We start from the raw sequence: 57,671 nt of genomic DNA on the forward strand, positions 1-57,671 counted from the left end.
AAAGAGAGTATATCAATTTTGACACACCCTCAAGGATTTATAGGCTATTTAAGTTTTACCAGACAGCAATAGTTCCGGAAGGCTTTTTCGCTGAATATATGGCAGCTAATCAATGGGTTGCAGTGCCACTCAGCGTCATATTGGCTGTCCCCATGTATGCTAATGCCGCAGGAATTGTACCTGTCATTCAAGTGCTTGTGGCTAAAGGTATTCCCATGGGTACAGCCTTGGCGTTCATGATGGCAGTAATAGGACTTTCGTTACCGGAAGCTACACTGTTGAAAAAAGTCATGACGTGGCGACTCATTGGTATTTATTTTGGGACAGTCACACTTTTTATCGTGATACTAGGCTACTTCTACAACTTTATATTTAGTCTGTAGAAAAAGAACATTCCATTCTTCTCATCTTTATTCCACTATCACCTCGTCGAAGAAGAAACGGGATTTTTGGCCGGGACGGACGTGGGATGGGGGACAAATACCAGCTCCACGCACTTGTATCTTGACATATCGAGCCTTTGATTGGAAGGCGAAAGAAAGGTCTTCACGGAAAGTTCCATCGGCAAACAAGTCGGCTTCATCGCACTGGTAGGTTGCTATGGGACGGAACTTTCGCCCATCCTTAGATGCCAAAACGTCTATTTGAGCCGGCCGATGTACGGCTACTCCATAGTTATTGATACATCCTAGACGGATGTATTTAATGGGTTGGATGCGTTGTAGGTCGATGATGAATGATGCGCTATCGGTATTATTCCACGAGCACCACTCTGAATCGGTGCACTTCATGGTACCTCGTACCCCGTTGGTCAATGTGTAGGGTAGGGTGGCGCCCATAGTTTTGATGGGGCAAGCTGTGGCTTTGTTCCAATGAATGGGGAATGACAAGGTCTCACCTTCCTGATGGTTATCGCGGAAAGTGGCAGCCTGAATGGTGACATCGGTAGACACTTCGAGTGGTGAGGTGTATAGGGGAGAGGTCGGGCTAGGTGGTGTGCCATCGAGAGTGTACCGTATTTGCACGTCGGGACGGATACAGTCGAGTGCCACTTGTAGTTTCCCATTGTGCGGGACGACCGATTCTTGAATGTTAAACATCGAACGTGCCGGTACGATACCCATGTTTCCGAGTTGTTCGCAGTAGTTGTCGGTGGCTTTCAAGAATCGATTCCAATCTTTATGTACGGGCATAGTCCACGCTGTTTCGGCCAAGGCTAGCATGCGAGGGAAGAGCAGATAGTCGACATCGGCAGTGGTCTGGCAGAATTCTGTCCACAAAGAGCCTTGTATACCAAGTAGTTGTTGTGTGATGGCGGACGTCCAATCGCGTTGTACGGGTTCGTAGTCGTACACATCTTTCAGCGTGTTGTTGCCGAAATAGGTAATCGGTTCAAAGCGTTGGGGACCCTGATAGCGGATGAGATAGAGTTTTTGAGCCGGTGTCATAACGATGGGATGTCCCTGTCGGGCAGCTTTTAGAGCGGCTTGTCCCATTCCTCGCCAACCGAAGATGACAGCCCCTTCGGGTAGTGTTTGGCTGTTAGTCAGTTCGTCCCAGCCTATCACTTTGCGCCCTTTGCTGCGTATATATTGTGCTAATTGTGACATGAAATAGCCCTGTAGGTCTTCTTCGTTGGTTATATGTTCGTGCTTCATGCGTGCTTGACAGCGCGGACAACGTTTCCAATAAGTTTTGTCGGCCTCGTCGCCACCGATGTGAATGTAATGCGAGGGGAACAACTCCATCACCTCATCGAGTACGTTGTGGAGGAAAGAATATACGCTGTCGTTACCTGCACAGAATATAATCTTGGCACGAGCAACACCCAGTCCGGGTAGTACACCGGTGGGTTGGTCAACTACCGGACACTTCAATGCCGGGTAAGCGGCCAATGCAGCGTTGCTATGGGCAGGTAGGTCGATTTCGGGAATCACCTCTATTTGCCGAGCAGCAGCGTAGGATACAATCTCTCGAATGTCGGTTTGAGTGTAGAATCCCTTCTCATAAACCGGTTCACCGGGCTCCGGATTGCGTCGTTCGGGGAAGAGTTTGCCCGGCCTAACCACGCGTTTAGAGCCTACAGACGTGAGCCGTGGATAACGTTTTATTTCAATACGCCACCCATTGTCGTCTGTCAAATGCAGGTGAAGTCGGTTGAGTTTAAGCATCGACATGCAGTCGATGATTTGTAGAAGATGGTCTTTGGGAGTGAAAAAACGTGCAACATCAATCATTACACCACGATAGCCAAAGCGTGGCGAGTCTTTGATGGTAACAGCAGGTACGCACCATGGTGATTGCGTAGGCATGAGTTGGCGAAGCGATTGTATCGCATAGAAGACTCCACTATTACCAGCCGAGCGGATTGTGATATGTTTGGTATCGACGTCAAGGATATAACTTTCGTCCGCTAGACTGCTATCTGTGATGATGCGTATGTCGGCTTGGTCGGTCGATACCATCTTGGGTGTAAAGCCAAAATCTCGCCGTAACGCGTCGACGAATAGCTGTATGACGGGCTGTTGCGATGGGTGAGCCACGCCAATCGTGGTAGATGGGGAGAACAGGAAAGTACCTTCGCCAACTTGAATCTCTTGTGGTTGAGGGATAAGATGGATGGTCGGTGATGGCTGTGCAGCTTTCAAGGGCATGCAACTCCATGCCAAGCTAACTAGAAAAATGCGTATACTCATGGATAAAAACGTTTCTCTCATTAGGTTATAACGGGATTGAATGATATTGTATAGATGCAAAATTACGAAATAAAATAGATACCGACAACGTAACTTTCTCAAAAAAAGCGATGACGACAGGCTTTGTTGTTAGCATATTTATTGCTATTTTTGCATGCAGCTATGAGTGAAACGTCGACCATACAAAGTCTTAAACAGCAACGATTGTTGCTGGAGTTGGAATACCACACAGAGAAAGAAGCCTTTCGGAAGCAAACCGAAACGATGGGATTGCAACGAAAGGTGAAGCGTGGCGATGCTTGGTATCCGCTGAGAGTGGGCAAAAGCTACTATAATTCGCTGAACCAACTGTCGCTGGAAGTGTTTCGTACGACCGATGAGGAGATAGAATGTAACTTCGAGTATGGCCGACCGGTGGTATTCTTTCGCGTCGATGGTGAGAGCGGACGCATACATTATTTCCCTTTTACTGGTTCGGTGGGCTATGTAGAAGGTGAGCGCATGGTTGTCACTGTGCCCGACTCGGCTTGCTTGTCGGATGTGCAGGCCTGTACATCTATGGTGGGTGTGCAGCTATTTTTCGACGAAACAAGTTACCGACTGATGTTTGAAGCACTTGACAAGGTGACCCGTGCCGATGGAAACCGATTGGCCTATCTGCGCGATTTGTTCTATTCGCATCGCCTAGCCGAACGATTTACTTTTGCAGCCACGCGTTTCCCATGGCTCAACGCTACGCAGGAGAAGGCCGTGAACGAGGTGTTGTGGGCTAAAGATGTGGCGGTGGTGCATGGTCCACCGGGCACAGGGAAGACTACCACATTGGTAGAAGCCATCAACGAAACGCTGATGCGCGAGAGTCAGGTGCTCGTTTGTGCACAGAGCAATATGGCCGTAGACTGGATTTCGGAGAAGTTGGTAGACCGTGGTATTAATGTGCTGCGTATCGGTAATCCATCGCGTGTGAATGATAAGATGTTGTCGTTTACCTATGAGAGACGCTTCGAGTCGCATCCGGATTATCCCCAGCTGTGGGCTATACGGAAAGCTATACGTGAGTTGAGAGGCCAACGGCGTGGCCGAGACGACCGTTACCATCAGAAATTGGAACGTTTGAAGAGTCGAGCAGCGGAACTTGAGATACGCATCAATGCCCAACTATTTGGCGAAGCTCGTGTTGTTGTATCTACATTAACGGGTGCAGCGAACCGTTTACTCGACCGTCAGAAGTTCGGAACGCTCTTCATCGACGAGGCAGCGCAGGCTCTTGAAGCTGCTTGTTGGATAGCTATTCGTAAGGCAACACGTGTCATCTTGGCTGGCGACCATTGTCAATTGCCGCCTACCATCAAGAGTATTGCGGCGTTGAAAGCCGGACTAGGTAAGACGCTCATGGAACGAATTGTGGAAAACAAGCCCGAAGTGGTGACGCTACTCAAGGTGCAATACCGTATGAACGAGCAGATAATGCGTTTTTCGAGCGACTGGTTTTATGGCGGACAGGTAGAGAGTGCGCCGCAAATCAAGTTCCGTGGCATTCTGGATTATGATAATCCTATTGAGTGGGAGCGTACGGAAGTGACGACAGGAGAGACTTTCGTGGGAGAGAGTTTCGGCCGAATTAACAAGGAGGAGGCTGAATTGACGTTGCAAAAACTGGAGGCTTATTATCATAAGATAGGTAAGGAGCGCGTGTTGGAAGAGCGTATCGACGTGGGGATTATTTCTCCCTATCGTGCCCAAGTGCAATATTTGCGACGCCTCATCGGTAAGCGCGAATTCTTCAAATCCTATCGACATCTCATCTCGGTAAACACCGTTGACGGATTCCAAGGGCAGGAACGCGATGTGATTCTGATTTCGTTGGTGCGCAGTAACGATGAAGGGCAGATAGGATTTCTCAATGATTTGCGACGAATGAACGTGGCTATCACGCGTGCCCGAATGAAACTCATCATCCTAGGTGACGTAGATACGCTCACCAAGCATCCTTTTTATAAAAAGCTATACGAAAGTATTCAAAACGAATCATAACGATGTTACAACGCGACTACTACCTCAGACTCATACAAGAGTTTATGGCTGCACTGGCCAAAGTACTGGAAAAGAAAGAGTTTACGGCTCGAAAAGAAGAACTGCATAAACTATATGAGCAGTATGTAGGGCCTTATGCGTTTTACGGTACGGCCACTATTGACGAAGTGATGCAGGCACTTGAGGGTGAAACCCCGGAAAAACGCATCATGAAACTCGAAATGTTATCAGAGTTATACTACCATGAAGGTTGTATAGAAACCGGACCGACACGTGACATCCTGCTCTCTAAAGCCTTCTCGCTCTTGGATTATTTAGAAGCCAATAGCGGTACCTACTCCATGGAACGACATGCCCGCATAGCAGAACTACAACGGGAATACGGGAAGAAAGAGGGGGAGTAGATCAGCAAAAATAGGCTTACTGTTATTCCATATATTTTCCAACGAATCGTTTTACGATCTCGGTATACTTTTGACGATGGTCGGTATAGCTCATGGCATGAGCCGAGTGGGGGAAGAGGGCGAGTTGTTTGGGCTGCGGTTTGCCCGTATAGAGCGGGTAAACCATACGGGTGGGTACGTAGGTATCGGTCGTGCCATGGATAAAGAGCATCGGTTTGTTGCATTTTGCAACTTGCTTTAATGCTGAAGCTTCAGCAAAAGACCAACCGTAACGCAGCTTGCAAAGTGCACTCGTGGTGTACATCAAAGGGAATGAGGGGAGGCTGAATTGGTTTGAAAGTTCCCCTCTAAACTCATCCCACACGTCGGTATAGCCACAATCTTCTATGAAACAGCGAATGTAAGACGGGGTGTTTTCACCTGATAACATCATCACTGTGGCTGCTCCCATGGATATACCATGAAGCACTTGCTTCGTTCCGACGAACAGCGAATCGGCAAACGCTGACCAGCGCAAGACATCTTTGCGGTCTTCCCATCCCATTTGTATATGGTCGCCATCGCTTAGGCCGTGTCCATAGAGGTCGGGCAACAGCACGTTATATCCCATTCGGGCGTAGATATAGGCTATATGCAGCATCTTCACGGCACTGTCTTTATACCCATGGATGAGCAAGGCTGTGAGTGGGGTACGGCTCGGTGCATAGGCATAGTAGACGTGCATACGCTCACCATTCACCTTATATATAATGGTGTCGTGTAGTGCATGAATATGCAGCAGGCTGTCTATCCACGGTTTAATTTCGGGATTTGCAGCTACCACTTCCTGTAATTGTGTCTTCACATATGTTTCCCGGTTGTCTCTAGGAGACAGGGAGAACGAGAGCATGTAGCACGATGCGGCTGTGATGATGATGATTAGGGTTCCCAAAAGGATGCCCAGCCATCGGCCGATATACGATTTCTGTTTCATAAGTAAACGAAAAAAGGATAGCTTCATGGTATGAAACTATCCTTTATTTATTAGAGCTCAATACCTTCTCTCTTTGGCGAGGGAGGCGTAGGGCTGTTTTACTTCATCTTAGTATAACCATACTTAGCTGAGCAGCACAATTCTTCCTCGATGCGGATGAGCTGGTTGTACTTAGCCATACGGTCTGTGCGGCTCATAGAACCGGTCTTAATCTGACCGGAGTTGGTAGCTACGGCGATGTCAGCGATAGTAGTATCCTCTGTTTCGCCCGAACGGTGAGAAGTAACAGTGGTGTAACCGTGACGGTGAGCCATCTCGATTGCGTCAAGAGTTTCAGACAATGAACCGATTTGGTTGACTTTAATCAGGATTGAGTTAGCTGCACCCATCTTGATACCCTTTTCCAAGAACTTCACGTTAGTTACGAACAAGTCGTCACCAACCAACTGGCAACGGTCACCAATCTTAGCTGTCAGCTTCACCCAGTTCTCCCAGTCGTTCTCATCAAGACCGTCCTCGATAGAGTCGATAGGATATTTTGTGATAAGTTCTTCCAAGTAAGCGATTTGCTCTTCAGCTGTAAGCTTCTTGCCATTCTTTACGTCCTTCGGCATACCGTTCTTGAGTTGACGATAGTCGTAGAACCACTGACCGTTTTCCTGAACAGCAAATTCAGAAGCAGCACAGTCCATAGCAATCTTCACATCATCACCCGGCTTGTAACCAGCGTCCTTGATTGAAGCGATGATAGTGTCGAGAGCGTCTTCGATACCATCAAAGCTAGGAGCGAAACCACCCTCATCTCCAACAGCAGTAGAGAGTCCGCGCTTCTTCAAGTTCTTTGCCAATGCGTGGAAAACCTCAGCACCCATACGGATAGCTTCTTTCTCGTTCTTAGCGCCTACAGGGCGAATCATGAATTCTTGGAATGCGATAGGAGCGTCAGAGTGAGCACCACCGTTGATGATATTCATCATAGGTACGGGCAAAGTATAGGTATTGCAACCACCAATGTAGCGATACAAGGGGATATTGAGAGCCTTGGCAGCAGTCTGAGCAACAGCCAAAGAAACACCGAGAATGGCGTTAGCACCGAGCTTACTCTTTGTAGGAGTACCGTCGAGTTCAAGCATCTTGTTATCGATCTTGCGCTGTTCGAGTACGCAGAAGCCCTTCAATGCTGGAGCGATGACGTTGTTTACGTTCTCTACAGCTTTCAAAACGCCCTTGCCACCGAAACGGTTCTTGTCGCCGTCGCGAAGCTCAAGAGCCTCGTTTTCACCGGTAGAAGCACCAGATGGTACGCTAGCGCGACCCATCACACCATTTTCCAATGTTACTTCTACTTCTACTGTAGGATTGCCACGAGAGTCAATAATCTCACGAGCATGTACTTTTTCAATTACCATAGTTGTTTTCTTTATTTTATAAAATACAAATATATTCGTATTGTCTATGTATGCAAAGTTAGCATAAATTTCGCACATAGCATTCTCCCATGCGCAGTAGAGAGGTGCATTTTATATAAATTAACGCATGCGCGAGATTGATACAGTGCGTATACTGCTTTCTTAGCGTCTTCTGTTTTTACTGATGCTCTCTTTCAACAGTTCTGCGGCCACTTTCGAGATGTTGTATAAGATGACCATGTTGTGGTTGTCGGTGGTGGAGAGTTGCTTGACGAAAGCGGTATTCCAAGCCTTTACCTCATCTATTGTGACGGGATGGTCGGTCTTTATCGGAGTGGGAGAGAAGTTATGCTGCACTTGTTCTATCACGCGAGTGATGTATCGACATGTCTCAATATCCTCTGCTGTGAGTGGTTTGCTGTAATAATGCGCCCCAAGAGCCGATACATACGACAGCAAAGAGTGGTGCATATAGGTCAGTGCATAGGCCTCTCGCTGTAACTTCCGCTTCTTCTTGGGTTCGGCATGCATACCCTTCCAAGCCTTTGCCAAGGCGTTATCAGCCTGATGAGCGGTGCGTCTGTTGTGATAATAAGCGGCTCCTCGCACATCGTTCTCGTAGATGGTGTTGAAATAGCGTAGCGTCTTGGTGATGGCATCAGTCATCAATTGCTGTAGATGGCGATATTGCCAATCGGGCCAAATATACCTTACGGCCAAGAAAGCCATGATAGAACCGAGCAGCGTATCGAGCAGTCGGTAGGTCATGACGGCTATACCGGTGCCAGTCTGTAGGTTGAATGCGGCAATCACGAACATGGTAATGAAGACCACGGCATACGTGTAGCGCTTGCGAACCCAATAGAAGAACGTGAATATAGAGAATAATAAAAGTACGATTTGACCAGCTACGGTGGGTAACAAATGAGCCCAAATGACGCCTAAGGCTACTCCGACAAAGGTTCCGAAGATACGTTCGAAGAGGCGTTGGCGCGTAGCTACGTAACTTTGTTGGCACACAAAGAGAATCGTCAGTACCACCCATGCGCCTTTGTTCATGTGGAAAGCCTCGACAAGGGCGTATCCCGCCACTAGGCAAATAGACAGTCGCACGGCATGGCGGAATCGCGGATGGTTCTCGTTGAAGAGAGCCCGAAGTCGTTGTTTCAGTGATGCCGGCTTGTATTGTAGTGTTTCTACGGGTACAGGCTCGCTGTGATGGCTGTCGTCGGCGTGTTCCAAGAGCAGCGAAATGCGCGACAGGTTGGAATAAAGCATGGACAGTGCGGCGTATTCGGGGTCGTCGGTACTCTCCTCCAATTGGTGTCCTACCACCTCTTTCGTCCATCGTAAGTCGGCCGGTAAGGCAAATCTTTCGCCCATAATAATCGTGTCGGCATAGTGCCGAATAGCTTCCGACAAGCAATAAAGATATTGCCCGAGTCCTTCGAGTAACAAAGGGTGTTTGCAACGACGGCTCAACACATCGTAACGTTGATGGGTTGAGGCTGCACGCTCGTGCAGTTGTTGCAACAATATCCATTGATGGTAAAGTGGAGCGAGCCCCTCTGTGCTTTTTCCACCAAGTACATCGAGGCACGAATAAATCACGTCTTTGCAGCTATCTATGCCGCGTCCCACGGCAATATTGCGCTCGGCCAGTTGTGTGCGCCCCGCTTTATACTCGTCTTTCGTACATGGGAAGAGTTCGGCTTTTACGCTTAGATAGTCGGCTAAATGCCCATAAGCCACGACCAACTGCTCTTTCAGCAATCGATAAGGACGTAGCGAAAGTAGCAAGAGAGAGATGCTGCCGTACATCAAACCGCCAAGTGGCAGCAGAATGGGTTGATAGTACCACGGTTTAATGCCCGCGCCGAGCATGGCATAGACCGACACGAGTAGCGCACCAAAGGTCACCCCTTGATACCGAGTACTTAGTCCGCCGAGTAGAATCAGTATGAACGACGTGGCTCCCAAGCCGATACCAAACAGCCACGGATAGTCTTTCAGCAGTTCGACGCTTGTACTTACAATCACGAAACTCACGATGGTAACGGCTAAACTGCGCATGCGGCCGAGTGGATGGTCGTCGTTTTCGGCTAAGGCAGCGCCTACTGCCCCTAGTGCCAACGTACATCCTACGAACGGTTCGCCAAATAAACAGCATGGTATCAACATCAAGGCGATAGCCAATGTCACCTTGAGAGCCCACAAATTGTCGGGATGTGTCCAGAAACAATCTATCCAAATCCGTCGTAATTGCCGTATGAAGGCGTTGTATGTCTTTGCTAATAATTTGTTCATACTTGTCTGCAAAGGTAGTGATTTTCCACGGATTAGGACATAAAAAATGACGTCTGAACGATAAAATCGTTCAGACGCCAACTCACAACAATTATTATTCAAACACCGTGGCAGCAATCTTCTGTACCAGTGCTATCTTTTTCCATTGCTCATCTTCTGTCAACTTGTTGCCAATCTCGCACGAAGCGAAGCCACACTGCGGACTTAAGCAGAGTCGTTCGGCCGGTATATACTGCTCGGCTTCCTTGATTCGGTCGATAATAGTCTGTTCATTCTCAAGTTCGGCACGCTTGGTGGTAATCAGTCCGAGCACCACTTTCTTGTCAGCGGGTATGTATTTCAAAGGTTCGAAACTTCCCGAACGCTCGTCGTCGAACTCTAAATAGAATGCATCCACATTCTCGTGGGCGAACAGATAGGGCGCGATGGCATCGTAACCTCCCTTACATGCGTAGGTGGAATGGTAGTTTCCACGACACACGTGGGTGTTGATTGCCAAGTCGGCAGGTCTGCCTTCGAGTGCCAGATTGTTCACGTGCAGATACTTCTTAGCCTCGCTTTCTATAGTAGCACCGTCGCCCATCTTCGCCTTCCAGTAATCTTCGTCAACTATCATGCCCCAAGTGCAGTCGTCGAACTGGATGTTTCGGCAGCCGGCCTCATACAAGTCGCGAATCACGGTGCGATAAGCGGCTGCTAAATCTTCCACCAATTCATCAAAATTAGGATAGATAGACTCCGTTTGCTTGGCATTGTCGCCACGGAAAAGTTCTGCTAATGTCTGTGCCGGAGCAGGGATTGTCTGTCTGGCCACGACTCCCGGACGTTCAAATTGCTTCACGTATTTGAAGTGTTCTACGAATGGATGGTTTTCTCCGGAGATTTCTCCGACCAGTTTGATAGACCCTTTTGTGGTCTCTTCGCCATGAAAGAAGTAGCCATGTTCGAGTTCAATGTGCTCTATTCCCTGCAATCCCCACATGAAATCGAGGTGCCAATAGCTGCGACGATATTCTCCGTCGGTGATGACATGTAGCCCTGATGCTATTTGTTTTTCTATCAACTCTTTGATGAGCCGGTCTTCCACGGCTTTCAGTTCGGCATCGCCAATCTCTCCATTGGCATACTTGGCTCTTGCAGTCTTCAATTCTTCCGGTCGCAAAAAACTCCCTACGATGTCGGCACTAAACGGTGCTCTAGTCTCTTCTCTCTTACTCATAGTCTCTATTTTATCTCGTTTTACCTTATTTCGTTGTTGTGAAGGCAAAGGTAAATAGTTTTATTTTTACTAGCAAATAATTTTGGTAAATAGGAATATTATGCTACTTTTGTCGGGAATATAATGCTTTGTGTAGAATATTATTCTATAAAAATGTGTTATTGGAGAGGTGAATAAAGAACTAAAAGAGACTTCCGCAATGGTTATGATGGCTATTGTAAGTCCCTTATCGCAATTGTATAATGATGGAAAATCTAGACGAAACCGATATTCGCATCCTACGCGAACTACAACAAAATGCCCGACTCACAGTGAAAGAGTTGGCTGCCAAGGTGCATCTATCGCCCACTCCAGTCTTCGAACGACAGAAAAGACTGGAGCGAGAAGGTTATATCAAGCGGTATGTAGCGCAGCTAGACAGCCGTAGACTTGGTACGGGTATCATCGTATTGTGTAACATTCGGTTGAAACAGCACTCCCAACACTATATTCAAGAGTTCATGGATGCTGTGCAAAATATAGAGCAAATCACCGAATGTTACAATATCAGTGGCGACTTCGACTTCATTATTAAGGTGCATGCTCGCGATATGCGCGATTATCAAGCGTTCATGTTGAATACGCTCGGTACGATAGATTGCATCGGAAGTCTGAACAGTGTCTTTGTCATTGGCGAAATCAAAGGCAGCCAAGGCATCCCTCTCCCACGTATCAACAGTCAAAACAAACACAACGTATGAAATATCTTATCATCTCAGACATACACGGTTGTCTGCCGGCATTGCAAAAAGCACTGAAATTTTACCGTGAAGAGCATTGCGATATGCTTGTTATTCTAGGCGACATATTGAACTATGGACCGCGTAATGGGTTGCCCGAAGGACTCGACCCACAAGGTATTGTGCGCGAACTCAATGCCATGGCCGACGAGATTGTGGCTATCCGAGGCAATTGTGATTCCGAAGTCGACCAGATGTTACTTGATTTTCCTATTATGGCCGACAGTATGTTGCTCGTTGATAGTGGCCGTCGTATCTTACTTACTCACGGTCATATCTACAACGAAACGAATATGCCACGCGGTCCATACGACGCCATCGTCTATGGGCATACGCATCTCTATAAACTCGAACAGCATGGCTCGCTCACTGTTTGTAACACCGGTTCCATCACTTTTCCTAAAGGTGGCAATCCGCCTACGATGGTTGTGTATGAGAATGGAGAATTTAAAATTATCGTATTACCATAAGACGAGGTAATACGATAATTTCTCTTTGATGCTTGGCGAGAGGTTTCGCCATATCAAGCTGGGGGATAAAAAGGGGTGGAAAAGAATTATTTCTGTTCTTTTACCAAATATACGACTACCGGAAGGTGGTCTGAGAAACCATCAAGCCATACTCCGCCGGCTGTCGTACGCAATGGAGCACCCTTGTATTTTCCTGTTTGTTGGAACAGATAATCACGACGGAAGATCTGTTTTTTCCAATATTTCAGTGTTGAGAAATCTTTCTTTCCGTCCTTATCAAGCAGTGTCGGTGAAAGAACTATTTGGTCGAAGAGATTCCAACTGCCGTTGTACATCAACGTACCGGTACCTTGTTTCGCGAGAATAGCGTAGAACGGGTTGTACATATCGTTCGGTCCAACTTCGGAGATGTCGCCCTTGGCTGCCAATTCTACTTTCATGCTGGCGTTCATGGGGTCGTCGTTCATGTCGCCCATCACAAACACTTTCAGGTCGGGATTGGCTTGCAACAAGCTGTCTTTTATCTTCTTCACCTGTCTACCGGCAGTCTCTCGATAGGGTGAAGTGTTGAAACGGCTAGGCCAGTGGCATACGATAACGCACACAGAATCGCCACCCAAGATTCCTTTCACGGTGAGATAACCGCGTGTATGGAATGCGGTGTCACCTTTCACTTCGTCTTTATATTGATAAAGGTGGCTCCATGTAGGCGTGAACAAACTTGGATTATACAGCAAGGCACAGTCGATGCCACGGCTATCGGGACCTTCTATGTGTACAAACTGGAAGTTGCGGGCTTTCAAAGGTTCTTGAGCCACGAGGTCGGCCAAAGCCATTGAATCTTCCACCTCGCTCACTCCGATAAGCGAACAGCCCACGCCGGGCAATACATCGGTCCCCATATCGGCCAACGCCCTACTCATATTGCGAAGTTTATGTGTGTAGCGTAGCTTGTCCCACTTATAGATTCCATTAGGTAAGAAGTCGTAATCGCGCTTTCCCTCGTTATGAACAGTGTCGAAAAGGTTCTCTTGATTATAGAATCCTACAGCATAAACGTTGAACTTTTTCTGCGCTGTAGACATGATAGACACAAAGAGACATGCCATCAGCATCAAAGTTGTTTTTCTCATTACTTGCTTTTTTGCTTTTTGATATTACGTTAACCGACAAATATTTTAAAACTATACTTGTCTTTGCAAATGTCGTAAAATTATGCGAGAAATATCCCTTTTTTATGAATAAAAGTAATTTTATAAGGTGGAAATTCAAAAATAAGTACTTATTTTGCAAACAAAGTCAAATTTAAAAACAACCATGCAAAAGAAGATTAAACTTGCTGCGATAGCGATATGCTACTCATCGTTGGCATTTGCACAGTCTGTTGGTAATGGCCAAAAGAACGAAGTTCAGAACGAATCGGCTTTCACCTTTACCGAATCACAGCTTGGAGAAGATGACAATATCACCCAGAATGTGACCATCATCAATTCCAATTCCAATGTCTATGCCAGTGGTGTGGGTTATCTTTTCTCACCAGTGCGGTTCAGATACCGTGCTTTCAATCAGAAATACAACGAGGTCTATATCAACGGTATGCCCATGAACGATATGGAAAGTGGTCAATTCCGCTTCTCGTTGATTGGCGGATTGAACAACCAGACACGTAATTCTGATACATCACTCCCGTTTGAGAACAATGCTTATATGGTATCTGCCATGGCCGGTTCTACCAATTACGATTTCCGTCCGGTAAACATGCCGAGAGGTCATAGAGTCTCTATAGCAGCGGCCAACCGTAGTTATACCGCTCGTGGAGTGTACAGTTACAACAGCGGTCTCAATAGTAAAGGCTGGGCATTCTCTGCCGGTCTTACTTACAGATGGGCCAGTCGAGGCTATGTAGAAGGTACTTTCTACAATTCGTTGTCTTATTTCTTGGGTGTTCAAAAGGTGCTTGGCTCTCGCATGCAGCATTCGCTGAGCTTCACCACATGGGGTAATCCCACCGAGCGTGGTACTCAAGGAGCTGCCACAGACGAAAGTTACTGGTTGGCCAACGACTATCAGTACAATCCATATTGGGGTTATCAGAATGGTAAGAAGCGCAACTCGCGCGTGGTAAACGAGTTCTCTCCTTCTGCATTATTTACATGGGATTGGAAGATAGATAACGATATGAAGTTGACAACCACTTTGGGTGGTAAGCTCGGCCACTACAGTAGCACCAAACTCAACTATAATAACACCGACAATCCACAGCCCGATTACTATAAGCTTCTGCCTAGTAGCTACTATGATGTGTTCGATCCAGCCGACACCGGTAATCGTACCGAGGCTTCGTTGGTGGGATGGACAAAGGCTTATAATTACCTTACGGCATCGAAAGCCAATCGGCAAGTCAACTGGGATCGCTTGTATTTAGCCAACGCCAATGCCTCGGCTCAGGGCGCAGATGCTATGTACTATGTGGAAAATCGTCACAGTAACCAAAGCATGTTGACCCTTGCGTCGACGCTTAATGCCAATATTAATAAACTCACGACATGGAATTTGGGTGTGATTCTCGCTACCAGTAGAACACATCATTATAAGACTATGGAGGATTTATTGGGCGCAACATCGTTCCACAATATTAATACTTACGCTTTAGGTACATACGCTCCGGGCGCTGACGAATTGCAATACGACCTTAACCATCCCAATGCTTTGGTAGGAAAGGGCGACATCTTCGCCTACGACTACAACATCTTTGTCAATAAGGGGTATGCTTGGACAAGCTTCACCCGCACATTTGGTCGTCTTCATGGATTGGCAGCTATCAAGGCCGGAGGCACTAGTATGAGTCGAGATGGCAAGATGCGCAATGGTCTCTTCCCCAATAATTCATTTGGTGGAAGCGGTACGGCAACCTTCGCCGAGGCAACCGGCAAACTGGCTTTGACGCTGAATGCAGGTCGTGGACACACGTTCTCCATGGGCGCAAGCTATGGTTGGAATGCTCCTACGGCTTCCGTAGCTTTCCAAGCTGCCGAGATGAACAACGATTTCGTCACCAATCTGAAGAACGAGCGTGTATTTAGTTCTGAGATAGGGTATCAATACCTCTCTTCTTGGCTCCATGCCAATGTCAGTGCATACTATAGTTATGTAGACCGTGTGACCGAATGGATTCCTATCTACTTCGATGATATCAATTCATTCTCTTATGTTTCGCTAACCAACAACGCCAAACGATTCTACGGAGTAGAAGCCGGACTCGACTTTAAGTTGTCGTCTGCCTTCAATCTCAAGTTCCTTGGAACTGTGAGCGAAGCCAAGTATGCCAACAATGCCAACGTTCGTTACCTCAACAGTACAAAGGGAACCTACGACACAGATGTGTTGTTGAACAAGGGAATGCGCGAATCGGGTACTCCTCTCACGGCTTTGAGTGCAGGCATTAGTTATCATCAAGGTGGCTGGTATGTCGACCTCAACGGCAACTACTACGACCGAATCTATCTCTCTTATTCCCCTTATTACCGCTATCAGAAGGTACTTGCCAAGCTCGGACGTGTGGACGAGAGCAACAATTACATCGTATCTTCGCAAGATAAGGGCAAGGGTGGTTTCATGCTCGATGGGTCTATTGGTCGAAACATCTATCTGAAGAAAGGTTCACTCTCTATCAACTTGATGGTAACCAACATTCTTAACAACCGTCGTATCGTGACCGGTGGTTACGAACAGAGCCGCTCAGACGCTACAGCTTCGGGCAATACACGTGGCTATAAGTTCTCTGCCAATCCTAAGAAGTTCTATGCTTACGGCACGAACGGTATGCTTAACATCACCTATAAATTCTAAACAGACATCGCAATGAAACAAATTCTATATTTCATCGTGGCCGTACTGACTTTCATGGCTACCGGCTGTATGAACAACGATTGGGATAATCCCGATAACAAGAATGCATTTGGCAATGAGAAAATCCAAGAAAGCAATGTCATAACCATTGCCAAACTCAAATCTCAGTATGCCGATTACATTTATCAAACGACTAATACATACACCGAAATCACCGACGATGTGCAGATAAAGGCTCGTGTTACGGGTAACGATGTGGGTGGAAACATCTATAGCGAAATCTCTGTCGACGACGGAACTGGTGCTCTTCTCATCTGTATCTCGCAGAATGGACTCTTTGGTTTCTTGCCCGTAGGTCAGGAAATCTTGATAGATTTGAAGGGGCTTTACATCGGTGGATACGGTCAGCAGGCCGAGATTGGTATACCATATACCAATGCACGTGGCAAGAGTTACGTGAGTCGAATGAGCCGTTATATTTGGAATGAGCACTTTAAACTCATTGGTACGGCCGACGCTTCAAAGGTTACGGTCGAAGATTTCGATGGTAACAAGATGAAAGATGCTAACTATCTCAAGTCTAATAGTGGCAAGTTGATGACCATTAAAGGCGTGAAGTTCAATGAAGGTAACGGTACCGACACCTATGCTTCTACCGGAACGCCTGATGCAGCCAACTGTGTGAACCGTGGTCTTGCTGGTTATAATGCGTCCAATCTTGTAGTTCGCACAAGCACCTATGCTGATTTCGCTGCTTCAAAATTACCTACTAAGACTGTCGACATCACCGGTATCTTCACCCGATACGGCAATACATGGCAGATACTCGTGCGTACCGAAGCCGACGTGAAGTAAATATCAATTACCCAAGTAAACAAAAAACAACCATAATATGAAAAAGATTTTTTATTCAATGATCGCAATGGCTATGGCAGCCATGATATTTACAAGTTGCGAAAATGTTCCCGCTCCATACGAAGTTCCCGGCAGTGGAAACACAGAAACGGCTGCTATTTTAAAAGAAACCTTCGCTTCTAGCTTTGGTTCCTTTACCGTTGAGACTCCGAAAGGAATCGCATGGGTTATCAGTCACAACACTGCTACGGCTACAGGATATGTAGATAAGAAGAATACCGAGAGCGAGAGCTATCTAGTTTCGCCAGAAATAGACCTTACCAAAGTCGAAAAAGCTAACTTGCAATTTGATTATATCTTGCAGTATGCCAATAATGAGGGAGCCGACAAAGTGCTTATTACCAAGAATTATACCGGAAAACCTGCCGAAACTCAATGGGAAGACATCACCGGAACATTGACGCCGGGCACTCCGGGCGAATGGTCTACATTCGCACACTATGCTAAGAACATCGACGCTAAGTATCTTGGTGGCAAGTGTCGCATTGCTTTCTACTACAGTGGCACAGCAAAAGGTTCTAGGACATGGGAAATTAAGAATGTCGTAGTGGCTTCAGGCGAAGTTGAAGAACAGAAAGAAGTACTCCCACCTGTTACCGGTACGGGTGAAGGAACAAAAGATTCTCCTTACAATGTAGAGAAAGCTACTAGTCTTATTGCTGCAAAACAAAACGATAGAAACGCAGAAGTCTATGTTAAGGGTATCATTACCAAGGTAGACAGTGTAAGTGCTAAATACCACAACGCTACTTATCAGATTGCCGATACCAAGGATGGTACGAACACCCTTATTATATTTGGTGGTCTGAACTTGGGCAAAGCTAATTTCAACAACGAGAAAGAAGTGCCTGTAGGTAGTACTGTTGTCGTAGTTGGTAAACTGGTAGAATATAAGGGACTGAAAGAGATGTCTGCTAAAAACTACATCTATTCTGTCGATGGCAAGACCGCTCCGGAGAAACCTGATACCCCAATTGGAGAGGCAAAGGGCGATGGTAGCGAGGCTAAACCTTTCAACGTAGCCGGTGCCTTGGCTGAGATTACAGCGAATCCCAAGGACGAGAAGACTGCTACCGACTCTTATGTGAGCGGTGTAGTTTGTAAAGTTGATAAATTTAATAAGAGTTATAACAGTCTCACCTATTATATCTCAGACAACGGTAAAAATGAGAATGCTCTGCAAATATACAGTGGATTGAGAACTAAAGATAATCCTTTCAAGGCAGCAACCGACTTAAAGGTGGGCGATAAAGTAACAGTGAAAGGAAAACTGATAGATTTTAAGGGAACCAAGGAGGTTGCCAAGAACAGCATTATTACGAAGTTTGAGACTGGCTCTGGCACCACTACTCCCGATGTAAAACCTGCTGAGGGCAGTGGTTTGACTATCGAAGGCACCACAGTTACATTGACCAACAGCAAGTTTACAGCCGGTCCGTCTGTCACAATAGATCTTAGCAAGGCTGGACTTACAGATAAGAAAGAAGTTGCTCAAGTTGCATTGAGCGATGGAAGTACCATCGAATTTAGCAAGGGAACAGCTTCTACCAATGCTAAATTTTATGCTCAGAGTAAGGGTATCCGTTCATATGCGGGTGGTATTATCACCTTTACAGGTAAGAACAATATTGCTAAGATTGTGATTACTTGTGATAATTTCCAAGGTGCAAATGTTGGTAATGCTGATGCTTCTGTTGTTTACGATGGCAAGAAGGTAGTATATACCAATTCAAAGACAGACCCAAAGAAGCAGATTCGTCTACAAACTGTCACTATCTATTACGCTAAGTAATAGCTTATCATATATAGGTGTGCCAAGAGAAATACACTTTTGGTGCACCTATTTCTTTTTATTTATTATCCATTTATTTCATGTTCAGGAAACTATTTACTATCTGCACGGCTGTATTCCTCTTTGTAGCGTGTTCAAGCAACAACGATATAATCCCCGACAATGAAACCAATAACGCCAATGCCAACGACGCCTCTGCATTCCCGGAATACGCCCGTTTGGAATTTCCCAAGCTTAAAGGGGGAGCCAACAATCGTGTCCTTATCCATAAAAGCAATGATGGTTTCGGTGTCAACTACTGTACCGAGTGGGACGATAGCAAGAAGTCGCAGCGCTGGTCGTGCTATCAACTTTATAAGAGCAACCTTGCTACAGGTAAGGGAGTAAAGCGTTATGTGGCTGATAGGCGGAAAGGTGAGTTGCAATACTTCCAAGATGAACTTATTCCGGCTATGTACCGATTTGCTTATGACCCATATTATAGAACTGGATACGACCACGGCCACATCTGTCCTTCTGCCGACCGACTCTATACGCAGACTGCTAACATCGAGACATTCTATCTTTCCAACATGCAACCGCAGTCGCATGCGTTCAACGATGGAGTGTGGAAAAACATGGAGACTGCCGTTCGCCAGTGGGGGACTCGAAATAATTATGGGTTTGCCGACACCCTTTATGTGTGCAAAGGTGGTACCATTGATAAGAACGACTATATCCTAAAGAGGCTGTCTAGCGGCCTTATCGTGCCTAAATACTTTTGGATGGCTATCTTGCGCGTGAAAGATGGACAGTACAATGCCATCGCTTTCTGGGTAAAGCACGAAGACAACAAGGATACAGCTTTGGCCAAGTATGCCATTTCTATCAACGATTTGGAGAAGAAACTCGATATTGATCTCTTCTGTAATCTGCCTGATGACCGCGAAGAACGAATAGAATCTTCAGTGAATATCAATCTTTGGGGATTGCAGTAAATGCTGAGTTGTCGCACTGCATTCGCTCTTTAAGTTGACAAGTGTACAAGTGAACGAGTAGGCAAATAGACGAGTTAAGGTTTTAGTTTTAAAGTTTTTGGGTTGATAAGTTATTGGTTGAGTTTGTAAGTTCATGTGTTTTTGAGTTGAAAACTATTGGAGTGGGATTTAGAAAAGAGGAATTTCCTGCCTGAAAGGCAGCCTTTTCATAGCCGGATGCCTTTAGGCTTCCGGAGCACAATGATAAAGAAAGATCGAGTCTGAAAGACTCCCCTACATATAAAAGGTTATATATCAACTAATAAAAAAGATATTTCTTGTCAGGCGAATTGCATTCGCCCTGAATAATTACACCAACGGCAATGAACTGCCAATGAGCTTCTGATAGATGTCAAGGGCATAGACATCGGTCATTCCACTGACGTAGTCGATGACGGCCATGATGCAATTTTCGAGGTTGGCATTGCGAATATCGTACTGGCTGCTTACCAAGTTGATAAGCTGTTTGGAATGGAATTTATTGGGATTGACCACCGCATCGACGAGTGTATCCATCAATGTCTCCATGATTTTATAACCGCTCAGTTCGATGTCCAACACAGGTTTGCTAGTGTAAATCAGTCGGTACGACTCCTTGGCACATCGTTGATAGGCATCGCGTTGTAGCGGGTTGATGTGGTCGACAAGGCATCCTTTGAACGTTCCGGCAAGTATCTCGTCTTCGTGTTCAACGAAGGTTGCCACACATTCGCTTTCCAGTTTGCCGATAGCACAAGCTCGCATGTAGACCACGCGTTCGTTCTCGTCGGTTATATGTTCATCTTCGATACGTTGTTTTACACGTTCCTGTTCCTCCGGAGAGAGGAAACCGAGCAGCAAGTCGCTCGTCTGTTCGTAGGAGAGGATGCGTAGTTTATGCGAATCTTCAATGTCCATGACCTCGTAACAGATGTCGTCGGCCGCTTCAACGAGATATACCAACGGGTGTCGGGCGTATGCCAACGGTTCGTCGGGAGCCGAGTGGCGAATGATACCTAGTTCTTCTGCAATCTTACAATAAGTGTCTTGCTCAAATTGGAAGAACCCGAATTTGCCGTGATGACCATCTTGTCCTGACGAAAATGGGTATTTGACGATACTCGCAAGTGTCGCGTAGGTCATGGCAAAACCACCTACACGGCGACCATTAAACTGGTGGGTGAGCAGTCGGAAAGCGTTGGCATTACCTTCAAAATGGGTAATATCGCTCCAAAATTGACGGCTCAAGCGAGCCTTGAGAGCTGCTCCGGCCCCCTCTTCAAAGAAAGCTTGTATGGCTTTCTCACCGCTATGACCGAATGGCGGATTCCCCATGTCGTGCGCCAGACAGGCTGTGCTGACGATGGTTCCTATCTCTTCGAAAAGCGTACCGACCAGTTCGGGATGGCGTCGCTTCAATTGTGTGGCCACATCGTTGCCTAGCGACATGCCTACCGAGGCCACTTCGAGCGAGTGGGTGAGGCGATTGTGTACGAATACCGAGCCCGGAAGAGGGAATACCTGTGTTTTATTTTGCAGTCGACGGAAGGGAGCCGAGAAGATAAGACGATCGTAATCACGCTTGAATTCCGAGCGGTCGTCGTGCCGATTGGCATGTTTATATTCTTGTCCTAGTCGTTTGTTGGATATGAGTTGTAGCCAGTTCATGTGCTGATAGCGTCTTTTATAGGTTGACTGGGAGTCTGTCCCATCGCATTGTTTGACAAAAGTAGCAATAAAAAGTCATAACCTTGTGTCTTTTGATAGTTTTTTGTATTTTTGCAATGATGGAACTTCGACAACTCAAATATTTCTTGAAGACAGCTGAACTGCTCTCATTTTCGGAGGCGGCCAAGGCTTTGTCTATCACGCAAAGTACGCTTTCGCAACAGATAAAACATCTGGAAAACGAGCTTGGTGTGGAACTGTTCCACCGCAATAGTCACGAAGTGCAACTCACGGAAGCTGGCGAACACATGGTTCCCAACGCTCGTGCCACGCTTGTATCGGCCGATACCTGTGTGGAAAGCATCAACGAATTAAAGGCCATCATGACCGGGACGTTGAACATCGGAGTCACTTATACGTTCAGTCCGCTGCTTACCGACGCCCTGTTCGACTTCACTCGGCATTATCCGCATGTCCACATGAACATCATCTATAAGTCGATGAACGAACTCATGGAGATGCTGCAACAGCGTGAACTCGACTTTGTGCTGGCTTTCAAACCCTCCGAACGCTATGCCAATATAGATAGCCATGTGCTCTTTAGCACGCATCTGACGGCCGTGGTACGTACCGGTCATCCCTTGACGAAGCTATCTTCGGTGTCGTTATCGGAGCTTGACTACTACGATATGGCCTTGCCGGCTACGGGATTACAGGCACGTAATGCCTTCGACAAGATTCTTGCTGACAGCGACCATCATCCCCATGTGCTCATAGAGTTGAACGATGTGGAGATATTATTGAAATTGGTGCAGCTTAGTAATTACGTTTCGGTACTGGCAGAGACTACCATTCACGGTCTAGAAGGAATAAAGGGAGTGCCCTTGAAGAACTGTGAAGACCTGATGGAAGGTTGCATTCATGTGCGTAAGAATACGTATGTGAAGAACTCTGCCCGCGAATTCTACCGCATTCTCAGCGACTCTGAAGCTATCAAACGCTATTCCGTATTGGCCGATTTGATGTAATTACAGCAGTTCTTTCAACTGTGCTAGATGGATGCCGTTGCTCCCTTTGATGAGAATATAATATCCGCGAGGTTGCATTTTTGCAATCTCGCTTTTTACTTCCTCCACATCTTTGAACTTCCGGAAGTTGCATTGAGTCTTCCCGAATTCCTCTCCGACGAGCCATACAGTGCCTAATTGTTTCTCGGCCATGAGTTCTACCATCTTCTGATGTTCTTCCATGCTCGCCTCTCCCAGTTCTCTCATGTCGCCTAGAATGGCCATCTTATGCTCGTTTGGGATGAGACTGAAGTTTTGTAGAGCTGCCGCCATACTTGTAGGATTGGCATTATAGGCGTCGACGATGAGTTTGTTGTGCGCCGTTACGTCTAGTTGACTGCGGTTGTTGCTCGGAATGTAGTTGGCAAGTGCCTCGCTTATCAGTTCCGGAGCGATGCCGAAGCGCACACCGACAGCAATGGCTGCCAACATATTATCCAAGTTGTAGGCTCCGATGAGATGTGTTTTGACTTCGTACCACTGTCCATTGCTCGACTGCCAACGGAAATGTAAGAACGGCGTACAGTCGATTAACTCTCCGCGAGTGGTAATCTTGGCATCTTCGCTTTGCCCATAATAGATGGCTTCAGTGATGCCTGCGTGCTCCCGCATCTTTTCCAGATAGGGGTTATCTAAGTTGGCAAACACCTCGCAATGGTTAGCATGGAGATAGTCGTACAACTCTCCTTTAGTGCGCATCACGCCTTCAAACGATCCGAAACCTTGCAAATGAGCCTTGCCAACATTCGTTATCAGTCCGCAAGTAGGTTCCACCGTCTCCACCAAAGTTTTGATGTCGCCGGGATGACTGGCTCCCATCTCGATGACGGCTATCTCGTTTTGCTTCTTAAGACGCAACAAAGTTTTGGGCACTCCCACGTCGTTGTTGAAGTTGCCGAGTGTGTATAACACATCATAGCGCTTTTCCAATACGGCAGCAATGAGTTCCTTGGTCGTCGTCTTGCCGTTGGTTCCGGTGATACCTATCACAGGAATGTTGAACGTACGGCGGTGCTCGCGTACCATATCCTTGAATGCTTGCAGCACATCGGGCACCAATATATAGCGCATATCGCCCTCTACAGCATACTCGGCTTCGTCTACAACGGCATAAGCGCATCCTTTTTCCAACGCGGCAGCAGCAAACTTGTTGCCATTAAACGACTCGCCCTTGAGGGCAAAGAAGATAGAGCCGGCAGGGCAATCGCGGCTGTCGGTGGTAGCTTGTCCCTGTTTTAGGTACAAAGCATATAATTCGGTTGCATTCATGAACACTATTTGTTAGAGAATGAAATTCCTCTTTGAGGAGTTATGGTGGCTTCATTCGTATCATGGAGATACACGATGGTACCTTCATCTTATGCAAAGAAAGTGCAATTGAGCGCAATGAAAACTTGTTTTCAAATAGCCGAATGCAGCCTTTCTTATGCAAAGATAATGATATTTTCTGATTCTGTCGCGCCATGAGTGGGAAAATCGGAAAGCAACTTTGTAACCGTTGTTACAGTAACCATGGTTACAAAGTGAATAGATGGAAAATGGTGACTTCACTCGCATGCCTTTTTCTGTCTGTTATCTAGTCTACTTGCCAATTCCAAACTCTTTGTTTTCATAGCGAAGTGGTGGGTGTTCTGTTCACTCCGAGTAGCTATCTTGGTTAAAGGACAGCCCTTTGTAATGAGCGTAAGCCTAAGGGCATCCGGCTATGAAAAGGCTGCCTTTCAGGCAGTAAATTCCTTTTTTTCAATCCCACCCCAATAGTTTTCAACTCAAAAACCTATGAACTTATAAACTCAACTAATAACTCATCAACTCAATAACTTACAAACTAAAACCTAAACTTGTCTATTTGTTTACTCATTAACTTGTCTACTACTTCGCTGCAAAGCCGAGGCAGCGATGTTGACAAGACTTTGCAGTAATGCTGAATGGACTTGGCAGCAATACTGAGGAGCCGTTGCAGCAACCTCTCCTCAACCCTCTGTAGCCCCACCCCCGCCCTCCCCAAAAGGAGAGGGAGATGGTTTTGAGTTGATAAGTTCTTTAGTTTTGAAGCTGATGAGTTGTTGAATTTTGGGGAGAAAGACTTGATATTCATCACTTTTTGTATGTATTCTTTAAAGTAAAAGGGTGTTAATCATGCTACTATAGTCGAAAAGTGATACCTTTGCGGTCGCGTTTCGACGTTTGAAAAGTTTTATTGTATTCATGGCTAGACAGTTTTTTATCATCTTCGGATGCTTGGCATTGGGAGAGTTTGCAGTGTGGGCCACCGGCATCAAGTTGCCATCGAGCATCATAGGGATGTTGCTCCTGACCCTGTTTTTGAAACTCAAGTGGGTGAAATTGGAATGGGTTCGCCAACTGTGTGACTTCCTTATCGGTAACCTAGGATTCTTTTTTGTGCCACCGGGGGTGGCTATTATGCTCTATTTCGACATTATCAAGCCGCAGATAGTGCCTATCACAGTGGCCACTTTCGTGAGTACGGCCATCGTATTGGTGGTTACCGGTCATATGCACCAGTTGGTGATAGGCAGCGAGCGTACGTTTTTGAGATGGTATGTGTCACACTGTAGAAAGAATAGAAAATAAGCAACGCACATGAACCACGAATATTTATTGCAGATTTTTTCCAATCAATACGTATCATTGGCACTCACCTTTGCCATCTTTTTCTTAACGCGACGCCTGCAACGTCGCACTGGTTGGGTGTTGTTTAATCCCATCTTGATAACGATAGTAGCCATTATCGCTTATCTGAAGTTGACCGGTGTACCCTTTGAAACTTACAGAACCAATGGCGCACTCATCGAGTTTTGGTTGAAACCGGCCGTTGTGGCGCTTGGTGTCCCACTGTATTTGCAGCTTGAAGCCATCAAACGACTGTGGTTGCCTATCGTTGTTTCGCAATTGGTAGGGTGCTTGGTAGGAGTTGTAAGCGTCGTGCTGACAGCCAAACTATTGGGTGCTTCACAGGTTGTTATCGTGTCATTGGCCAGTAAGTCGGTCACCACTCCTATCGCTATGGAGGTGACTCAAGCCCTCAATGGCATTCCATCGCTCACTGCAGCCATTGTGATTGTAACGGGAATCATCGGTTCTATCTTCGGATTTAAGATGCTGGCAATTGGTCATGTCAACAGTCCTATAGCTCAAGGACTGAGTATGGGCACGGCTTCCCACGCTGTCGGAGCATCTACAGCGATGGATGTGAGTAGCAAGTATGGAGCTTTTGCCAGTCTAGGCATCACGCTCAACGGTATCTTTACTGCCCTGCTGACGCCCTCGATACTGAAGGTTATAGGGATTATATAAAGCCCCTTTCCAGCCTTTACCTTCCTCGATTGCCGTTGCACGGGCTACACTGATAACGACTAATCGGTCGACGACCGATGGTTTTCTAATGAGGGAAAGAGTTTATATGATATTACAAGGTAGCTCTCCCTCCCTTCTTGGGGAGGGAAGGGATGGGGCTGGGTGAGGTCTTACAAAATATCCAAATACTTCTCCAAGGGTATACCGCGATTCTTATCGACGTTGTCTTTATTCAAATCGATGAGTTTGTAGACGGCATCCATGGCCTTACGGGTACTCTCTGTGAGCTGTTCGCCATTGAGTAAATGACCAATGAGAACGGCAGAGAATATGTCGCCGGTACCCGGAAAATGCACTGGTATCTCGGTATAAGGTAATTGGAAGTAGGTGTCCGTTTCATGATTGTAACCTACTACCGATGGCTGTCCGCCGACAGGAATACTGGTGATGAGCACCGATTTGGCTCCTATATGGCGCAGACCATCTATCAAGGTATGCGCACCGTCCTTATCCACACCCTCCGGATGATAGGGTGAGTCTGTCAGATAACATGCTTCGGTGTGGTTAGGGAATACCAAATGGGCTACGGAAACCATTTCCCGCATGTTTTGGACTGTTGCCGGCGTCACCCCGTTGTAGAGTTTTCCCTCGTCGCCCATGATGGGATCGACGAAGATGGTGGTACCGGTGGCAGCCTGTTCGCGGCAATATTGCGATACCAGACGAGCTTGGCGTTCGGATACGATGAATCCTGTTGCAATGGCATCGAACGAAAATCCCAGCTCTTTCCAAACCGGAAAGACATTTTTGATATAGTCTGTGGTGGCGAGGATATGGAACTTTCCATAGTCGAGCGTGTTGGAAACGAGCGCTGTAGGCAGGTTGTAGGTGGGCAAACCCATGTACGAAAGGATGGGAAGCATGGCTGCTGTAGCTACCTTTCCGTACCCCGCCATATCGTTGATCAGAAGTATCTGTTTCTTGCTCATGTGTGTATGCATTATATTATGTGCAAAGATACGAAAATGAGTGAAATATTTTTGTATCTTTGCCTAGAATGTTTTGCAATCGCAGAGTAGCTTTTCAGTGGGTAGGTAATTGTGGTTGGATATTCCGTAATATGTTTAACGACGATGCGAAAAAGACTTGCTACCTTTGTCGCCAGAAAGAGAAGAAGACTATGACAGAATCAAAAATCAGGCGTATAGACTTCATTGATGCTTACAATAAAGAGATGGGACTTGAGACGCGACACCCTTTGGTGACCGTTGTCGATATGTCGAAGGTTAACTTGGAAGCCGCTCGCGAAGAGCGAACGATTGAATATGGTGTCTATAGTATATGGTAGAAGCAGACCTATTGTGGCGATATTACCTACGGACGGCAGCCTTATGACTATCAAGAGGGGACGGTGACATCGTTCGCTCCGGGGCAGGTGATACATAAAAACTGGCTCCTGACTATACACCTAACGCTATCGGACTGCTCTTTCACCCCGACTTGATTCGCGGAACTTTGCTTGCTCAGAGCATAAAACAGTACGCTTTCTTTTCTTATTCGTCGCGCGAAGCATTACATTTGAGTGAGGACGAGCGTGCCATTTTCAAAGATTGTCTCAGCAAGATACAACAGGAACTGGAGCATTCTATTGACCAACACACGCGTAAACTGATTTGTCGGAATATCGAATTGCTCTTGGATTACTGCTTGAGATTCTACGAACGGCAGTTTGTAACGCGTAAAACAGCTAATCTTGGAGTCTTGGAAAAGTTTGAATCGTTGCTTGATGGCTATTTTAAGGGGCATCGACCGAAACAAGACCGACTCCGACATTGCCGCATGGCTAGGATATGCCAACACAACCTTGATGTATTCGCTCACTCGCTTCAACGAGACGACCCGCCGATTTTCCTATAAATAGGCTCTTATTAATATTTGCTTTAGACACCGGTATCTAAAAAATAGACAGTAAATGGGTGAATATCAAGAATAATTCTTATTTTTGCAAAACCAATAACTTAAAACTGTATCAATATGTTAGGCACACCGGAGATTATTCTGATAGTACTTATTGTCTTGCTTCTCTTTGGAGGTAAGAAGATTCCTGAACTAATGAGAGGCCTTGGTAAAGGCGTGAAGAGTTTCAAAGAAGGAGTAAACGGTATTGAGAACGACCTTAATCCAGACGCTCCGAAGAAGACGGAAGAGAAGAACGACTAGATACATGGCGGAAGAAGAGCTCTCCTTTTGGGAGCATCTTGACGTGTTTCGCAACTGCCTAATCAAGGTTATTTGCGTGACCGTAGTGGCTGGTATTGTCGCATTCTGCCTGAAAGAGCAGCTCTTCGACATTGTGCTGGCACCGAAAGATGCCCACTTCATCACTTACAAACTATTGGGTACTGACGATTTCAGCATCCATCTAGTAAACGTAGGACTTACCGAGCAGTTCATGGTACACATGAAAACAGCTCTCTGTTTCGGTGTGTTAGTGGCCTTACCTTATGTACTTTACGAGCTCTATGGGTTTGTATCGCCGGCTCTTTATCAGCAAGAACGGCGTTATTCGGCACGTGTTGTGATGGCCGGATACCTGCTTTTCTGCGTAGGAATACTTATCAATTACTTCTTATTTTTCCCCTTGACGGTTAAGTTCTTGGCTACTTATCAAGTGAGTAGTGATGTAGAGAACCTGTTATCGTTGCAATCTTACATTGACACCTTGTTGATGATGAGTTTTGTTTTCGGCTTGGTATTCGAGATACCTGTCGTCAGTTGGCTCATGGCTAAGCTTGGTGTGCTTCGTTCTTCGTGGATGCGCCACTATCGTCGACACGCTGTTGTGGTGATATTGATAGTTGCTGCCATCATCACACCTACTTCCGACATCTTTACGCTCAGTATTGTTGCCGTCCCCATTTGGCTGCTCTACGAAATAAGTATCTTCTTGGTGCAGGGCGTAGAAGGCCCCGAAGTGGAGGAAGATGCTGTAGATGAAGAGGTAGAAGACACTATATAAGCCACGTAGAAAGTACATCACAGACTCTTAAATCCTTACTCTTTATTTCCTGCATGGGCTTGGCAACATCGCTGTCTTGGCTTCTCAGCAATGCTGCTACGGCTTTTCAGCAGTTTTGCCTAGCCCATGCAGAGAATGAAGGGTAAAAAGTTCGGAGTGAATAATGGGCAGTATGAGCCAATGAAATAGGTATGTTCATGCTGAAAGGTCATACCTCTTTTATCCGATAGATTACTGAAACAAGCAATAAAAAAGTCCATCTCGCAAAAGATGGACTTTTATGTTAGGCGACTATCAAGTCGCTATAGGTTTGTCGTTTATTTCAAAGGAATGAGCCAAGTGGTGAAGTCGAAGTTACCATACTTCACTTCGTACTTAGGCATAGCTTTGGCATGAGGCGACCAACTGTCGATACCACCGACACCAGCCATGCGCTTGTCGAGGAAGAGGTTGGTGTACTTGCTCTTTGCTACTTGCTGTGTATGGCGCTGTTCTTTTTCTTCTCCATCGTCCAAGTCGTCGATGTTGTAGTGTATAGCACTTGCCGAGAAAGCATTGTCAGATACCACGCGCAAGCCTGTACCGGCTTTTGTAGACTGTATCCACCAGCGCATATCAGTCTTGGTGCCACTCTCTTGTGGGCGAATATAAGAGAAGAACTGCTCATCGGCCGACTGTTTGTTGATACTGATGTTCATACATTCGCGACGGTCGAGGTAGTTTTCGATAGGTCCACGACCAAAGTATTCAGACTGATCCATATCGTATGGCATCTGAAGTACCATTCCGAAGCGGAACAGATTGCTTACCTTAGCTCCCGGAGTGGTCGTCATCTTCTGATTTACTTTGATTTCTCCGTTGGGATAAACCACATAGCTGAGTACCAATTGAGCCTTCACTTCGGGCATATCGTAGCGAGCTACGACGGTAGCCGTGCGTTTATCGCTTGTTGCGGTGAGGCTTTGTAGGTTCATAACTGGATGATGCCATGCTTTATAAGCGATGTTAAGATGGGCTCCCATATCGTTGTCAGTGACTGCACGCCAGAAGTTTGGCTTCAACGTACCGCCTTCACCGAGCATGGAAGTGCCGTTGACAGTGTACGAAGTGAGCAGACCTGTGGCCTTATCAATTTTCACATCTACACCGTTAGCAGTGATACTGATTTGTGTATCCTTCTTCTTATTCTGCAATTTCAGTTTGCCTTCAGCTGCCGGACCGGCATAGTTGTAGGTCGGGAGTGTGATGTGTAGCTGACGATAAGCCACTTCTTGGCCGGCTTTCATCAATGGTTCTGCAGTTTTCAATACGAAGCTTAGGTTGAGCAAAAGCTCTCCCTTGAAGGCTTGAGCATTGTAAGGCAGGGTGTATTCTACGGTCTGTTGAGGTGCCACTTTGAGGTCGTTGACCTCTCCTGTCTGCATAGCTTTACCGTCTTCTGTCATAGTCCATACCAGTTTATAATTGCTCAAGTCGCGGAAGAAGTACTCGTTGTGCACGCTAATCTTGCCGGCTTTGAGGTCAACGGGCTCTGCCCATATGTTTTGGTATTGGTAAGCCACTTCGTAAGCATGCGGATTAAGCTGGCGGTCGGGGCCAATGATACCGTTGCAATTGAAGTTGTTGTCGCTGCCATCATAGTTGTTATAATCGCCACCATATTTATAGATGCTCACACCATTGGCGTCTTTGCCGTGCAGAGCTTGGTCTACGAAGTCCCAAATAAAGCCACCTTGGAATTTCGGATATTTGCGGACGAGTTCCCAATAGTCTTTGAGTCCACCGCCCGAATTACCCATGGTGTGGTTGTATTCGCACTGAATGAGTGGCTTTTGGTCTTCGGGTGCTGTACTGAGAGCGTATTTTTCGCATGCTGCGGGAGTGCGATACATCGGACAATAGAAGTCGGTGTTGGCACCTTTCTCAGCACGTTCCCACTGTATAGGACGGCTACTATCAAAGTTTTTAATCCACTGGTAGGCTGCCGTAAAGTTTGGTCCATCAACTGTTTCGTTACCCAAACTCCAGTAGATGATGCTTGGATGGTTCACGTGCATCTCTACATTGTGCTGATTGCGTTCCAATATCTGTTTGGCAAAGAGTGGTTTCTTGGCCTCCGAATCGTCGCCGTACTGGAATCCGTGGCTCTCTTGGTTGGCCTCGGCACATACATATAGTCCGTACTCATCGCATAGATCGTACCACATTGGATCATTGGGATAGTGGCAAGTACGTACGGCATTGATGTTCAGACGTTTCATAATCTGAATGTCTTGAATCATTCTTTCTCGGCTAACGACGTATCCTCCGTCCGGATCCATCTCATGTCGGTTGGCTCCTTTGATGTAGATGGGCTTACCATTGACAAGCAATTGGGCATTCTTTATCTCTATTTTACGGAATCCAATCTTCTGTGTGATGACCTCTTTCACGTTCTTTTTGCGGTCCTTTACGGTCGCTACGAGAGTGTAAAGGTAAGGACTTTCGGCCGTCCAAGTCTTCACATTGCGGAGCAAGAATTGCACTGTTCCGGATGTTCTTCCCTTGAAGTCGGTCTCTGATTTCAACACTTCTATGCCATTGGCATTGTTAAGTTGGAAGTCGATAATGGGTTGTCCCTTCACGTCAACACTGATCTGAGCCTCGCCATCTTGATAGTTGTTCTGCAAATCGGGGGTGATACGGATGTTCGTCATTTGCACATTGGCATCGCGAGCATATAGATAACTCTCGCGAGCAACGCCCGATAAGCGCCAGAAGTCTTGGTCTTCGCAGTACGAGCCGTCACTCCAACGGAAGCTTTGGAAAGCTATTAGGTTTGCTCCTTTCTTCAAGTATGGAGTAATATCAAACTCTGCTGCCACCTTACTATCTTCGGTGTAGCCCACATATTGACCGTTAACCCAAAGATACATGTTGGATGTCACGGAGCCGAAATGGGCGATAACTTGTTTCCCCGTCCAGTTATCGGGGATGTTGATAACGCGACGATAGCTGCCCACATGGTTGTCTTTGATAGGCACCTGAGGCGGATTGTCCTTGAAATGGCCGCGCCATGCGAAGCCCACATTGATGTAGACAGGGTCTCCATAGCCGTTCAGTTCCCATATACCGGGGACGTTCAGGCTCTTCCAAGAAGCGTCGTTGTAATCGGTTTTGAAGAAGTCTGTGGGGCGTTGGTCGGCATTTTCCACCCAATTAAACTTCCATGCACCATGCAATGAAAGATAGTTATCCGACTGGGTCATGTCGCCTTTCATTGCCTTCTCTGCCGATTCGTAGGCAAAGTAATTAGTATGAAGCTTGAAACGATTAACCTGATTGACTGCCATATCGTGCCATTCGGTGAATGTTGGTTGCACGGTCGGGGTGTTACTCGCACATACCGGCAACGCAGAAGTCAATGCAGCGATAAGGAAAAGTTTGTTCATAGATGTTGGTTTATTGGTATTTATTTGTGCAAAAATAACGATAAAACTCTGCATAAACAAAGGGAAATCGTCAAAAGATGTGAAATCTGAAAATATGACGAATGCTAGATACATTCGTCATAGAGGCGAGAAACGTCCATATGGTCGCATCTCTTATGGGGGTATAACAGTTCTGTTTCCTTGTTGAGTAGGACTAGGATAGGGCTTTATAGTTTCACGTTCGAGATGTCTACTAGATTGTTCACGATGGCATAGATGGTGAGTCCGGCCGATGAATGAATCTGTAGTTTGCGGGCAATGTTGCGTCTGTGCGTGATGACGGTGTTGAAAGAGATAAACAAATGGCCGGCTATCTCTTGGTTGGTCATGCCCTGTACGATGCAGATAACAATGTCTTTCTCTCGCTCACTCAGTGCATCTTTGGCATGAGGAGCTTTGGTGAGCATGGCTTCGATGTTGCTGCTGATGGCATTTTTGCCTATTTTCTCTTCGTAAAGTCGAATAGCCGGCACCATGATCTCGTCTTCCACGCGTGTGTGTTGCTTCAACCATTCCTCGTTACTATATAGTTTATAGAGGGTGGCCATGAGTTTGTTGTTGAGCAACCCGTTGCTAGGCAGATACTTGATGATGATGTCTTTCAGCTCATGGAGTTTGTCGTCGGTAGGCTCATGGTGTGTGGAATAGGTTTCTATATCGTAGTCGGTAGGCATCTGGTTAGCTATCAATTTCTCGATATAAGGGAACACGTTGCGCTCTTCATACTTCATGTGGCGATGCATCAAACGCGAGAAATCGTCGAACAAAGAAAGAATCAACTGCCCAATTTTGTCGTCGGGAGTCACCGATTCCACCAATTGCTCACGGATAGTGGGCAACTGGAATCCCAAATAATACTCATGACAAGCTCTCAAGTGTTTCAATAACGTGGGGATATGGATCTTGTCTATACTCGCCGTATTTTTATAACCGTTGATGGTAAAGTTGACAATTGTCAAGAAAGTAAATGTATCTACGTGTTGTTCTTCGCAGACTTCTTTTACTGTTTTGTCGCCAAATCCAAGGTTAATACCGAAACTTCCTAAGCTTTGCAACACTTCTCGGTTGTCGCTAATGAGACTAATCATCCGGTCGTTGGGCTCATAAATCTTGTGATTTACCATAATGTTCTTTGTCCTTCGTTACTTTCTTGCTCCCTTGTGGGCAAGTTTTTTCTTATTGCTCTGCATGCAAAGATAATTATTTTTCCACGAAGTCGGGTACATTTCGATATTTTAAGACGCTTTTTATACCTTTTCTTAACGTCTCAAAAACTATTAGAAAAGATGGAGCGTATTGTTTGTTTGCAGCTTCAGATGACTTATCTTTGTCTCGAAACCCAAAATAAGAGACTATGATACAGAAAAGATTTCAGGATGCAAAGTCTTATATTGTAAACTTAACAGAGCTGATTTGGAACTATATACGTCATCGCGATTGGTTCCCCGAAGGCAGTCTGTTAGCCATACAACCCGAAATTATTGAGGCAGTTATAGAACTTCCGGCCAACTGTAACGGGTGCGAATTATTCGATCCACAACTCTTTATCCGTCGCAATGCACTGGGTTATGCCGTCCCAAACATGCAAGCTATTCGCCAATTGGCACGTCGGTATTATTAAACGATGTATTCATGGGCTTGCTGCTATGGTTTTTCAGTGTTGTGTTAGATGTCGGGAAACGAAGCCCACATTATCTATATGAAACTTATTTTAGCCTGAATGGCAACCATTGGTCGACGTTCTCACCGGCTTGCATACGCCTGCGAATTTCGCTACTACTGGTGTCGTAGAGTTCAGTTTTGAGCAGATGGACATTGGATGGCAAGGTAGTGGCGTCAATAGGATTGTTGCGACGAGGATAAATGAAGATGTCGTGGTCGCGCAGAATATCTTCATGATGTGCCCATTGTGGAAAACTGAGCCAGTTGTCGGCACCAATAATGAGACAGAATTGTCGGTTGGGATAGTCGTGATGTAGGTGTTGTAGCGTGTTCCATGTATACGAAGGCTTGGGTAAGTGGAACTCGTAATCGGAGACAAAGAGTTGTGGCTCATCGGCCAAGGCTTGGCGCACCCATTCCAATCGTTGCTCGTCGGGCATCAAGTCTCGCTGCCGTTTGAAAGGATTCTGGGGTGAGACGACAAACCAAACCTCGTCGAGGTTGGCTGCTTTGAGTATCTGTTTAGCCAGCGCAACGTGTCCGATATGGATGGGATTGAACGAACCTCCATAGATACCGGTGCGAATGGGTGAGCTTGCGGAATTCATATTCCTAGGAAATCTTTGATGAGTTGGTAGGTCTCTTGTTTCGCTTTTTCGAGGTCATCGTTGATGATGACATGGTCGAAACAAGGTGCAAAGGCGAGTTCGTAAGCCGCACGTGCGAGACGTTGTTCTATGACTTCAGGCGCATCGGTGTTACGACCGACGAGTCGTTGGCGCAAAGCATCGATGGAAGGTGGTTGAATGAACAGGCTCATGGCACGGTCGCCATAGAATTGTTTGATGTTGCATCCACCCTTGACGTCGACATCAAACACCACATTTTGGCCGGCAGCGGACTGCTTCTCTACCTGCGATTTGAGCGTACCATAGAATCTGTCTTGATAAACTTCTTCGTATTCGAGGAATTCGTCGGCTGCAATCTTGGCACGAAACTCATCGGGTGTGAGGAAAAAATATTCCACTCCGTCTTGTTCAGTACCTCGTGGTGCCCTGCTGGTACAGCTGATGGAGAATGCCAGATTAAGTTCCGGATGTTTCGTCATGAGCCAATTGATAATAGTACTCTTGCCACTGCCGGATGGCGCAGAGAAGATGAGGAGTCGGCCTTTAACCTCCCCCGCCCCCTCCCAAGGAGGGGAGAGCCTACGGGAACAAGTCTTTCCTGAGAAGGGAAGTGATGACATTGTGTCCTTAGGTTCAATACTTTCGACTGTAGATTTAGTCTTTATTCTTGTGGAATCATTCATATCTGTTGATATTATGTCATGTTCTTTTGGTTGGTCTAAACGATGTCGCTCTTTGTAATTTGGATTTATTTGTAGTGCCTTTTTGATTTTTTGAATGACTACTTCGGGAGCTGCATTTACCTCTTCGTTAGTAAACCGAATGACTTGAAAGCCCTTTTGGTGGAGATATTCAGTTCGTTCGGCATCGTTCAATGGCTGACCATTAACGTAATGATAGCCTCCATCAACTTCTATGATGAGATTATGTGATAGACAAACAAAGTCTGGAATGTAATCTCCAATGGGATGTTGCCTACGGAATCTTACACCTAATTGCTTACCTCGAAGATATTGCCATAAAAGGAATTCAGAAGTTGTAGGGTATCGCCTGTTACTCTTTGCCGCACGACGTAGTAATTCGTAGTTGCCTGTTTTTGAGGTGAAGTAACCATAAGGTCTCTCACTGCATGCATCGTTTGGTATATTATCAGAGTGTTTCATCATGAGGATTATTATGAATCTGTTGGTCTACCCTTTCTTTGGGAGGTGTTGATACTATGTCTCTTTGCAGTTCTCCCTTGTAGAAAGAGACTAAGTGAGGTTTGTCTCCTATAGGTTTTCCTCTTTTAAGGAGAAGGTTGGAGATGTCCTTTGGCAGTTCTCCTTTGTTGGAAGAGGTTAAGTGAGGATTGTCCCCTGTAGGTCTTCCTTATTCTAAAGAGAAAGTAAGAGATGTTAGTTCCCCGTAGGCACTCCCCTCTTTGGGAGGGGTTGGGGGAGGTTTTTACAGTGCATTTAGCACTTGTTCCTTGATTTGCTCCAACTCATCTTTCATCTTGACGACGATATTTTGCATCTCCGCCTGATTGCTCTTGGACCCAGTGGTGTTGATTTCGCGCCCCATCTCCTGAGCGATGAAGCCCAACTTTTTACCTATCGGTCCTTCTTCGGCCATTGTTTCGCGGAAGTATTTGAGGTGATTGGTGAGTCGTTGCTTCTCTTCATTGATATCTAATTTCTCGATATAGTAGATGAGTTCCTGCTCCAAACGGTTGGTGTCGTAAGTCACACTGGGTATTTGTTCCAGTCCTTTGACAATGTTAGCCTTGATTTTCTCAACGCGTGCCTGCTCATAAGGTTCGATACTGGTAAGCAGTTGTTGGATGTTGTCCACCTTTTCGGTAAACTTCTGTTGCAGTGCAGCACCTTCTTGGTGGCGGAATTCCACGAGGGCGTCGATGGCTTCGTTGATAGTTTGGAGAGCTACGGCCCATTCGTCATCGGACAATATTTCTACTTCTGTGCGTGTAGTGACGTCGGGCATGCGCATCAATGTGTTGTACCAATCCTGTGGTTCGGGGATGCCGGCAGTGGCAGAAATCTGCTTGAGTTGTTTGTAATAGTTCTCTACCAGTGCCGCATTGATGGGAGTGGCGTCGAGTGCAGCATCTTTCTCAATCCAAATAGAGAAATCTATCTTGCCTCGTTGCAATGCCTGTGTGATAATCTGACGTATCTCCATCTCCTTCTCACGGTAGAGTGGGGCGATGCGAGTGGATAGATCAAGTGATTTGCTGTTAAGAGATTTGATTTCTACATGAATCTTCTTCTCGTTGTAGATTGCGACAGATTTGCCGTAACCGGTCATAGATTGTATCATAATTCGAATCGCGTTAAATTTCTGCAAAAGTAAGAAAATTGCAGGAAAAATCTGTAAATTTGCGCTTTATTTAGAATATATTTGTAGTTATGTCGTGTATATTAAATATCGAGACGAGCACCGATGTTTGCTCGGTGTCCGTAGGACGCGATGGAGATTGTATCTTTAATCAAGAAGACCATAGCGGCCCTAATCATGCAGTGAAGCTCGGAGTGTTCGTAGACGAGGCTTTGGCATATATCGACGAGCAGGGTATACAGCTCGATGCGGTCGCTGTGAGCTGTGGTCCCGGTTCGTATACCGGTCTGCGTATCGGTGTCAGTATGGCTAAGGGTGTTTGCTTTGGCCGTTCGGCTAAACTCATCGCTATACCGACCTTGCAGCTACTGTGTGTTCCGGTATTGTTGAAAGAACAGATGGAAGAAGAGAATGCTTTGCTCGTACCGATGCTCGATGCTCGAAGGATGGAAGTGTATGCTCAGGTAAATGACCGTGCATTGAAAGAAATACGTCCTATTCAAGCCGATATAGTGGATGCCGATACGTATAAGGAATACTTGGAACGTGGTCCGGTGTACTTCTTTGGCAATGGTGCAGCAAAGTGTATGGAGTCTATCAATCACCCCAATGCCCGTCTCATCAAGGACGTAGAGCCGTTGGCTAAATACATGTTGCCCTTGGCAGAGAAAGCTATGGCTGAGCAACGTTTTGAAGATGTGGCCTATTTTGTGCCTTTCTATCTGAAGGACTTTGTGGCAAAGATGCCGAAGAAATTGTTGTAAGATAAGCAAAAACCAAAAAATCCATTTCATGAATATCCAAGGATTAGACTATAATACCCAGCGCGAACGCTTGAAACTTCCGGAATACGGGCGAGAGATACAAAGCATGGTAGACTATGCGGTAGGACTCCCTACGAAGGAAGAGCGCCAACAGTGTGCTGAATCCATCATTGCCATCATGGATAGAATGTTTCCGCAAAACCACGATACTCAAGACTATTTGCAAAAGTTGTGGGATCATCTAGCTATCATGAGCGACTTTAAGCTAGATGTAGACTATCCTTTCGATGTGACAGAAGCAGTGAAGATGGGCGACAAACCTACGCCTGTGAGTTATCCGATGAAGTCGATTCCGGTACGCCATTATGGCTATATGCTGTTCGAGGTGTTTGAGAAATTGAAGACCATGGAGGAGGGTGTGGAACGTGATGAATTGATTCGCTTAACGGCCAACCAAATGAAACGTAATTTGGTACAGTGGAGTCATGGCTCCATTGATGACGAGAAAGTAGCGTCGGATTTGGCGCGTTTTACTGACGGTAAAGTGCAATTAGACTTGTCTACATTCAAGTTTGATAAGATTATCGACCGCGAGCCCCAGACTACTAATAACAAGCGAAAGAGGAAATAATGGAGTCTTTTGTGATAGAAGGAGGGCATAAACTCCAAGGAACCATTAAACCGCAAGGTGCAAAGAATGAGGCGTTGGAGGTAATCTGTGCCACGTTGCTGACCCCGGAAGCTGTTAGAATAAATAATATCCCGGATATTCAGGATATAAACAATTTGATTAAGTTGTTACAGACGATAGGGGTGAAAGTGACACGGCACAATAAGAACGACTATACATTCCAAGCCGATGAACTGGATTTGAGCTACTTGGACAGTTTGGAGTTTGTGAAAGCCTGTGCAGCTTTGCGTGGTAGCGTGCTGATGATAGGCCCGTTGCTTGGGCGATTTGGTAAAGCTACGGTGGCTAAACCCGGTGGAGACAAGATTGGTCGACGTCGTTTGGACACCCATTTCCTAGGTTTTAAATATCTTGGTGCGAAGTTTTCGCGTGAAGACGAGCGCGAGGTATTTCATATAGAAGCTCGCAAATTGAAGGGATGCTATATGCTCTTGGATGAGGCTTCGGTCACAGGTACGGCCAATATCATCATGGCGGCTGTGCTTGCTATGGGTACGACGACTATCTATAATGCTGCATGCGAACCCTATATTCAGCAACTTTGCCATCTGCTCAATGCGATGGGAGCTTGTATCAGTGGCATTGGTAGCAATTTATTGACAGTCGTTGGCGTATCATCGTTGCATGGTGCGACACATCGTATATTGCCGGACATGATAGAAGTGGGGTCGTTTGTCGGTATGGCGGCCATGTGTGGCGATGGTATCAGAATCAAAGATGTATCAGTACGCGACCTAGGTATTATTCCCGATGCGTTCCGCCGACTAGGTGTGAAAGTCAAGATTGAGGGCGATGATCTATGGATTCCGCCTACCAACCACTATGAGATAGACTCTTTTATAGACGGTACCATCATGACATTGGCCGATGCTCCGTGGCCGGGATTGACTCCCGACCTATTGTCGGTATTGTTGGTTGTGGCTACACAAGCCCGTGGTAGTGTGCTGTTCCATCAGAAGATGTTTGAAAGTAGATTGTTTTTTGTCGATAAATTGATAGATATGGGAGCACAGATTATCTTGTGCGATCCCCATCGGGCTGTCGTTATCGGACATGACCGTAAGCGTACTTTGAGGGCCGGAAGAATGACCAGCCCCGATATTCGCGCCGGTATCGCGTTGCTGATAGCTGCATTGAGCGCGTCGGGAACAAGCAAGATAGCCAATATTGCACAGATAGATCGTGGCTATGAGAATATAGAAGAGCGTCTCAACTCGCTCGGAGCTAAAATAACTCGTGTGGATGATTAAGACTGAAGACGTATATAAGATAGGTAAGATAGGCAAGCCTCATGGGGTGAAAGGAGAGGTTTCGATGTCTTTCACCGACGATGTCTTCGACCGGGTGGAGGCAGATTACCTCGTCTTGGAGATGGATGGAATCCTCGTACCTTTCTTTATGGAAGAGTATCGGTTCCACGGTGAAGAGACGGCATTGGTGAAATTCTGCGATATTGAGACGCAGGAGCAGGCTCGACAGCTCACCGGTAGCATCGTATTCTTCCCTCGACATCTGTCTGATTCGGATGCGGAAAACGTGACATGGGCTGAGATTATCGGCTGGACGGTGCGCAATTCGCATGACGGGGAAGCTGTAGGAATCATCCGGCATGTGGACGACACCACTATCAATACGCTTTTTGAAGTGCTTGCTCCGGACGGGAAGGAGATACTCCTCCCTGCATCCGACGACCTGATAGCAGGCGTTGACCACGACAAACACGAAATAAGCCTGATGATACCTGATGGTATCATGTGGCTGGATGAATAAGAGAAACGACAATATGAAGAAACAAATATGTATCCTCGGTTCTACGGGTAGCATCGGAACACAGGCACTCGATGTTATCGAACAGCATAGCGACCTATACGAAGTGTATTGCCTGACGGCCAATAACCGCGTGGACGAACTGGCGGCGCAGGCTCGCAAGTTTCGTCCGGCAGCAGTGGTTATCGGCAATGATGCTCATTATGAGAGGCTGAAGGAATTACTCTCAGACCAACCGGACATCAAAGTTTATGCCGGACGGGAGGCTCTGGAGCAGATCGTCGAGGCCGAACCGATAGACATGGTGCTCACGGCGATGGTGGGATATGCCGGACTGGCACCGACCATTCATGCCATCAAGGCACGTAAGAAGATTTGTCTGGCCAATAAGGAGACGCTGGTTGTGGCCGGAGAATTGATTTGCCGGTTGGCTCAAGAATACCATGCGCCCATCCTGCCCGTCGATAGTGAGCACAGTGCCATATTCCAAAGCCTCGTCGGCGAAGACCATAATGAAATCGAGAAGATACTGCTGACCTGCTCCGGTGGGCCTTTCCGCAAGTTCACGAGTGAGCAGATAGCCCGCGTGACAGCCGCAGATGCACTCCGACATCCGACGTGGGAGATGGGTGCGAAGATAACTATCGACTCGGCATCGTTGATGAATAAGGGCTTCGAAGTGATGGAAGCGAAGTGGTTGTTCGGTGTTCCGGCCGATAAGATTCAAGTGCTTATCCATCCACAGAGCATCGTTCACAGTGCGGTACAGTTCGCTGATGGTGGCGTGAAAGCTCAATTGGGTGTGCCTGATATGCGACTTCCCATCCAGTATGCATTCTCTTTCCCCGATCGTCTGCCTCTGAATGGCGACCGATTGGACTTGTTCAAGCAGCCGTTGGAGTTCTTTGAACCGGATGTGAATAAGTTTAAATGCTTGGCATTGGCCTATGATGCCATTCAAAAAGGTGGTAATATGCCGTGTATCTTGAATGCCGCTAATGAGGTAGTAAACGAAGGTTTCCGTCGTGATAAGTGCTCATTCTTGGGCATGGCCGACATTATAGAGCAGACCATGCAGCAAGCTACTTTCGATGCTACGCCTACCTATGAGACTTATGTAGCTTCGGATGCGCAAGCACGTGCTATTGCCGGCGAGTTGATGGCAACGAAATTTTAATAATAAATAGAATCATTCATTTAGTCCAAACAACTATAGACAATGGAAATATTTCTGATAAGACTGCTACAATTCATGTTGGCAATCTCGTTACTAGTGCTGCTCCATGAGGGTGGGCACTTCTTTTTCTCTAAACTTTTCGGCGTTCGTGTTGAGAAATTCTACCTCTTTTTCGACCCTTGGTTTCATCTTTTCCAGTTTAAACCGCGCAAGAGTGATACGACATACGGTATAGGTTGGCTTCCACTTGGTGGATATTGCAAAATCTCCGGAATGATAGACGAGAGCTTCGACACCGAACAAATGAAGAAACCGGCCGAGCCTTGGGAGTTCAGAACGAAGCCTGCGTGGCAACGACTCCTTATTATGATAGGTGGAGTGTTGGTGAATTTCTTGTTGGCTCTGTTTATCTATTCGATGGTTTTGTTCCATTGGGGAGAATCGTATGTGGCTGTCAAGGATATGACCATGGGTATGAAGTTCAATAAGGAAGCCAAAGTTTTGGGCTTCCACGACCATGATATATTAATAGGTACGGAGAAAGGTGATTTCAAAGACTACGGAGCCGACTTGTTCCGCGATCTTTCTGAGGCGCAAAGCGTGCGCATTGTTCGTGATGGAAAGGCCATGACGCTGCCTCTTCCGGGCGAGATTAATCTGCTTGGTATGTTGAAGACGGAACCTCGGTTCGTGTCTCCTTTCGTCCCGGCACAAGTAGATAGCGTGTTGGCAGGTTCTCCTGCTGCCAAGATAGGGCTTGCTAAGGGCGATGTGATGGTCGCTGTCAATGGCAAGGCTGTTGATTCTTACAATGAATTTATGGGAGAATTGGGGCGCTTGTCCGATGTGATGATGGATGCAAAGACTCCTCAGGATAGTCTGAAAGTACGCACGGCATCCTTCGTAGTCAAGAAAGCCGGCATCGAAAAACTTGATACCGTCAATACTATATTGACTTCCGATTTGAAGTTGGGATTCATTGTGAAGAATCTCTTCGATACTTATCAAGAGACACATGTGGCTTATGGATTCTTCGAGAGTTTCCCTGCCGGAGTACGATATGGTTGGGATGTATTGTCGGGATATGTCAGCGATATGAAGTATGTGTTCACTGCCGACGGTGCAAAGAGCCTCGGTGGATTCGGTGCTATAGGCAGTCTGTTCCCTCCAACATGGGATTGGCATGTCTTTTGGTTGATGACTGCTTTCCTCAGTATCATCTTGGCTTTCATGAATATCCTGCCGATTCCGGCACTTGATGGCGGACATGTGTTGTTCCTTCTCTACGAGATGATAACGCGACGCAAACCAAGTGAGAATTTCATGATACGTGCCGAATACGTAGGTATTGGTATTTTGATGCTGCTGATGGTACTTGCCAATCTCAACGATATATTGCGTTGGCTTGGTTATATGTAATATAAAGTCAGTGATTTTTAATAGATGAGCAGTGTATCTATGCCAAGTTTGCATAGGTACCCTGCTTTTTTGTTGATCTTAACTCTGCTTAGTAATTTTTTGAAAGAGTAATTTAGTTTTTTATGGAGCAAAATAGTCCGATTCTTTCTATAATTCAATCAAATGCGTTCTTTATAGTTAAAAAAGTTGTACTATTATAAGAATTGTTGTAATTTTGTCCCATAATTTTAATTAAGCAAGTAGTACAAGATTTAAGTCTGGGGTACTTTTATTATTTTATTTATTTACATTATGCGTAAGATACTTTCTATTATTGCAGCCAGTGTTATAACACTGAGCGCAAGCGCACAAGGATTTGTGGGTAACAAGTTCTTTGATAACTGGTCTCTTGGAATTGAAGTTGGTGGTACAACAGCTACTAGCCATTTGGATCAAGTTCCCGGTTCTAATAAAGCTTTCAAACAAGGAGCTTTTTGGGGAGGCATGCGTCCTATCTTTGGTGCGGAATTAACTAAGATGATTTCCCCTGCTTTTGGACTCGCTATTCAAGATCATGCGGCAGTTAACTGGACGGATAGCAAGACAGTTGTAGATTACAACGACCTCGTTTTCTTGGCAAAGTTAAACTTGATGAACTTCTTTGGAGGCTACAAGGATACTCCTCGTACATTTGAGTTAGAAGGTGTATTGGGTGTGGGTTGGCGTTATTACTTCAATTCAGACCATATTGAGTATATCAATAATGGTAATCCCGGAACAGCTTATAAAGATGCTCAGGGCAATGTGTTGAACAATAGCTTCAGCGATGGCCGCGATTCTTGGATTACAAAGGCTGGTTTGAACTTCCTATTCAACTTGGGTGAGAAGAAAGCTTGGACTCTCTCTGTGAAGCCGGCTATCGTTTGGGATATGGATGGCTTTGCCGTTCAGCACAACAACGGTGCTCGTTTCGATATAAACCATAGCAATATTGAATTGATGGCAGGTCTTACTTACCACTTCAAGAGTTCTAACGGTGAACATCATTTTACGCTTGTTGAGCCTTGTGATCCTAACGTAATTGACGGCTTAACTTCTCAAATCAACGACTTGCGTAATCAACTTAATGACAAGGATGCACAAATTAACAACCTCAATGATGAGAATGCTCGTCTGAAAGAGATGTTGAATAAGCCTGCAGAGAATACTTCTGTGAAAGAATTCATTGCAACTCCTATTTCGGTATTCTTTAATATTGACAAGACAAATATTGCTTCTAAGAAAGATTTAGTAAACGTTCGTGCGTTGGCTAAGTATGCTAGAGAGAACAATTCTAACCTTCTTGTTACAGGTTATGCAGACAGTGCTACCGGTTCAGTTAAACACAACCAGTGGTTGTCAGAGCAGCGTGCTAAAGTTGTTGCTGATGAACTTGTCAACAATATGGGTATCGAACGTAGCAAGATTAAGACAGCTGCAAAGGGTGGTGTGAACGATTTGTCACCTATCTCATTCAACCGTCGTGCTACAGTTCAGGTTACAGAGTAATCTAGAATTATCATTCATATAAAAAGAGCGAATCCATTTGGGTTCGCTCTTTTTTTGTTGTAGGCTTATAATACGATTCTTTTCTTTCTTGCTTAGTCCTTAATTCCAACCAATTCTACGGTGAATACAAGTGTAGAATAAGGTTTTATCTTTCCGGCTTGACGTTCGCCATAGCCCAACTCTTGGGGAATAAACAACTCCCATTTGCTACCTACAGGCATCATGGTTAATGCCTCTGTCCAACCTTTGATTACTTGATTGCAACGGAAAGATGTTGTTTGTGGATTACGATTGTAACTGTTGTCGAATTCGGTACCGTCAATCAACTTGCCCACATACTTCACCGTTACCTCTTGTTTCTCTGTAGGTTTAGCTCCGGTACCGGCTTTTAATACTTTGTATTGTAGTCCGCTAGGTAGTTTGATGACTCCCTCCTTCGTAGCATTACGTGCTAACCAATCAGCATTCTCTTTCTTGTAAGCTGCGTTCTTTAGCTCTTGGTCGGCTGCCATACGTTCACGGTACATCTTATCGGCAGCCGCTACTGTGTAATAAGTGGTGTCGTTGGTTAGTGCAGCAATGAATCCTGCGTGGAACATATCTTGGCTTATGGAGTCGCGAGTACCCTCAAAACTAGTACGCGCATGGGTGATGATGCGTTCGTTTACCATGTTGGCAATCTGTCCACCAGCATTGTAAGCTTTGAACTTCGGATCGTTGGAATGGCTTAATGCATCGCGAAATCCTTGTACGAAGTCGGCCATATAAGTAGTATCTACTTCATACTGTTGCTTGATAAAAGAGAGGAGGCCTTGCGTAGCCGCCATTCCGGCTGCATAACTCACTGAGTCACTTGGGGTCGCTAGTTTGATAGTAGCTACCGGTTGTGCTGTTGTTTTCTTCTTCTTTTTGTCTTTAGCTTGAAGAGTCAAGGCTTGTGCGCCCATCAAGAGGGCGATAGATAGTAAAATAGTCTTTTTCATTTTCATGCTTATTTATATGCAACAAACCCCCTCTCCACAGTGGGAAAGAGGGTTTGTTAGTTTCTCATATTGTGAGTAAGCGACTTATTTAACGCTTAGCAATTCAATCTTGAAGATCAAAGCAGAGAAAGGTTTGATAGTACCTTGCTCACGCTCACCGTATGCTAAGTTCTGAGGAATGTACACTTCCCATACAGAACCCACCGGCATGTGAACCAAAGCGTCTGTCCATCCTTTGATTACCTGGTTGGCACGGAGGCTAACAGGGTTGCCACGTTGATAAGAACTGTCGAATACCTTACCGTCGATGGTCTTGCCTTCGTACTGTACTTCTACCATAGAAGTGTCTTTAGGCATAGCGCCCTTACCCTCTTTGATGACCTTATACTGTACACCGCTAGGTAATGTTTTCACACCGGCCTTGGTCTTGTTGGCTGCGAGGAACTTCTCACCGGCTTCTTTGTTTGGACCATATTGTTTCTCCATGTTTTTGCCCTTGATGCGTGTCATCAATGTCTGGGCGGTCATTTGAGCCTGCTCAATGGTCATTTTCACCTTGCCGGTTTTGCCGGTTGTACCAGCGATAAAGCCTGCCATGAAGTTCTTCATAGAGATAGTCTTGGTAGAATCATCGCCGAAAACTTCGTGATTGATACCCTTGAACATCTGCTGACTAATCTGCTGGCCAATCTGAATACCTGCATAGTAAGCAGCTTTCTTCTTGTTATCACCGGCGTTAGCACCTTCGTTCAAACCCTTGATGAAGTCTTCCATATAGGTAGTATCAATCTGCATACGACCTACTAGATACTCTTTCAAGCCCTGAGTCTGTGCCAAACCCATAGCATAACTCATGGTGTCGACATCATTTTTAAGATCAGCCTTAGGGGTTGAGTTGCCGCATGATGTCAGAGCGGCTACGCTGATAGCCAATGCGGCTACGATAGAAAGTCTTTTCATTGGTTTATAATTGAATTTTTAGAGTTTTCTTATTTCACTGCAATCAGTTCTACGTCGAAGATCAAAGCTGCGAATGGAGGAATTGATGCACCTGCACCGCGTTCGCCATAGCCTAACTGATAAGGAATGAAGAAGCGATACTTAGCGCCTTCCTGCATCAATTGGAGACCTTCAGTCCAGCCTGCGATAACTTGGTTCAAGCCGAATGTAGCTGTCTGTCCGCGGTCGTAGCTGCTGTCAAATTGTGTCCCATCAATCAATGTACCGCGATAGTGGCATTCCACTTGGTCGGTAGCCTTGGGGCTTTTACCGTTTCCTTCTAGCAATACCATATATTGCAGACCGCTAGCTGTGGTCTTTACGCCTTCTTTTGCAGCATTCTCTTGCAAGAAAGCTTCGCCCTCTTCTTTAGCCACTTTACCCTTTTCTGCGGCAGCCGCTTGTTGTTGAGCTTCTTTCTCGGCAAAGAAATTCTGTACGATGGTTTGCGCTTCTTGATCGTCGAGCTGTAACTTTGCGCCGGCAATCACATCTTTGATAGCCTGTGCAAAATCGTCGATATTCAAGCCCTCGGCACCCATTCCAGACAGTTGTCGGCCGATGCCCAATCCTAAAGCGTAACTAACTTTATCCATAAATCTATTTTCTGTTATTATAATAATGTGCTTATATTCCTGCAAAGTTAGCATTTTTATCTTACTTCCTTTCGTACAATAGCCAAAAAATCCTTAATTTTGTGGGAACAAGGGGGGAGTAAAGAAGTAGACAAGTTAACAAGTAAGCGTGTAGATTTGCCTAGAGAATGTGTAAGTGTATATCTATTTGGCTGTATCTTGTCTACTTGTTAGCTCGTCCACTTGTTAACTTTGAAGAACTCGTAAACTGTAAAATATGAAACATATTGTATTTCTAACTGGAGCAGGGATGTCGGTGGAGAGTGGATTTAAGACTTTTCGCGGCAATGATGGATTGTGGGAGAACTATCCGGTAGAGCAGATTGCTACCCATGAGGGATGGGAAGCTGACCCTACATTGGTGACTAATTTCTACAATATGTTGCGCAAGAAGCTCTATCAGGCGGCACCCAATGAAGGGCATCTACTCATCCACGAGTTGGAAAAACGGTTCGAGGTAACTGTCGTTACACAGAATGTAGATAATCTACACGAGAAAGCGGGGTCGTCGCGAGTCATTCATCTGCATGGAGAACTGTCTAAAGTATGCTCTAGTCGTGCCCCTTACGACAACCGATATATACGCGAACTGCCCGAAGATGATTGTCAAATAAAACCCGGAACCAAGGCCGAAGATGGTTCGTTGTTGCGTCCTTTCATCGTGTTCTTTGGTGAATCGGTACCCATGATGGAACCCGCTGCAGTGGCAGCACACCAAGCTGATATCTTTGTTATTATTGGTACATCGCTCAATGTCTATCCGGCTGCCGGACTGGTACAATATGTTCGTCCCGAAGTTCCGGTTTATCTCATCGACCCAAATCCGGTGAATGCAGCTGGTGGTCGAATCGTTCAGATAGCCAAAGGAGCGTCCGAAGGTATGAGGCAGCTCGCTAAAGTATTGGAATAAACATGTTATTCATAGTCGGAGGGTGTCGAACGTAAGCGGAGATAGTCTCCGGTATGCGTATATGTACTACAATCATGGAGTAAAGAGATTGCAAATTTCCCCCACGGACGAGACATGTCGCGTCCCTACAGAAGCCCCACCCCATCCCTTCCCATAGAGGGGAGGGCGACAGAAATAAAGCTTCCCCGTCCCACAACTAAATAACTTATCAACTCAAAAACTTACAAACTAAAGCCTAAACTCGTCTACTTGTCCACTTAAAACCTTCTCCCTCCCCTTTTGGGGAGGGCTGGGGTGGGGCTGCTGCAGCGGTTCCTCAGTATTGCTGCATGGCCTCTTCAGCATTCTTGCAAAGCCGAGACAGCATCGCTGCCTCGGCTTTGCAGCAAAGTAGTAGACAAGTTAACGAGTGGATAAGTAGACGAGCTTGAAGTGAGAAGTGGGGGCTTTTATTATCAAAATGATAATAGAGTTTCAAATAGTCTATTTATTTTCACTTTTTATGTTTACCTTTGTTGCTAAATAGAACAGCTGAAGTAATTACTTAAAAGATGAACTTAGATAGTGAATATCGTGATGGATACCTCGTCTCTGTAGAGATGAAAAAAATCTGGGCAATAGAACTAGATTTGCTTAAAAAACTCGTTGATATTTGCCGGAAGCACGATTTGCGTGTATGGATAGAAGGAGGTACGTTGCTAGGAGCGGTGCGTCATCAAGGATTTATCCCTTGGGATGATGATATAGACGTCACGATGCCTCGTCCGGATTATGAAAAGTTGCGGCTTATCTGTGCTAAGGAATTGGAGGCGCCTTACTTTTTGCAGACTCCTTATAATGATGAACATTATTGTTGTGGGCACGCTCAGTTGCGTAATAGTAATACCACGGCTGTGCGTCCGAGCGATTGTTACCGTCCTTATAACCAAGGAATATTTATAGATATATTCATCCTTGATGGCATGCCCGATGATATGGTAGAACGAAAGCAGCTGGTTAAGAATGTCCGCAGACGTTTGAGATGTCTCAAGTCGATAGATTATCCCATCTTGCTCTCAGGACGTTTAGGGCTGTTGTTTCGCAAATACTGGTGGCGTCGCAAGGTGATGAAGTATGGATTTGCCCAACTATATCAGTATGTAGACGATTTGTTGTTGCAACATTCTTGGGATGATAGTCGGCAATTGGGACATGTGGCCTTTGCAGGAGATAGGTTTATATGGGATAAACACATCTTTGACCATACGACGATGCTATCTTTTGAGGGGTTACAAGTGCCTGCTCCGGGCGATTATGATGCATATTTGAAAGTGGTGTTCGGTCCCGATTATATGACTCCTGTCAAATGTCCGAATATGCATGGCGCCGTAGTGTTTGATACAGACCATAGCTATAAGGAACGGATGCCGGATATACGTCGGGCGTATAGACGCTCGGCAGTTAAACGATTACTAGCAAAACTATGAATATGAAAGAGCTAAAGAATTTGCTGAATTTTACAGTTGGACCGGTCATGTCGTCAGAGGCGGTTCGACAAATAGGCGGAGAGCAGGTGCCATATTTTCGTACCCCCGAGTTCTCGGAGCTGACATTTGATAGTGAGAGGCTTATCAAGCAGTTTGCGCATGCCGAAGATTCTGCAAGAGTATTGTTCTTGACCGGTTCTGGAACGGCTGCAATGGAAGCTACAGTGATGAATGTGCTGACTCCGACTGATCGTGTTTTGGTTGTCAATGGTGGTAGCTTCGGCCATCGCTTCGTACAACTTTGCGATATTCATGGCCTGAATTACACCGAGATAAAGGTACCTATGGGTAAGCAGTTGACCGAATTGATGCTTCAACCATTTGCCGGTCAAGGTTTTACTGCGCTCTTAGTCAATGTGGGAGAGACCTCTACGGGTGTACATTATGATATAGATTTGATTAGTCGCTTTTGTCAAGAGCAAGATCTTTTGCTTGTGGTTGATGCCATAAGCTCATTCTTGGCCGACCCGTTTGATATGGCGTCACTGCATGTAGATGTGATGATTACTGGTTCGCAGAAAGCTTTAGCGTGTGCACCGGGTATCTCTGTGGTGGTTCTAGGCGAAAGGGCTTTGGCACGTGTAGAGGGAAATAAGGTAAGAAGTATGTACTTTGACCTGAAGGATGCACTGAAGAATGCAGAGCGAGGTCAGACTCCTTTCACTCCTGCCGTCGGAATCTTACGGCAGATAAATGCCCGACTTCATGAAATAGCAGAGGCAGGTGGCGACGCCATAGAGATAGAACGAACCCGCTTGTTGGCAGAAGACTTCAGGCAACGTATCCGTCATCTGCCGCTTGAATTGTTTGCTGAATCTCCTTCGAATGCCGTCACTTCGCTTCATCCATTGCATGCTTCGGCTTATGATATATTTGTTTGTCTCAAAGATGAGTACCATCTATGGGTATGTCCGAATGGTGGAGACTTGCGCGATAAAGTGTTTCGCGTAGGTCATATTGGTGCCTTGACTGTGGAGGACAATACGGTTCTGATAGATGCTTTGAACGACTTGCATACCAGAGGAATATTATGAAAAAGGTAATTACTTACGGAACATACGACCTTCTGCACCATGGGCACATCAAACTATTACAACGTGCCAAGGCATTAGGCGATTATTTGATAGTCGGAGTGACTGCTGACACTTTCGATAGGTCGCGTGGTAAAATCAACGTACAGCAATCTTTGATAGAGCGTATTAATAATGTGCGTGATACAGGATTGGCCGATGAGATTGTCGTAGAGGAATATATAGGGCAGAAAATCGATGATATTCGTCGTTTGAATGTGGATGTATTCACGGTTGGGTCGGATTGGAAAGGTAAGTTTGATTACTTAAAAGAGTTCTGTGAGGTCGTGTATCTTGACCGTACAGAGGGTATCTCAAGTTCTGAATTGCGTTGTGAACAGCGCGATATAAGAATAGGTTTGGTGGGCGACTCGGCCATTCTAAACAAATTTGAGAACGAAAGTCACTATGTGAATGGTGTTACTATCAGTGGTGTGTGTACGAATAATGGCAGCTTGTTGGCTGAACGACTTCATCAACTGCCTTGTGTGACAGACCAGCTAGATGAATTATTGAATGTTTCTGATGCCATATACGTGATTTCAAAGCCCGAAATGCACTATGAACATATATACCGTGCCCTCGGAAAAGGAAAACATGTGTTGTGCGAAACTCCAATAACTATCAAGGTAGAGCAATGGTGTGAACTGCAGCAGATGGCAAAGGACAAGGGATTGGTGCTTGCCGATGGATTGAAGACTGCTTATTCTATGGCCTATGACCGACTTTGTTTATTGGCTAAGAGTGGGGCAATTGGGAAGGTAGTTTCGGTGGATGCCACTTGTACAAGCCTGCAAGACATGGAAAGAATGCGCGAAGGGAATGGTCCATGTCCATGGAATAGCATTTGCGCATGGGGACCTACGGCTCTATTACCCATCTTCCAATTGCTAGGGACAGACTATATAAGTAAGCAAATCGTTACACATCTGCTGGATGAAGAGTTGTTCTTTGACGCCTTTACCAAGGTTTCTTTTGTCTATCCGCATGCTGTAGCCTCGTTGAAAGTAGGACAGGGAGTGAAGTCGGAAGGCGAACTCGTCGTGTCGGGAACAAAAGGTTACATCTATGTTCCGGCTCCATGGTGGAAGACAGATTACTTTGAAGTGAGGTATGAGAACCCTGCTGAGAATAAACGTTACTTCTATCAACTGGATGGCGAAGGCATTAGATACGAGATATTATCGTTTATCAAATCCATCAAGTCATCGCGTAATGGATCTTATATAGACGTGAACACATCTGAAGCTATTATCCGTGTCATTCAAGACTTCTATGAAGGACGGGATGTTATCAAGATGTAGAGCCTATCTTTTACCTAATCTCTCGTGGATACCATCGCTATAGGCCTGCCACAACATGGGTAAGTCTTTCCATTGCCACGCCTTTGAGAAGGGCATGGTAAACAGAGCGGGAATGATATAACCAATCATTCCAATGAAGCTACGTAGGTAGCGAACGCCCCAATTACGGCCATAATGATGGTTCAGATAGGCCTCGTTGCGTATTTGGTAATATCGTTTCCACTTCTTTTTTTGATTGCGTGTGACCCATGTATCATCATTGAAGAACTTATGTTTGTCCATCAAGGCATCCGGAATATACTGTAAACGGAAGCCGGATAGATGGGCTCGTAGGCAATAGTCGGTGTCGTCGCAGAAGATAAACAACTCTTTGTTGGGTAAACCAATTCTCTCTACGACCGTGCGATTGATGAGTGGACCTTCGAAGTCGGCTCCAACAATCTCTGTGGCTTGGCTTATTTGCTGTTTGGCTAGTTTTCGTCCGTGCATGGAAGCTAATGGATTGGTGAAGTCGAATTTTTGAAATTCATGTGTAAACACTTGTCCGTCGAGTAGTCGTCGGGGCGAGAGTATGCCGATACTGGGTTGCTCTATGTATTTCAATAATTGTATTAAGCAGTCGGGGCGTGGGAAGACATCGTCGTCCATACACCATATCCAATCGGCTCCATCGGTATAAGCTCGCTGGATACCGGTATAGAATCCGCCACTTCCGCCCACATTCTCTTGGTGTATGACAGTTAAATCGGTTTGCTCATCAAGCCATTCGCAGGTTCCATCTGTACACCCATTGTCGACAACAATGACTTTTGAAAGGCCTTGTTGTTGGCGAAGCGAGGCTATACCGCGCTGGAGTAGTTCTATACGATTGTATGTTACGACTACGGCAATAATCTTTTTTATTTCAGTCATACGCCTACTTTGTCAATTGATTGATGGCTTCTTGCAATGCCTTTGTGAAGTAATGACCGTTCCGAAGCTGCTCGCTTACCCGATATACTTGCTTCTTCATCTCGTCGTATTGCACAGCTGTAATGCTTGGGAGTATGTCGTTAAGCTCTTCGAGAGAATCTATACAGATTCCGATACCTTCCTCTTGGACGACGTTTGCAAGGGCTGCTTGTCGCCAAATGATAATGGGAAGACCGGCACGGAGATAAAATGAGACCTTATGAGGGCTGTTCCAACGGAGGTATTCGCCGAAAGCTCCGCTGCAAGTACGAGTATCTGCACCATCCCAAACGAGTCCGAAATGTCCGTCTACATGCTCTATGAAGTCTTCGGAGGCCATAAATCCCTCTATCTTGACGTGCTTACTGTCTGCTAATCCGGGCAATCCGTTCTTGTTACCATAGATTACCAATTGATAGTTTTGTGCTTGTTTCGACATTAATCGTAGGAAGCTGTTCTTCCGTTCGGCTAATGCTCCGGCATATATAACGCGTGGACAATCGGTCAAGGTTGTTTGTTTCTGATGGATAGTATGACTTCGATAATCGAAGAGACTTAGCGAACCCAATGGGTGTTTATATCCTTTCGTGTGGAGCCATTGCTTCATTGTCTCGTTAGAAGCGATTACATAGTTAGCGCACATTAGTCGATCTATCTCTTGTTTTACGCCAAGTCGCTTCCTACGCATGGAACCGAGATCATGAATTAAGGCTATGGTTGAGGCGCCACGCAACTTTGCAAATCGGCAAATAAATGCAAAATATTTCTTGATAGGGTATTGAAGTACGATTAAATCTCCACGTCGTATCGTGCATATCGTCTTTAGAATGCCGGCCAAATCGAGAAAAAATGTCAGTATCTTACTGTTATAATAGGTTGTTGGCAGGCCTAGATTATGTGCCTGTAAGCCCCTAAGCGTCTCCTCGTTATCGGTTTTGGCTTTATTACCAGAGCCATTTACGCCTCGATAATTGCGTGATATGTAGCATAATCGTTTCTTTTTCATAGTTCAAGTTTAAAAGGGATGTTGTGTTTACGTTGATAGTTTATCCAAAAGCGACGGCGCAGTTTCAACGCTCTGTCAACGACTTCTTGTGGTATGATGCCCCGTTCTTCGGCATAATGTTGCATCAATAATATGAAAAAAGCTTTGGGTCCCCACATTCGTTTAAGGTTGTTGATACCCTTATTGATACTTACCGGGCCAAAGTACATGCGATTGGTGTCTACCAATGAGAACTTGAATCCATCCTCATCATGCTTCCACAGTATATTGCCGGGAGTGAAATCAAGGTGCATGATGTTCTTGTTGTGCATGCTGGCAGCTAGATGTGCAAGTGCTTTAGCCATGGGTTCGTATAGTTCAGGAGTAGCATTCCCCATATCATAGAGCGTATGTGGATAGTCGCATTGCTCACTAATGAAGTACGTATATCCCAATAATCCGGCCTGTCGTTCCTTTATATATGCGATAGGTGTGGGACTGTTGATACCGTTGCGCAAGAGTATGGCAGGGTATTCAAAGGCTCTCTGTCCCTTGGGTTTACGCAATCCGCATGAATATATCAATCGGTTCAGTCCATTGGGTACATGGTATCGTTTCACATTCAGCTTCTGGCCGTCGGGTGTTTCCATCACTTTTATCTCATTGCGGAGGTGATATATGGTAGTACCCTCGGCTTCGAAACGAGATGGAATACGCTCAATGTAGCTTCTCAGATATTCGTATGTAGGATTTAACAACATCATGCTTGCTTGCCTTCCATTCTTTTATTGTATTCTTCGTGCGTACGTTTCCATCGGTTATGGCTCCATAAATAGTATTCGGGATTGCGTCGAATAGTCTGTTCTAACAACTCGAAGAAACGGCGGGTAATCTCGTATTCGGGCAGCTCATTGGGCATTTTGGTAATGAGATGATACGTACAAGTGTAGTAACCGCGACGTGGTCGGCTCATCTCTACGTAATAAACGGCATTGTTTAGCTTCCTCATGAGGCGTTCACTACCGGTAAATACGGGTGTATCGTGATTGAGAAAAGGCAACCAAAGGTGGATATTCTCCCATTTTGGGGTTTGGTCTGATATATAACCGAAGAACGAGTTGATGCCTTGTTGCTTGTAGGCGAGTAGGTATCGGAGTGTATCTTGTTTGGGAATGGGAACTCCATTAGCTTGTGACGAACGTATGCGGCGGAACAATTCGTCAAAAAAATGATTGCTAAGAGGGTGGTAGACGAGTCCGCAACGGCTCTCTTTTGGTAATTCCATACCCACACATGAGAGCCATTCCCAGTTACAATAATGCCCTAGGATGGCTGCTACCGATTGTCCGTTATCGAAACATTCGATGATTTCTTGGGAGTTTTGGATGGTGAATCGATGCTTCAATTCCGTGTCACTGATGCTTAGCAACTTGATGGCTTCGAGTGTATAATCGCAAAACCAGTGGTAAAATCTTCTTTCGATGTGTGCTATCTCTGCCTCATTTTTGTCGGGGAAAGCAGTCGACAGATTCTTTCTAACGATTTCACGACGGTATCTCAATAGTCTGTATACAAGTAGATAGGCTATATCGGAGATACAATAAAGAACGCGGAAGGGTAGGAGCGAGAGGGTGTAAAAGACACCAAAAGCCAATTTCCTCCAAAATCCCAGCTGCTCTTCGTGTTGGAGTTGGGACGCAGAATTCGTCGTTTGACAGTTTAGTCTCGTCATGTTTGTATTCTCAGTATAGTCTTATTTACTCTCTCTTTCTTAGCGATAAGAGTGGGGAAGTCCCCTTATTTCTGCATTTCGTTCAGTTTCTTGTAGTATCCGTCTTTCTCTATCAGCTCGTCATGCGTGCCACGTTCCACGATACTTCCGTCGTGCAACACGCATATTTCGTCTGCATGTTTGATGGTAGAGAGGCGGTGTGCCACAGCAATCGTGGTACGTGTGCTCATCAAGTGTTCCAATGCGTCTTGTACCAGACGTTCACTTTCGGTATCAAGAGCACTTGTTGCTTCGTCCAGAATAAGAATGGGCGGATTCTTTAAGATAGCTCGTGCAATGCTTACACGCTGTCGTTGACCGCCCGACAGTCGTCCTCCACGGTCGCCGATGGATGTATTATAGCCGTTCTCCGACTGTATAATGAACTCGTGGGCATTCGCTATTCGCGCTGCTTGTTCTACTTGTTCAGGCGTAGCATTGTCGGTTCCGAAAGATATGTTGTTGAAGAACGTGTCGTTGAAGAGTATTGCTTCTTGGTTCACATTGCCTATCAATTGTCGTAAATCGTGGATTCCTAGGTCGCGAACATTGACTCCGTCGATGAGTACTTCGCCTTCTTGAACATCGTAGTAACGCGGAATGAGGTCGACAAGGGTAGATTTTCCGCTACCACTTTGACCCACCAAAGCTACTGTTTTACCCTTCTCTATCACGAGATTGATGTCGCGTAGCACCCATTTCTCGGCATATTTGAACGATACATGGCGGAATTCTATCTGATGTTTGAAGCTACTGATATGCTTCGGATGGTCTGTCTCTTTGATGGAAATCTCTGCTAATAGAATTTTATCTACGCGCTCCATCGATGCCAAACCTTTCGGAATGTTGTATCCGGCCTTTGAAAATTCCTTCAAAGGATTAATGATTGAGTAGAGTATTACGAGGTAGTAGATGAACGTCGGACCGCTGATAGTCTGGTTGTTTAGTACTAGTATACCGCCAAACCAAAGCACAATGACTATCATAACCGTCCCTAAGAACTCGCTCATGGGATGTGCCATCTGCTGTCGGATATTTACTTTCATGATGTTATCGCGGTATTCCGAGTTGATACGGTCGAACCGTTGGTTCATCTTCTCTTCTGCACAGAAGGCCTTGATGATGCGTAATCCGCCGAGAGTTTCCTCTACTTGACTCATCGTATCGCTCCATAAAGCCTGTGCTTTGATACTTTTGGCTTTCAGTTTGCGCCCTACATAGCCCATCAACCAGCCGAACAAGGGGACGAAGATGACTGTAAACAGGGTCAATTGCCAACTTATAACAACCAACGTAGCAAAGTAAGCGATGATGAGGATTGGGTTTTTGAAGAGCATATCAAGGCTCGACATGATGGAACTTTCAATTTCCTGCACGTCTCCACTCATACGGGCAATGATGTCACCTTTACGTTCTTCTGAGAAGAAAGAGAGTGAAAGGGCATTTATTTTACGGTAAAGTTGATTGCGTATATCGCGTACTATACCGGTTCTGATGGGTATAATGGTGGCCGACGATAGGAAATATGCCCCTGTTTTCAGGAATGTCATGAGTGCCAAAAACAGTCCGATGATGAGCAATGTCGTCGTTGCACCCATATCGCCTATCATCGATTGCACGTAATAGTTGACATTATTGCTCAGCACTTCTTTTGCTGAGGCGTCGTCCCATGCCATCAATGCCGTTACTTTTGTGGTATCTCCGGTATTAAAGAGAATCTGTAATATCGGGATTAATGCGGCAAACGAGAAGATATTTAGTACTGCCGAGAGGATGTTAAACATCACCGATAGTATCAAATACCGCTTGTATGGCGGCACAAATCGTTGTAATATCTTGAAGAATTCTTTCATTTATTCTCGGTCAATCCAATTCTCTATTTGGAGATTTGGGATTCTTTCCAAATGTTTAGTATTCTCTGTTACCATCACACATTGATTGATGATGGCCGTAGAACCTATCAATAAATCAAAATTGTCTATCAGATTCCCTTGCTCCCTTAGTAAAGCTTTTGTTTCAGCAAAGACCTCCAAGCAGTCATAGATAGGTAAGACGTCGAAGACTTTAATAAGCGATGAAATCTCATCTCTATTGCGTGGATTCTTACCAACGGCAGCACCATATAGCAACTCGGCCACTGTTATTTCTGAGATATAGCAATTCTCAATACCCACACT

The 57,671-nt window shown here is 45.7% G+C and carries 49 protein-coding genes and 1 pseudogene (1 of these 50 running past the window's edge); 27 read left to right on the top strand and 23 right to left on the bottom strand.

The features are described from left to right. Positions 1–383, top strand: a 383-nt coding sequence (locus HMPREF3034_RS03945; RefSeq protein ID WP_197421725.1) for a permease, incomplete at its 5' end; no start/stop codon positions are given. A gap of 27 nt (positions 384–410) precedes the next feature. Here the strand turns inward: HMPREF3034_RS03945 and HMPREF3034_RS03950 are convergent. Next, a complete protein-coding gene (locus HMPREF3034_RS03950; RefSeq protein WP_062433565.1) occupies positions 411–2,696 on the bottom strand; it encodes a glycoside hydrolase family 20 protein in 2,286 nt (761 codons plus the stop codon). A gap of 162 nt (positions 2,697–2,858) precedes the next feature. Between HMPREF3034_RS03950 and HMPREF3034_RS03955 the strand changes: the two genes are divergently transcribed. Then, entirely contained in the window at positions 2,859–4,730 is a 1,872-nt protein-coding gene (locus tag HMPREF3034_RS03955) for an AAA domain-containing protein (RefSeq protein ID WP_062433401.1), read from the top strand. Positions 4,731–4,732: 2 nt separating this feature from the next. After that, entirely contained in the window at positions 4,733–5,134 is a 402-nt protein-coding gene (locus HMPREF3034_RS03960) for a hypothetical protein (protein WP_036896770.1), read from the top strand. Positions 5,135–5,156: 22 nt separating this feature from the next. Here HMPREF3034_RS03960 and HMPREF3034_RS03965 read toward each other — a convergent pair whose 3' ends face one another. From HMPREF3034_RS03965 to HMPREF3034_RS03980, 4 genes are all read right to left on the bottom strand, one after another. After that, on the bottom strand, positions 5,157–6,107 hold the full coding sequence (locus HMPREF3034_RS03965; RefSeq protein WP_062433404.1) for an alpha/beta hydrolase: 951 nt from the start codon (positions 6,105–6,107) through the stop codon (positions 5,157–5,159). Between the two features lie 98 nt (positions 6,108–6,205). Beyond that, positions 6,206–7,516, bottom strand: a complete 1,311-nt coding sequence (eno, locus tag HMPREF3034_RS03970) for a phosphopyruvate hydratase (RefSeq protein ID WP_036896774.1) — start codon at positions 7,514–7,516, stop codon at positions 6,206–6,208. A 162-nt stretch (positions 7,517–7,678) separates the two neighbouring features. Continuing rightward, on the bottom strand, positions 7,679–9,823 hold the full coding sequence (locus tag HMPREF3034_RS03975; protein WP_231725601.1) for an FUSC family membrane protein: 2,145 nt from the start codon (positions 9,821–9,823) through the stop codon (positions 7,679–7,681). A 94-nt stretch (positions 9,824–9,917) separates the two neighbouring features. Beyond that, the gene (locus HMPREF3034_RS03980) at positions 9,918–11,042 is read right to left on the bottom strand and encodes a 5-methyltetrahydropteroyltriglutamate--homocysteine S-methyltransferase (RefSeq protein WP_036896854.1); all 1,125 of its coding nucleotides are present in this window, start codon (positions 11,040–11,042) and stop codon (positions 9,918–9,920) included. 242 nt (positions 11,043–11,284) lie between these two features. Between HMPREF3034_RS03980 and HMPREF3034_RS03985 the strand changes: the two genes are divergently transcribed. Together HMPREF3034_RS03985 and yfcE are read left to right on the top strand one after the other, a co-directional pair. Further along, the gene (locus HMPREF3034_RS03985) at positions 11,285–11,782 is read left to right on the top strand and encodes an Lrp/AsnC family transcriptional regulator (RefSeq protein ID WP_369793918.1); all 498 of its coding nucleotides are present in this window, start codon (positions 11,285–11,287) and stop codon (positions 11,780–11,782) included. Further along, on the top strand, positions 11,779–12,291 hold the full coding sequence (gene yfcE / locus HMPREF3034_RS03990; protein ID WP_036896779.1) for a phosphodiesterase: 513 nt from the start codon (positions 11,779–11,781) through the stop codon (positions 12,289–12,291). The genes HMPREF3034_RS03985 and yfcE overlap by 4 nt, the downstream gene beginning before the upstream one ends. An 86-nt stretch (positions 12,292–12,377) precedes the next feature. Here the strand turns inward: yfcE and HMPREF3034_RS03995 are convergent, their stop codons facing one another. Continuing rightward, positions 12,378–13,424: an endonuclease/exonuclease/phosphatase family protein gene (locus tag HMPREF3034_RS03995; RefSeq protein WP_062433407.1), complete on the bottom strand. Its 1,047-nt coding sequence runs from the start codon at positions 13,422–13,424 to the stop codon at positions 12,378–12,380. Between the two features lie 184 nt (positions 13,425–13,608). On the opposite strand from HMPREF3034_RS03995, the gene HMPREF3034_RS04000 reads away from it, so the two are divergent. From HMPREF3034_RS04000 to HMPREF3034_RS04015, 4 genes are all read left to right on the top strand, one after another. Then, positions 13,609–16,140 carry a TonB-dependent receptor gene (locus tag HMPREF3034_RS04000; RefSeq protein WP_062433410.1) on the top strand — a complete coding sequence of 844 codons (2,532 nt, stop codon included), beginning with the start codon at positions 13,609–13,611 and terminating at the stop codon, positions 16,138–16,140. A gap of 12 nt (positions 16,141–16,152) precedes the next feature. Further along, positions 16,153–16,995, top strand: coding sequence for a DUF5689 domain-containing protein (locus HMPREF3034_RS04005; RefSeq protein WP_062433414.1), 843 nt, complete (start codon positions 16,153–16,155; stop codon positions 16,993–16,995). 37 nt (positions 16,996–17,032) lie between these two features. Continuing rightward, positions 17,033–18,847: a choice-of-anchor J domain-containing protein gene (locus tag HMPREF3034_RS04010; protein ID WP_156431033.1), complete on the top strand. Its 1,815-nt coding sequence runs from the start codon at positions 17,033–17,035 to the stop codon at positions 18,845–18,847. A gap of 80 nt (positions 18,848–18,927) precedes the next feature. After that, a complete protein-coding gene (locus tag HMPREF3034_RS04015) occupies positions 18,928–19,824 on the top strand; it encodes a DNA/RNA non-specific endonuclease (RefSeq protein WP_062433421.1) in 897 nt (298 codons plus the stop codon). Between the two features lie 348 nt (positions 19,825–20,172). Here HMPREF3034_RS04015 and dgt read toward each other — a convergent pair whose 3' ends face one another. Beyond that, positions 20,173–21,510 carry a dGTP triphosphohydrolase gene (dgt, locus tag HMPREF3034_RS04020; protein ID WP_036896784.1) on the bottom strand — a complete coding sequence of 446 codons (1,338 nt, stop codon included), beginning with the start codon at positions 21,508–21,510 and terminating at the stop codon, positions 20,173–20,175. Positions 21,511–21,629: 119 nt separating this feature from the next. On the opposite strand from dgt, the gene HMPREF3034_RS04025 reads away from it, so the two are divergent. After that, positions 21,630–22,538, top strand: coding sequence for a LysR family transcriptional regulator (locus tag HMPREF3034_RS04025; RefSeq protein ID WP_036896786.1), 909 nt, complete (start codon positions 21,630–21,632; stop codon positions 22,536–22,538). Here the strand turns inward: HMPREF3034_RS04025 and murF are convergent, their stop codons facing one another. After that, positions 22,539–23,846 carry a UDP-N-acetylmuramoyl-tripeptide--D-alanyl-D-alanine ligase gene (gene murF, locus HMPREF3034_RS04030; protein WP_036896789.1) on the bottom strand — a complete coding sequence of 436 codons (1,308 nt, stop codon included), beginning with the start codon at positions 23,844–23,846 and terminating at the stop codon, positions 22,539–22,541. A 939-nt stretch (positions 23,847–24,785) separates the two neighbouring features. Here murF and HMPREF3034_RS04040 point away from each other — a divergent pair. Further along, the gene (locus tag HMPREF3034_RS04040; RefSeq protein ID WP_036896861.1) at positions 24,786–25,172 is read left to right on the top strand and encodes a CidA/LrgA family protein; all 387 of its coding nucleotides are present in this window, start codon (positions 24,786–24,788) and stop codon (positions 25,170–25,172) included. A 9-nt stretch (positions 25,173–25,181) separates the two neighbouring features. Continuing rightward, a complete protein-coding gene (locus HMPREF3034_RS04045) occupies positions 25,182–25,895 on the top strand; it encodes an LrgB family protein (protein ID WP_036896793.1) in 714 nt (237 codons plus the stop codon). Between the two features lie 170 nt (positions 25,896–26,065). On the opposite strand, the gene HMPREF3034_RS04050 is transcribed toward HMPREF3034_RS04045, so the two are convergent. Then, positions 26,066–26,884, bottom strand: a complete 819-nt coding sequence (locus tag HMPREF3034_RS04050; protein ID WP_062433424.1) for a pyridoxamine kinase — start codon at positions 26,882–26,884, stop codon at positions 26,066–26,068. 191 nt (positions 26,885–27,075) lie between these two features. On the opposite strand from HMPREF3034_RS04050, the pseudogene HMPREF3034_RS12920 reads away from it, so the two are divergent. The 3 genes and pseudogenes from HMPREF3034_RS12920 to tatC form a co-directional block, all read left to right on the top strand. Next, positions 27,076–27,722, top strand: a pseudogene (locus tag HMPREF3034_RS12920) (AraC family transcriptional regulator); the annotation flags it as partial. A 207-nt stretch (positions 27,723–27,929) separates the two neighbouring features. Then, positions 27,930–28,115: a Sec-independent protein translocase subunit TatA/TatB gene (locus tag HMPREF3034_RS04065; RefSeq protein WP_036896796.1), complete on the top strand. Its 186-nt coding sequence runs from the start codon at positions 27,930–27,932 to the stop codon at positions 28,113–28,115. 4 nt (positions 28,116–28,119) lie between these two features. Continuing rightward, the gene (gene tatC / locus HMPREF3034_RS04070; protein WP_062433433.1) at positions 28,120–28,914 is read left to right on the top strand and encodes a twin-arginine translocase subunit TatC; all 795 of its coding nucleotides are present in this window, start codon (positions 28,120–28,122) and stop codon (positions 28,912–28,914) included. Positions 28,915–29,231: 317 nt separating this feature from the next. Here tatC and HMPREF3034_RS04075 read toward each other — a convergent pair whose 3' ends face one another. Continuing rightward, positions 29,232–32,345 (bottom strand): glycoside hydrolase family 2 TIM barrel-domain containing protein, encoded by a 3,114-nt coding sequence (locus HMPREF3034_RS04075; RefSeq protein WP_062433435.1) that lies wholly within the window; start codon positions 32,343–32,345, stop codon positions 29,232–29,234. A 206-nt stretch (positions 32,346–32,551) separates the two neighbouring features. Next, the gene (locus HMPREF3034_RS04080; protein WP_036896802.1) at positions 32,552–33,508 is read right to left on the bottom strand and encodes a LuxR C-terminal-related transcriptional regulator; all 957 of its coding nucleotides are present in this window, start codon (positions 33,506–33,508) and stop codon (positions 32,552–32,554) included. Between the two features lie 230 nt (positions 33,509–33,738). On the opposite strand from HMPREF3034_RS04080, the gene HMPREF3034_RS04085 reads away from it, so the two are divergent. After that, on the top strand, positions 33,739–34,005 hold the full coding sequence (locus HMPREF3034_RS04085) for a hypothetical protein (RefSeq protein ID WP_062433438.1): 267 nt from the start codon (positions 33,739–33,741) through the stop codon (positions 34,003–34,005). An 85-nt stretch (positions 34,006–34,090) separates the two neighbouring features. On the opposite strand, the gene nadD is transcribed toward HMPREF3034_RS04085, so the two are convergent. The 3 genes from nadD to HMPREF3034_RS04100 all read right to left on the bottom strand — a co-directional run bounded on the left by nadD (position 34,091) and on the right by HMPREF3034_RS04100 (position 36,997). Continuing rightward, the gene (gene nadD / locus HMPREF3034_RS04090) at positions 34,091–34,654 is read right to left on the bottom strand and encodes a nicotinate (nicotinamide) nucleotide adenylyltransferase (protein WP_036896806.1); all 564 of its coding nucleotides are present in this window, start codon (positions 34,652–34,654) and stop codon (positions 34,091–34,093) included. Next, positions 34,651–35,841, bottom strand: coding sequence for a guanylate kinase (gene gmk / locus HMPREF3034_RS12230; RefSeq protein ID WP_231725602.1), 1,191 nt, complete (start codon positions 35,839–35,841; stop codon positions 34,651–34,653). The genes nadD and gmk overlap by 4 nt, the downstream gene beginning before the upstream one ends. Before the next feature lie 280 nt (positions 35,842–36,121). Further along, the gene (locus tag HMPREF3034_RS04100; RefSeq protein ID WP_062433441.1) at positions 36,122–36,997 is read right to left on the bottom strand and encodes a YicC/YloC family endoribonuclease; all 876 of its coding nucleotides are present in this window, start codon (positions 36,995–36,997) and stop codon (positions 36,122–36,124) included. Positions 36,998–37,086: 89 nt separating this feature from the next. Between HMPREF3034_RS04100 and tsaB the strand changes: the two genes are divergently transcribed. The 7 genes from tsaB (at position 37,087) to HMPREF3034_RS04135 (ending at position 44,360) form a co-directional block, all read left to right on the top strand. Further along, complete coding sequence (tsaB, locus tag HMPREF3034_RS04105) at positions 37,087–37,779, top strand: tRNA (adenosine(37)-N6)-threonylcarbamoyltransferase complex dimerization subunit type 1 TsaB (RefSeq protein WP_062433444.1); 693 nt, start codon at positions 37,087–37,089, stop codon at positions 37,777–37,779. Positions 37,780–37,807: 28 nt separating this feature from the next. After that, positions 37,808–38,410 carry a DUF4290 domain-containing protein gene (locus HMPREF3034_RS04110; protein WP_036896812.1) on the top strand — a complete coding sequence of 201 codons (603 nt, stop codon included), beginning with the start codon at positions 37,808–37,810 and terminating at the stop codon, positions 38,408–38,410. Beyond that, positions 38,410–39,720 carry a UDP-N-acetylglucosamine 1-carboxyvinyltransferase gene (gene murA, locus HMPREF3034_RS04115; RefSeq protein WP_062433446.1) on the top strand — a complete coding sequence of 437 codons (1,311 nt, stop codon included), beginning with the start codon at positions 38,410–38,412 and terminating at the stop codon, positions 39,718–39,720. The genes HMPREF3034_RS04110 and murA overlap by 1 nt, the downstream gene beginning before the upstream one ends. Then, positions 39,713–40,240, top strand: coding sequence for a ribosome maturation factor RimM (gene rimM, locus HMPREF3034_RS04120; RefSeq protein WP_036896816.1), 528 nt, complete (start codon positions 39,713–39,715; stop codon positions 40,238–40,240). The genes murA and rimM overlap by 8 nt, the downstream gene beginning before the upstream one ends. Positions 40,241–40,253: 13 nt before the next feature. Continuing rightward, positions 40,254–41,414: a 1-deoxy-D-xylulose-5-phosphate reductoisomerase gene (locus HMPREF3034_RS04125; RefSeq protein ID WP_036896873.1), complete on the top strand. Its 1,161-nt coding sequence runs from the start codon at positions 40,254–40,256 to the stop codon at positions 41,412–41,414. A 42-nt stretch (positions 41,415–41,456) separates the two neighbouring features. Then, positions 41,457–42,833 carry an RIP metalloprotease RseP gene (rseP, locus tag HMPREF3034_RS04130; protein WP_062433449.1) on the top strand — a complete coding sequence of 459 codons (1,377 nt, stop codon included), beginning with the start codon at positions 41,457–41,459 and terminating at the stop codon, positions 42,831–42,833. 291 nt (positions 42,834–43,124) lie between these two features. Continuing rightward, complete coding sequence (locus HMPREF3034_RS04135; RefSeq protein ID WP_062433453.1) at positions 43,125–44,360, top strand: OmpA family protein; 1,236 nt, start codon at positions 43,125–43,127, stop codon at positions 44,358–44,360. A 92-nt stretch (positions 44,361–44,452) separates the two neighbouring features. On the opposite strand, the gene HMPREF3034_RS04140 is transcribed toward HMPREF3034_RS04135, so the two are convergent. The 3 genes from HMPREF3034_RS04140 to HMPREF3034_RS04150 all read right to left on the bottom strand — a co-directional run bounded on the left by HMPREF3034_RS04140 (position 44,453) and on the right by HMPREF3034_RS04150 (position 46,938). Next, a complete protein-coding gene (locus HMPREF3034_RS04140) occupies positions 44,453–45,343 on the bottom strand; it encodes an FKBP-type peptidyl-prolyl cis-trans isomerase (protein WP_062433456.1) in 891 nt (296 codons plus the stop codon). A gap of 84 nt (positions 45,344–45,427) precedes the next feature. Next, positions 45,428–46,303, bottom strand: coding sequence for an FKBP-type peptidyl-prolyl cis-trans isomerase (locus tag HMPREF3034_RS04145; protein ID WP_036896822.1), 876 nt, complete (start codon positions 46,301–46,303; stop codon positions 45,428–45,430). Positions 46,304–46,332: 29 nt separating this feature from the next. Further along, a complete protein-coding gene (locus HMPREF3034_RS04150) occupies positions 46,333–46,938 on the bottom strand; it encodes an FKBP-type peptidyl-prolyl cis-trans isomerase (RefSeq protein WP_036896879.1) in 606 nt (201 codons plus the stop codon). 256 nt (positions 46,939–47,194) lie between these two features. On the opposite strand from HMPREF3034_RS04150, the gene HMPREF3034_RS04155 reads away from it, so the two are divergent. The 4 genes from HMPREF3034_RS04155 (at position 47,195) to HMPREF3034_RS04170 (ending at position 51,787) form a co-directional block, all read left to right on the top strand. Beyond that, the gene (locus HMPREF3034_RS04155) at positions 47,195–47,887 is read left to right on the top strand and encodes an SIR2 family NAD-dependent protein deacylase (protein ID WP_036896824.1); all 693 of its coding nucleotides are present in this window, start codon (positions 47,195–47,197) and stop codon (positions 47,885–47,887) included. Positions 47,888–48,438: 551 nt separating this feature from the next. Next, positions 48,439–49,353, top strand: a complete 915-nt coding sequence (locus HMPREF3034_RS04160) for a LicD family protein (protein WP_062433459.1) — start codon at positions 48,439–48,441, stop codon at positions 49,351–49,353. Then, positions 49,350–50,447 (top strand): pyridoxal-phosphate-dependent aminotransferase family protein, encoded by a 1,098-nt coding sequence (locus tag HMPREF3034_RS04165; RefSeq protein WP_082721686.1) that lies wholly within the window; start codon positions 49,350–49,352, stop codon positions 50,445–50,447. The genes HMPREF3034_RS04160 and HMPREF3034_RS04165 overlap by 4 nt, the downstream gene beginning before the upstream one ends. Continuing rightward, positions 50,444–51,787: a Gfo/Idh/MocA family oxidoreductase gene (locus tag HMPREF3034_RS04170; RefSeq protein WP_062433462.1), complete on the top strand. Its 1,344-nt coding sequence runs from the start codon at positions 50,444–50,446 to the stop codon at positions 51,785–51,787. Before HMPREF3034_RS04165 ends, HMPREF3034_RS04170 begins: the two co-directional genes overlap by 4 nt. 3 nt (positions 51,788–51,790) lie before the next feature. Here HMPREF3034_RS04170 and HMPREF3034_RS04175 read toward each other — a convergent pair whose 3' ends face one another. The 6 genes from HMPREF3034_RS04175 to HMPREF3034_RS04200 all read right to left on the bottom strand — a co-directional run. Further along, positions 51,791–52,699 (bottom strand): glycosyltransferase family 2 protein, encoded by a 909-nt coding sequence (locus tag HMPREF3034_RS04175; RefSeq protein WP_062433465.1) that lies wholly within the window; start codon positions 52,697–52,699, stop codon positions 51,791–51,793. Between the two features lie 4 nt (positions 52,700–52,703). Beyond that, positions 52,704–53,744 (bottom strand): glycosyltransferase, encoded by a 1,041-nt coding sequence (locus tag HMPREF3034_RS04180; protein WP_062433468.1) that lies wholly within the window; start codon positions 53,742–53,744, stop codon positions 52,704–52,706. Then, positions 53,741–54,487 carry a lipopolysaccharide kinase InaA family protein gene (locus tag HMPREF3034_RS04185; protein ID WP_062433469.1) on the bottom strand — a complete coding sequence of 249 codons (747 nt, stop codon included), beginning with the start codon at positions 54,485–54,487 and terminating at the stop codon, positions 53,741–53,743. Before HMPREF3034_RS04185 ends, HMPREF3034_RS04180 begins: the two co-directional genes overlap by 4 nt. Continuing rightward, complete coding sequence (locus tag HMPREF3034_RS04190; RefSeq protein ID WP_082721687.1) at positions 54,484–55,455, bottom strand: lysophospholipid acyltransferase family protein; 972 nt, start codon at positions 55,453–55,455, stop codon at positions 54,484–54,486. The genes HMPREF3034_RS04185 and HMPREF3034_RS04190 overlap by 4 nt, the downstream gene beginning before the upstream one ends. Before the next feature lie 65 nt (positions 55,456–55,520). Continuing rightward, complete coding sequence (locus HMPREF3034_RS04195; RefSeq protein ID WP_062433476.1) at positions 55,521–57,347, bottom strand: ABC transporter ATP-binding protein; 1,827 nt, start codon at positions 57,345–57,347, stop codon at positions 55,521–55,523. Further along, positions 57,348–57,671, bottom strand: partial view of a type II toxin-antitoxin system VapC family toxin gene (locus HMPREF3034_RS04200; RefSeq protein WP_062433479.1) — the 3' portion only. Its footprint extends 84 nt past the window's final position; 324 of the gene's 408 nt are visible here — the last part of the coding sequence; its start codon lies beyond the right edge, outside the window — the gene reads right to left on this strand; its stop codon occupies positions 57,348–57,350.

It is taken from the genome of Prevotella sp. DNF00663, assembly GCF_001553265.1.
Taxonomy (GTDB): Bacteria; Bacteroidota; Bacteroidia; order Bacteroidales; family Bacteroidaceae; genus Prevotella.

What these genes read in the sequence shown, in the direction of transcription:
- eno (WP_036896774.1), bottom strand. Translation starts at nt 7,516, where the DNA reads ATGGTAATTGAAAAAGTACATGCTCGTGAGATTATTGACTCTCGTGGC.
- HMPREF3034_RS04135 (WP_062433453.1), top strand. Translation starts at nt 43,125, where the DNA reads ATGCGTAAGATACTTTCTATTATTGCAGCCAGTGTTATAACACTGAGC.
- HMPREF3034_RS04015 (WP_062433421.1), top strand. Translation starts at nt 18,928, where the DNA reads ATGTTCAGGAAACTATTTACTATCTGCACGGCTGTATTCCTCTTTGTA.
- HMPREF3034_RS04160 (WP_062433459.1), top strand. Translation starts at nt 48,439, where the DNA reads ATGAACTTAGATAGTGAATATCGTGATGGATACCTCGTCTCTGTAGAG.
- murA (WP_062433446.1), top strand. Translation starts at nt 38,410, where the DNA reads ATGGAGTCTTTTGTGATAGAAGGAGGGCATAAACTCCAAGGAACCATT.
- HMPREF3034_RS03950 (WP_062433565.1), bottom strand. Translation starts at nt 2,696, where the DNA reads ATGAGTATACGCATTTTTCTAGTTAGCTTGGCATGGAGTTGCATGCCC.
- HMPREF3034_RS04000 (WP_062433410.1), top strand. Translation starts at nt 13,609, where the DNA reads ATGCAAAAGAAGATTAAACTTGCTGCGATAGCGATATGCTACTCATCG.
- HMPREF3034_RS04040 (WP_036896861.1), top strand. Translation starts at nt 24,786, where the DNA reads ATGGCTAGACAGTTTTTTATCATCTTCGGATGCTTGGCATTGGGAGAG.
- HMPREF3034_RS03995 (WP_062433407.1), bottom strand. Translation starts at nt 13,424, where the DNA reads ATGAGAAAAACAACTTTGATGCTGATGGCATGTCTCTTTGTGTCTATC.
- HMPREF3034_RS04125 (WP_036896873.1), top strand. Translation starts at nt 40,254, where the DNA reads ATGAAGAAACAAATATGTATCCTCGGTTCTACGGGTAGCATCGGAACA.
- HMPREF3034_RS04045 (WP_036896793.1), top strand. Translation starts at nt 25,182, where the DNA reads ATGAACCACGAATATTTATTGCAGATTTTTTCCAATCAATACGTATCA.
- HMPREF3034_RS03975 (WP_231725601.1), bottom strand. Translation starts at nt 9,823, where the DNA reads ATGAACAAATTATTAGCAAAGACATACAACGCCTTCATACGGCAATTA.
- HMPREF3034_RS03965 (WP_062433404.1), bottom strand. Translation starts at nt 6,107, where the DNA reads ATGAAACAGAAATCGTATATCGGCCGATGGCTGGGCATCCTTTTGGGA.
- rimM (WP_036896816.1), top strand. Translation starts at nt 39,713, where the DNA reads ATGATTAAGACTGAAGACGTATATAAGATAGGTAAGATAGGCAAGCCT.
- HMPREF3034_RS04185 (WP_062433469.1), bottom strand. Translation starts at nt 54,487, where the DNA reads ATGATGTTGTTAAATCCTACATACGAATATCTGAGAAGCTACATTGAG.
- rseP (WP_062433449.1), top strand. Translation starts at nt 41,457, where the DNA reads ATGGAAATATTTCTGATAAGACTGCTACAATTCATGTTGGCAATCTCG.
- HMPREF3034_RS03960 (WP_036896770.1), top strand. Translation starts at nt 4,733, where the DNA reads ATGTTACAACGCGACTACTACCTCAGACTCATACAAGAGTTTATGGCT.
- HMPREF3034_RS04075 (WP_062433435.1), bottom strand. Translation starts at nt 32,345, where the DNA reads ATGAACAAACTTTTCCTTATCGCTGCATTGACTTCTGCGTTGCCGGTA.
- HMPREF3034_RS04140 (WP_062433456.1), bottom strand. Translation starts at nt 45,343, where the DNA reads ATGAAAAAGACTATTTTACTATCTATCGCCCTCTTGATGGGCGCACAA.
- HMPREF3034_RS04110 (WP_036896812.1), top strand. Translation starts at nt 37,808, where the DNA reads ATGAATATCCAAGGATTAGACTATAATACCCAGCGCGAACGCTTGAAA.
- HMPREF3034_RS04170 (WP_062433462.1), top strand. Translation starts at nt 50,444, where the DNA reads ATGAAAAAGGTAATTACTTACGGAACATACGACCTTCTGCACCATGGG.
- HMPREF3034_RS04100 (WP_062433441.1), bottom strand. Translation starts at nt 36,997, where the DNA reads ATGATACAATCTATGACCGGTTACGGCAAATCTGTCGCAATCTACAAC.
- HMPREF3034_RS04065 (WP_036896796.1), top strand. Translation starts at nt 27,930, where the DNA reads ATGTTAGGCACACCGGAGATTATTCTGATAGTACTTATTGTCTTGCTT.
- HMPREF3034_RS04150 (WP_036896879.1), bottom strand. Translation starts at nt 46,938, where the DNA reads ATGGATAAAGTTAGTTACGCTTTAGGATTGGGCATCGGCCGACAACTG.
- HMPREF3034_RS04190 (WP_082721687.1), bottom strand. Translation starts at nt 55,455, where the DNA reads ATGACGAGACTAAACTGTCAAACGACGAATTCTGCGTCCCAACTCCAA.
- tsaB (WP_062433444.1), top strand. Translation starts at nt 37,087, where the DNA reads ATGTCGTGTATATTAAATATCGAGACGAGCACCGATGTTTGCTCGGTG.
- HMPREF3034_RS03955 (WP_062433401.1), top strand. Translation starts at nt 2,859, where the DNA reads ATGAGTGAAACGTCGACCATACAAAGTCTTAAACAGCAACGATTGTTG.
- HMPREF3034_RS04025 (WP_036896786.1), top strand. Translation starts at nt 21,630, where the DNA reads ATGGAACTTCGACAACTCAAATATTTCTTGAAGACAGCTGAACTGCTC.
- HMPREF3034_RS04005 (WP_062433414.1), top strand. Translation starts at nt 16,153, where the DNA reads ATGAAACAAATTCTATATTTCATCGTGGCCGTACTGACTTTCATGGCT.
- HMPREF3034_RS04050 (WP_062433424.1), bottom strand. Translation starts at nt 26,884, where the DNA reads ATGAGCAAGAAACAGATACTTCTGATCAACGATATGGCGGGGTACGGA.
- HMPREF3034_RS04175 (WP_062433465.1), bottom strand. Translation starts at nt 52,699, where the DNA reads ATGACTGAAATAAAAAAGATTATTGCCGTAGTCGTAACATACAATCGT.
- HMPREF3034_RS04080 (WP_036896802.1), bottom strand. Translation starts at nt 33,508, where the DNA reads ATGGTAAATCACAAGATTTATGAGCCCAACGACCGGATGATTAGTCTC.
- HMPREF3034_RS04085 (WP_062433438.1), top strand. Translation starts at nt 33,739, where the DNA reads ATGATACAGAAAAGATTTCAGGATGCAAAGTCTTATATTGTAAACTTA.
- tatC (WP_062433433.1), top strand. Translation starts at nt 28,120, where the DNA reads ATGGCGGAAGAAGAGCTCTCCTTTTGGGAGCATCTTGACGTGTTTCGC.
- HMPREF3034_RS03985 (WP_369793918.1), top strand. Translation starts at nt 11,285, where the DNA reads ATGATGGAAAATCTAGACGAAACCGATATTCGCATCCTACGCGAACTA.
- HMPREF3034_RS04145 (WP_036896822.1), bottom strand. Translation starts at nt 46,303, where the DNA reads ATGAAAAGACTTTCTATCGTAGCCGCATTGGCTATCAGCGTAGCCGCT.
- yfcE (WP_036896779.1), top strand. Translation starts at nt 11,779, where the DNA reads ATGAAATATCTTATCATCTCAGACATACACGGTTGTCTGCCGGCATTG.
- HMPREF3034_RS04010 (WP_156431033.1), top strand. Translation starts at nt 17,033, where the DNA reads ATGAAAAAGATTTTTTATTCAATGATCGCAATGGCTATGGCAGCCATG.
- gmk (WP_231725602.1), bottom strand. Translation starts at nt 35,841, where the DNA reads ATGATGAAACACTCTGATAATATACCAAACGATGCATGCAGTGAGAGA.
- dgt (WP_036896784.1), bottom strand. Translation starts at nt 21,510, where the DNA reads ATGAACTGGCTACAACTCATATCCAACAAACGACTAGGACAAGAATAT.
- HMPREF3034_RS04195 (WP_062433476.1), bottom strand. Translation starts at nt 57,347, where the DNA reads ATGAAAGAATTCTTCAAGATATTACAACGATTTGTGCCGCCATACAAG.
- HMPREF3034_RS04165 (WP_082721686.1), top strand. Translation starts at nt 49,350, where the DNA reads ATGAATATGAAAGAGCTAAAGAATTTGCTGAATTTTACAGTTGGACCG.
- HMPREF3034_RS03980 (WP_036896854.1), bottom strand. Translation starts at nt 11,042, where the DNA reads ATGAGTAAGAGAGAAGAGACTAGAGCACCGTTTAGTGCCGACATCGTA.
- murF (WP_036896789.1), bottom strand. Translation starts at nt 23,846, where the DNA reads ATGAATGCAACCGAATTATATGCTTTGTACCTAAAACAGGGACAAGCT.
- HMPREF3034_RS04180 (WP_062433468.1), bottom strand. Translation starts at nt 53,744, where the DNA reads ATGAAAAAGAAACGATTATGCTACATATCACGCAATTATCGAGGCGTA.
- nadD (WP_036896806.1), bottom strand. Translation starts at nt 34,654, where the DNA reads ATGAATTCCGCAAGCTCACCCATTCGCACCGGTATCTATGGAGGTTCG.
- HMPREF3034_RS04155 (WP_036896824.1), top strand. Translation starts at nt 47,195, where the DNA reads ATGAAACATATTGTATTTCTAACTGGAGCAGGGATGTCGGTGGAGAGT.